This window comes from Hymenobacter arcticus (assembly GCF_054779975.1).
On sequence record NZ_BAAGXF010000019.1, the window covers coordinates 1 to 55,089 of the forward strand.

The 55,089-nt window shown below is 55.3% G+C and carries 60 protein-coding genes and 4 tRNA genes (1 of these 64 only partly in view); 4 read left to right on the forward strand and 60 right to left on the reverse strand.

The features are described from left to right. Positions 1-84 precede the first annotated feature (84 nt). The 3 genes from ACYVGC_RS22015 to ACYVGC_RS22025 form a co-directional block, all read right to left on the reverse strand. Positions 85-2,286, reverse strand: a complete 2,202-nt coding sequence (locus tag ACYVGC_RS22015) for an FUSC family membrane protein (protein WP_460586025.1) — start codon at positions 2,284-2,286, stop codon at positions 85-87. A 100-nt stretch (positions 2,287-2,386) separates the two neighbouring features. Beyond that, a complete protein-coding gene (locus tag ACYVGC_RS22020) occupies positions 2,387-3,136 on the reverse strand; it encodes an MlaE family ABC transporter permease (protein ID WP_460586026.1) in 750 nt (249 codons plus the stop codon). Positions 3,137-3,251: 115 nt separating this feature from the next. Continuing rightward, positions 3,252-4,217: a bestrophin family protein gene (locus ACYVGC_RS22025; RefSeq protein WP_460586027.1), complete on the reverse strand. Its 966-nt coding sequence runs from the start codon at positions 4,215-4,217 to the stop codon at positions 3,252-3,254. 161 nt (positions 4,218-4,378) lie between these two features. Between ACYVGC_RS22025 and ACYVGC_RS22030 the strand changes: the two genes are divergently transcribed. After that, the gene (locus ACYVGC_RS22030) at positions 4,379-5,233 is read left to right on the forward strand and encodes an energy transducer TonB (RefSeq protein WP_460586028.1); all 855 of its coding nucleotides are present in this window, start codon (positions 4,379-4,381) and stop codon (positions 5,231-5,233) included. Between the two features lie 55 nt (positions 5,234-5,288). Then, on the forward strand, positions 5,289-6,839 hold the full coding sequence (locus ACYVGC_RS22035; RefSeq protein ID WP_460586029.1) for a diadenylate cyclase: 1,551 nt from the start codon (positions 5,289-5,291) through the stop codon (positions 6,837-6,839). Positions 6,840-6,860: 21 nt separating this feature from the next. Here ACYVGC_RS22035 and ACYVGC_RS22040 read toward each other — a convergent pair whose 3' ends face one another. From ACYVGC_RS22040 to ACYVGC_RS22220, 37 genes are all read right to left on the reverse strand, one after another. Further along, complete coding sequence (locus tag ACYVGC_RS22040) at positions 6,861-7,373, reverse strand: hotdog family protein (protein WP_460586030.1); 513 nt, start codon at positions 7,371-7,373, stop codon at positions 6,861-6,863. Between the two features lie 43 nt (positions 7,374-7,416). Beyond that, a complete protein-coding gene (locus tag ACYVGC_RS22045) occupies positions 7,417-7,929 on the reverse strand; it encodes a PPC domain-containing DNA-binding protein (protein ID WP_460586031.1) in 513 nt (170 codons plus the stop codon). A gap of 66 nt (positions 7,930-7,995) precedes the next feature. Then, positions 7,996-9,207, reverse strand: a complete 1,212-nt coding sequence (locus ACYVGC_RS22050) for a hypothetical protein (RefSeq protein ID WP_460586032.1) — start codon at positions 9,205-9,207, stop codon at positions 7,996-7,998. Beyond that, positions 9,197-10,006 (reverse strand): hypothetical protein, encoded by an 810-nt coding sequence (locus ACYVGC_RS22055; RefSeq protein ID WP_460586033.1) that lies wholly within the window; start codon positions 10,004-10,006, stop codon positions 9,197-9,199. The genes ACYVGC_RS22050 and ACYVGC_RS22055 overlap by 11 nt, the downstream gene beginning before the upstream one ends. A gap of 125 nt (positions 10,007-10,131) precedes the next feature. Further along, a complete protein-coding gene (locus tag ACYVGC_RS22060; RefSeq protein ID WP_460586034.1) occupies positions 10,132-10,707 on the reverse strand; it encodes an RNA polymerase sigma factor in 576 nt (191 codons plus the stop codon). A 102-nt stretch (positions 10,708-10,809) separates the two neighbouring features. Continuing rightward, a complete protein-coding gene (locus ACYVGC_RS22065) occupies positions 10,810-13,443 on the reverse strand; it encodes a glucosidase family protein (protein ID WP_460586035.1) in 2,634 nt (877 codons plus the stop codon). Between the two features lie 225 nt (positions 13,444-13,668). Then, positions 13,669-14,259 carry a bL17 family ribosomal protein gene (rplQ, locus tag ACYVGC_RS22070; protein ID WP_460586036.1) on the reverse strand — a complete coding sequence of 197 codons (591 nt, stop codon included), beginning with the start codon at positions 14,257-14,259 and terminating at the stop codon, positions 13,669-13,671. 174 nt (positions 14,260-14,433) lie between these two features. After that, positions 14,434-15,423: a DNA-directed RNA polymerase subunit alpha gene (locus ACYVGC_RS22075; protein ID WP_460586037.1), complete on the reverse strand. Its 990-nt coding sequence runs from the start codon at positions 15,421-15,423 to the stop codon at positions 14,434-14,436. A 192-nt stretch (positions 15,424-15,615) separates the two neighbouring features. Beyond that, complete coding sequence (rpsD, locus tag ACYVGC_RS22080) at positions 15,616-16,221, reverse strand: 30S ribosomal protein S4 (protein ID WP_460586038.1); 606 nt, start codon at positions 16,219-16,221, stop codon at positions 15,616-15,618. Positions 16,222-16,247: 26 nt separating this feature from the next. Continuing rightward, entirely contained in the window at positions 16,248-16,640 is a 393-nt protein-coding gene (rpsK, locus tag ACYVGC_RS22085; RefSeq protein WP_068340513.1) for a 30S ribosomal protein S11, read from the reverse strand. Positions 16,641-16,776: 136 nt separating this feature from the next. After that, entirely contained in the window at positions 16,777-17,154 is a 378-nt protein-coding gene (gene rpsM / locus ACYVGC_RS22090) for a 30S ribosomal protein S13 (RefSeq protein WP_283562691.1), read from the reverse strand. Between the two features lie 112 nt (positions 17,155-17,266). After that, the gene (gene rpmJ, locus ACYVGC_RS22095; RefSeq protein WP_068340511.1) at positions 17,267-17,383 is read right to left on the reverse strand and encodes a 50S ribosomal protein L36; all 117 of its coding nucleotides are present in this window, start codon (positions 17,381-17,383) and stop codon (positions 17,267-17,269) included. Positions 17,384-17,405: 22 nt separating this feature from the next. After that, a complete protein-coding gene (gene infA, locus ACYVGC_RS22100; protein WP_035567874.1) occupies positions 17,406-17,624 on the reverse strand; it encodes a translation initiation factor IF-1 in 219 nt (72 codons plus the stop codon). 5 nt (positions 17,625-17,629) lie between these two features. Next, entirely contained in the window at positions 17,630-18,412 is a 783-nt protein-coding gene (gene map / locus ACYVGC_RS22105) for a type I methionyl aminopeptidase (RefSeq protein ID WP_460586039.1), read from the reverse strand. 10 nt (positions 18,413-18,422) lie between these two features. Beyond that, on the reverse strand, positions 18,423-19,739 hold the full coding sequence (gene secY, locus ACYVGC_RS22110; protein WP_460586040.1) for a preprotein translocase subunit SecY: 1,317 nt from the start codon (positions 19,737-19,739) through the stop codon (positions 18,423-18,425). Between the two features lie 16 nt (positions 19,740-19,755). Next, entirely contained in the window at positions 19,756-20,202 is a 447-nt protein-coding gene (rplO, locus tag ACYVGC_RS22115) for a 50S ribosomal protein L15 (protein WP_382311673.1), read from the reverse strand. A gap of 15 nt (positions 20,203-20,217) precedes the next feature. Beyond that, complete coding sequence (rpmD, locus tag ACYVGC_RS22120; RefSeq protein WP_151086028.1) at positions 20,218-20,397, reverse strand: 50S ribosomal protein L30; 180 nt, start codon at positions 20,395-20,397, stop codon at positions 20,218-20,220. Positions 20,398-20,404: 7 nt separating this feature from the next. After that, positions 20,405-21,019, reverse strand: a complete 615-nt coding sequence (rpsE, locus tag ACYVGC_RS22125) for a 30S ribosomal protein S5 (RefSeq protein ID WP_460586041.1) — start codon at positions 21,017-21,019, stop codon at positions 20,405-20,407. Between the two features lie 5 nt (positions 21,020-21,024). Further along, a complete protein-coding gene (gene rplR, locus ACYVGC_RS22130; protein WP_283562697.1) occupies positions 21,025-21,375 on the reverse strand; it encodes a 50S ribosomal protein L18 in 351 nt (116 codons plus the stop codon). Between the two features lie 9 nt (positions 21,376-21,384). Beyond that, positions 21,385-21,942: a 50S ribosomal protein L6 gene (rplF, locus tag ACYVGC_RS22135; RefSeq protein ID WP_460586042.1), complete on the reverse strand. Its 558-nt coding sequence runs from the start codon at positions 21,940-21,942 to the stop codon at positions 21,385-21,387. A 21-nt stretch (positions 21,943-21,963) separates the two neighbouring features. Beyond that, positions 21,964-22,362: a 30S ribosomal protein S8 gene (rpsH, locus tag ACYVGC_RS22140; RefSeq protein WP_157564854.1), complete on the reverse strand. Its 399-nt coding sequence runs from the start codon at positions 22,360-22,362 to the stop codon at positions 21,964-21,966. 405 nt (positions 22,363-22,767) lie between these two features. Continuing rightward, positions 22,768-23,484 carry a hypothetical protein gene (locus ACYVGC_RS22145; protein WP_460586043.1) on the reverse strand — a complete coding sequence of 239 codons (717 nt, stop codon included), beginning with the start codon at positions 23,482-23,484 and terminating at the stop codon, positions 22,768-22,770. An 802-nt stretch (positions 23,485-24,286) separates the two neighbouring features. Beyond that, positions 24,287-24,556, reverse strand: coding sequence for a 30S ribosomal protein S14 (rpsN, locus tag ACYVGC_RS22150; protein WP_223653680.1), 270 nt, complete (start codon positions 24,554-24,556; stop codon positions 24,287-24,289). After that, positions 24,556-25,113, reverse strand: a complete 558-nt coding sequence (gene rplE / locus ACYVGC_RS22155; RefSeq protein WP_133656908.1) for a 50S ribosomal protein L5 — start codon at positions 25,111-25,113, stop codon at positions 24,556-24,558. Before rplE ends, rpsN begins: the two co-directional genes overlap by 1 nt. Positions 25,114-25,125: 12 nt before the next feature. After that, positions 25,126-25,389 carry a 50S ribosomal protein L24 gene (gene rplX, locus ACYVGC_RS22160; protein WP_283562701.1) on the reverse strand — a complete coding sequence of 88 codons (264 nt, stop codon included), beginning with the start codon at positions 25,387-25,389 and terminating at the stop codon, positions 25,126-25,128. 3 nt (positions 25,390-25,392) lie between these two features. Further along, positions 25,393-25,761: a 50S ribosomal protein L14 gene (rplN, locus tag ACYVGC_RS22165; RefSeq protein ID WP_068340463.1), complete on the reverse strand. Its 369-nt coding sequence runs from the start codon at positions 25,759-25,761 to the stop codon at positions 25,393-25,395. A 9-nt stretch (positions 25,762-25,770) separates the two neighbouring features. Beyond that, positions 25,771-26,070, reverse strand: a complete 300-nt coding sequence (gene rpsQ, locus ACYVGC_RS22170) for a 30S ribosomal protein S17 (protein WP_133656906.1) — start codon at positions 26,068-26,070, stop codon at positions 25,771-25,773. Positions 26,071-26,072: 2 nt separating this feature from the next. After that, entirely contained in the window at positions 26,073-26,282 is a 210-nt protein-coding gene (gene rpmC / locus ACYVGC_RS22175) for a 50S ribosomal protein L29 (RefSeq protein WP_133656905.1), read from the reverse strand. 4 nt (positions 26,283-26,286) lie between these two features. Continuing rightward, positions 26,287-26,715, reverse strand: a complete 429-nt coding sequence (gene rplP, locus ACYVGC_RS22180; RefSeq protein ID WP_133656904.1) for a 50S ribosomal protein L16 — start codon at positions 26,713-26,715, stop codon at positions 26,287-26,289. Positions 26,716-26,808: 93 nt separating this feature from the next. Continuing rightward, a complete protein-coding gene (rpsC, locus tag ACYVGC_RS22185; protein WP_382311671.1) occupies positions 26,809-27,720 on the reverse strand; it encodes a 30S ribosomal protein S3 in 912 nt (303 codons plus the stop codon). A gap of 6 nt (positions 27,721-27,726) precedes the next feature. Next, entirely contained in the window at positions 27,727-28,152 is a 426-nt protein-coding gene (gene rplV / locus ACYVGC_RS22190) for a large ribosomal subunit protein uL22 (RefSeq protein WP_460586044.1), read from the reverse strand. A gap of 1 nt (position 28,153) precedes the next feature. Further along, a complete protein-coding gene (rpsS, locus tag ACYVGC_RS22195) occupies positions 28,154-28,432 on the reverse strand; it encodes a 30S ribosomal protein S19 (protein ID WP_068340444.1) in 279 nt (92 codons plus the stop codon). A 3-nt stretch (positions 28,433-28,435) separates the two neighbouring features. Continuing rightward, positions 28,436-29,263, reverse strand: a complete 828-nt coding sequence (gene rplB / locus ACYVGC_RS22200) for a 50S ribosomal protein L2 (RefSeq protein ID WP_133656901.1) — start codon at positions 29,261-29,263, stop codon at positions 28,436-28,438. Between the two features lie 33 nt (positions 29,264-29,296). Next, positions 29,297-29,584, reverse strand: a complete 288-nt coding sequence (rplW, locus tag ACYVGC_RS22205; RefSeq protein WP_068340438.1) for a 50S ribosomal protein L23 — start codon at positions 29,582-29,584, stop codon at positions 29,297-29,299. Further along, positions 29,584-30,231, reverse strand: coding sequence for a 50S ribosomal protein L4 (rplD, locus tag ACYVGC_RS22210; RefSeq protein ID WP_460586045.1), 648 nt, complete (start codon positions 30,229-30,231; stop codon positions 29,584-29,586). Before rplD ends, rplW begins: the two co-directional genes overlap by 1 nt. Positions 30,232-30,250: 19 nt before the next feature. After that, positions 30,251-30,871 carry a 50S ribosomal protein L3 gene (rplC, locus tag ACYVGC_RS22215; RefSeq protein ID WP_382311668.1) on the reverse strand — a complete coding sequence of 207 codons (621 nt, stop codon included), beginning with the start codon at positions 30,869-30,871 and terminating at the stop codon, positions 30,251-30,253. Positions 30,872-31,009: 138 nt separating this feature from the next. Then, positions 31,010-32,311, reverse strand: coding sequence for an O-antigen ligase family protein (locus tag ACYVGC_RS22220; protein ID WP_460586046.1), 1,302 nt, complete (start codon positions 32,309-32,311; stop codon positions 31,010-31,012). A 205-nt stretch (positions 32,312-32,516) separates the two neighbouring features. On the opposite strand from ACYVGC_RS22220, the gene ACYVGC_RS22225 reads away from it, so the two are divergent. Beyond that, the gene (locus ACYVGC_RS22225; RefSeq protein ID WP_460586047.1) at positions 32,517-33,344 is read left to right on the forward strand and encodes a glycosyltransferase family protein; all 828 of its coding nucleotides are present in this window, start codon (positions 32,517-32,519) and stop codon (positions 33,342-33,344) included. A 73-nt stretch (positions 33,345-33,417) separates the two neighbouring features. Here the strand turns inward: ACYVGC_RS22225 and rpsJ are convergent, their stop codons facing one another. The 20 genes from rpsJ to ACYVGC_RS22325 form a co-directional block, all read right to left on the reverse strand. Continuing rightward, entirely contained in the window at positions 33,418-33,723 is a 306-nt protein-coding gene (rpsJ, locus tag ACYVGC_RS22230) for a 30S ribosomal protein S10 (protein ID WP_068340426.1), read from the reverse strand. A gap of 44 nt (positions 33,724-33,767) precedes the next feature. Then, positions 33,768-35,906: an elongation factor G gene (gene fusA, locus ACYVGC_RS22235; RefSeq protein ID WP_460586048.1), complete on the reverse strand. Its 2,139-nt coding sequence runs from the start codon at positions 35,904-35,906 to the stop codon at positions 33,768-33,770. Between the two features lie 110 nt (positions 35,907-36,016). Next, on the reverse strand, positions 36,017-36,484 hold the full coding sequence (gene rpsG / locus ACYVGC_RS22240; protein ID WP_133656894.1) for a 30S ribosomal protein S7: 468 nt from the start codon (positions 36,482-36,484) through the stop codon (positions 36,017-36,019). A 97-nt stretch (positions 36,485-36,581) separates the two neighbouring features. Next, positions 36,582-37,013, reverse strand: a complete 432-nt coding sequence (gene rpsL / locus ACYVGC_RS22245; RefSeq protein WP_068340417.1) for a 30S ribosomal protein S12 — start codon at positions 37,011-37,013, stop codon at positions 36,582-36,584. 132 nt (positions 37,014-37,145) lie between these two features. Further along, positions 37,146-37,472, reverse strand: coding sequence for a DUF3467 domain-containing protein (locus ACYVGC_RS22250; protein ID WP_283562710.1), 327 nt, complete (start codon positions 37,470-37,472; stop codon positions 37,146-37,148). A 14-nt stretch (positions 37,473-37,486) separates the two neighbouring features. Beyond that, the gene (locus ACYVGC_RS22255) at positions 37,487-37,894 is read right to left on the reverse strand and encodes an Imm50 family immunity protein (protein ID WP_460586049.1); all 408 of its coding nucleotides are present in this window, start codon (positions 37,892-37,894) and stop codon (positions 37,487-37,489) included. A gap of 94 nt (positions 37,895-37,988) precedes the next feature. Continuing rightward, on the reverse strand, positions 37,989-42,344 hold the full coding sequence (gene rpoC / locus ACYVGC_RS22260) for a DNA-directed RNA polymerase subunit beta' (protein ID WP_460586050.1): 4,356 nt from the start codon (positions 42,342-42,344) through the stop codon (positions 37,989-37,991). Between the two features lie 280 nt (positions 42,345-42,624). After that, on the reverse strand, positions 42,625-46,491 hold the full coding sequence (gene rpoB, locus ACYVGC_RS22265; protein WP_460586051.1) for a DNA-directed RNA polymerase subunit beta: 3,867 nt from the start codon (positions 46,489-46,491) through the stop codon (positions 42,625-42,627). Positions 46,492-46,914: 423 nt separating this feature from the next. Next, complete coding sequence (rplL, locus tag ACYVGC_RS22270; RefSeq protein WP_460586052.1) at positions 46,915-47,289, reverse strand: ribosomal protein bL12; 375 nt, start codon at positions 47,287-47,289, stop codon at positions 46,915-46,917. 62 nt (positions 47,290-47,351) lie between these two features. Then, positions 47,352-47,906: a 50S ribosomal protein L10 gene (gene rplJ, locus ACYVGC_RS22275; protein WP_460586053.1), complete on the reverse strand. Its 555-nt coding sequence runs from the start codon at positions 47,904-47,906 to the stop codon at positions 47,352-47,354. Between the two features lie 15 nt (positions 47,907-47,921). Further along, a complete protein-coding gene (gene rplA / locus ACYVGC_RS22280; protein WP_460586054.1) occupies positions 47,922-48,620 on the reverse strand; it encodes a 50S ribosomal protein L1 in 699 nt (232 codons plus the stop codon). A gap of 20 nt (positions 48,621-48,640) precedes the next feature. Further along, positions 48,641-49,084 carry a 50S ribosomal protein L11 gene (gene rplK / locus ACYVGC_RS22285; RefSeq protein ID WP_068340394.1) on the reverse strand — a complete coding sequence of 148 codons (444 nt, stop codon included), beginning with the start codon at positions 49,082-49,084 and terminating at the stop codon, positions 48,641-48,643. Between the two features lie 117 nt (positions 49,085-49,201). After that, complete coding sequence (nusG, locus tag ACYVGC_RS22290) at positions 49,202-49,759, reverse strand: transcription termination/antitermination protein NusG (RefSeq protein ID WP_173116087.1); 558 nt, start codon at positions 49,757-49,759, stop codon at positions 49,202-49,204. A gap of 11 nt (positions 49,760-49,770) precedes the next feature. After that, on the reverse strand, positions 49,771-49,968 hold the full coding sequence (secE, locus tag ACYVGC_RS22295; protein ID WP_133656885.1) for a preprotein translocase subunit SecE: 198 nt from the start codon (positions 49,966-49,968) through the stop codon (positions 49,771-49,773). 51 nt (positions 49,969-50,019) lie between these two features. Beyond that, positions 50,020-50,093: transfer RNA gene (locus ACYVGC_RS22300), tRNA-Trp, on the reverse strand. A 157-nt stretch (positions 50,094-50,250) separates the two neighbouring features. Further along, the gene (tuf, locus tag ACYVGC_RS22305; protein ID WP_382311658.1) at positions 50,251-51,438 is read right to left on the reverse strand and encodes an elongation factor Tu; all 1,188 of its coding nucleotides are present in this window, start codon (positions 51,436-51,438) and stop codon (positions 50,251-50,253) included. Positions 51,439-51,605: 167 nt separating this feature from the next. After that, positions 51,606-51,677 (reverse strand) — tRNA-Thr (locus tag ACYVGC_RS22310). Between the two features lie 31 nt (positions 51,678-51,708). After that, positions 51,709-51,781 (reverse strand) — tRNA-Gly (locus tag ACYVGC_RS22315). Positions 51,782-51,804: 23 nt separating this feature from the next. Continuing rightward, positions 51,805-51,884, reverse strand: a tRNA-Tyr gene (locus tag ACYVGC_RS22320). Positions 51,885-52,054: 170 nt separating this feature from the next. After that, entirely contained in the window at positions 52,055-54,475 is a 2,421-nt protein-coding gene (locus ACYVGC_RS22325) for a M1 family aminopeptidase (protein WP_460586055.1), read from the reverse strand. Between the two features lie 247 nt (positions 54,476-54,722). On the opposite strand from ACYVGC_RS22325, the gene ACYVGC_RS22330 reads away from it, so the two are divergent. Continuing rightward, positions 54,723-55,089: the 5' portion of an acyl-CoA carboxylase biotin carboxyl carrier protein subunit gene (locus tag ACYVGC_RS22330; protein WP_460586056.1), read on the forward strand. The gene runs 137 nt beyond the window's last position; only the first 367 of its 504 coding nucleotides appear in the window; its start codon is at positions 54,723-54,725; its stop codon lies beyond the right edge, outside the window.

Genomic DNA, 55,089 nt, shown 5'->3' on the forward strand with positions numbered 1-55,089 from the left:
GGAGCCTAGGAACTCCGCTCGCTGCTTACTGGCTCGTTTTCTTTTGGGTTAGCCCCAATTCCTAACACCCTCTAAGGCACCGCTTTACGCAGTCAGCGCTTCCGTTACCCGGCTGAGGTCGGCGCTCACCTTCTGCAAAAAGGCCAGTTGCTCGGCCAGGGTGCGGTCGGGTGCCGCCGCTTCGGCCTGGGCATCGGCCCGCACCTCGGTTAGGAGAGGTACGGTAGGAACCGTGGGGTCGGCCGGGGACAGGGTAGGCGGGGCAGCGGCCAGCAACGAAAGGCTCTTGCTGAGGGCGGCCTGGGCACTGGTGAGCAGGCGGCGGCCGTCGGGCGGCATGGCGGGGTTGGGCGTGGTTTCGTCCTGCCAGGTGGTGGTGAGGGCCGAGATATTGGCCGACAGAATATGGTTGAGCACCACAAACTCGTGCACCTCGGTGGGGTGGCGGCGGGTGCGGCGCGGCTCCGAAAGCATGCGCTGAAAGGCCGCCGCCAGGTTGGCCGAGGCCACGTACACGTCTTTGCGCAGCAGGCGGTAGGTAGTAGGCGCTACTTCGCGGCCCGCCAGGCGGTCGGCCAGCTGGCGCAGGTAGGCCAGATTGGCCCGCAGCGTGGCCGCCAACAGGTTGGGCAGCTGGTCGCCTTCCCAGCGCGGAAACAGCACGTAGGCCGTGGCCAGGGCAATGGCGCAGCCCAGCGCCGTATCGGTGAGGCGCTCCTCAATCACGCCCAGGTAGCTCAGCCCCAAAAAGCTGAACATGATGAGCAAATACGCCGTGAGAAACACCACCGTAACTAAGTATTTGGTGCGCTGAAACGAGTAGGCCACCACCATAAATACCAGCAGAAACACGAAGCGCACATCGCCGCTGGGCACCGCCCACAGCACCAGCACGCCCAGCAACCCACCCACCAGTGTACCGCTAATACGCTGAATATTACGCTCGCGCGTGAGGCTAAAGCCGGGCTTGAGCATGAACGTGACAGTCATGAGTATCCAGTAGTTGTGCTGGCCGTGCCACAGCAGCTCGGCCACGCCGTAGGCCACGGCGCAAGCCACGGCCATGCGCACGGCGTGCCGAAACACCGACGAGCTAAGCGTCAGGTTTTGGGCAAAGGCACTCCACTCCAGCTCTTGGCGGGCCACAAACTGCGTGTGGCTGGCCACGCGGCCGGGGTCGGGGGCAGTAGCCGCCGCCTGGGCCTCATCAAAGTATCGCCGAATGCTGGTTACGCGCTGGTGCAAGTCGCGCAGATTTACCAGTATCTTCTTCAGCACCAGCGTACTCACGCCCGCACTGGGGTCGGGCGCGGGCAAGGCGTTGATGCGCGCTTGCAGGCGGGTGAGCTCGGGCAGGCGGTCGGGGGGCGCGCTGCCATAGGCGTGGTTTACCAGAATGGCGCTGCCCAGGTAGTCAAGGTCAGTACCAAGCCGGCCGATAAAAGCCTGTATCTCAGGCAAAATACCCGTATCGCCGAAGGCCGCGCGCAGTGCTGCGTAGTCGTAGTAACCCGCCGTGATGTGCTCGTAAAGGTCCACCGTTTCGGTGAAAGTGAGCACCAGCCGGCGGCCGGCGCTGGTGCTTTCGGTCACGATTTGGCGGGTACGAAAAATGAGGTCGCGCACGGCCTCCTGGCGGTCGCTCACCACCACTTGCTGGGCCACGAGGCGGCGGTAGTCGTCGTCGAGGCTGGTAGTGGGGTTATAAAACGCCGCCTTCAGGTGCAGGAAGCCCGCTACGGCGTGCAGGCACTCGCCCAGGGCCTGCTGCGCGGCCCGGTAGGGCTGCACCCGGCCCTGGGCCAGCGCCAGCAGCAGGTACCAGAGGCCACCCAGCGCCAGCAGCCCCGCGTGCAGCCCCACCGCCAACCAGCCCACCGGCGGGTGCGCCAGCGTGAGCACCATGCCCAGCAGCGTGGCCGACCCCACGGCCCCCGCCCGCGCGCCCCACACCAGCAACATGGTGAGCAAAAAGCTCAGCCCTACCACCACTACACCCAGGCCCAGCCGGTACGGGGCCACCGCGCCCGTAAGCAGCGCGCCCAAAAAAACCAGGGCCAGGGCCGCCAGCAAGCCATTGCGCCGGTGGCTCAGTGGGCCGGGGGTGTCGGTCACGCTCAGGCACACGGCCCCCGTGGAGATGGTAATGCCCTCGGCCAGCTGCCCCCACTGCGCCCCCAGCAAGGCGGGCAGCAAAATGGCCAGGGTAATGCGCAGCCCATCGGAGAAGTGCTGGCTGAAAAAGAAATACGACAGGTCGCGGCGCGACACGCGGGGCAGGGGCATCTTTTTAAGTAACAGTGAGCAAGGAGCAATTATCAGTAAACAGCCGTTGCTGGCACCTGATACGTACGCTGCTGCTAACTGCCGGGCCAGCGGCTGCCTCTCAGAGCAGAATAGTAGCCAACGTGTAGTCTGCCAGTAAGATAGAGATAATGGAGTTGGTAACGGCGGCCGTGCTGGCCCGGCCCACTTCCAGGGCGCCGCCCTTCAGGGTGTAGCCTTTGTAGGAAGAAATGGCCGACACCAAAAAGGCGAATACCACCGACTTAATGAGCGAAAACACCACTGTATAGGGCTTAAATGCGTAGCGAATGCCCTCGATGTAGTCGGCCCCTGGCATCACGCCCGCCAGCTGGGTGGCTACGTAGCCACCCAGAATGCTCAGGTTCATGGCCAGAATAACGAGCAGCGGAAACACGAAAATGGACGCCAGAATGCGGGGTAGCACCAGGTACGAGGCCGAGTTGATGCCCATGGCGTCGATGGCCGAAATCTGCTCGGTAATGCGCATGGTGCCCAGCCCGCCCGCAATGGCCGAGCCCACTTTACCCGCCAGCACAATGGAAATGATGGTGGGCGCAAGCTCCAGAATAGTCATTTCGCGCACCATGAAGCCCACCGTGCTCATCGGCACCAGGGGGTTGACCATGTTGTAGGCAATCTGCACGCAGGTAACGGCCCCGATGAAGGTCGAAACCAAGCCCACGATAAAAACGGAATCAGTCCCAATTTCTACGGCTTCGTCGAGGGTGCGCTGCCACAGCACCTGGCGGCGCTCGGGCCGGGTAACCATCATCTGCATCAACAGCACGAAGCGGCCAAACGCGGAAATGGGCCGGGGGTATCTATACATCACCTAAGAATAAAATAACGAGCCGCAAAGGTACGGCCAGGGCGGGGCGGCCCCTTCGGGGCCACCGCCGCAACGCTGACTGACGCTTCGGGACTCGTTTTATTTTACGCCGCGGCTAATACAGTATATCTTCCTCGGGTTGCAGGGGCTTGGGCAAGTCGGTTTCGCCCAGCAGCTCGCGCAGGTCAATCTCGATACTGCGGCAAATAGCCAGCATCGGCACGTCGTTGGCCTGGTTGTCGAAGGGGTTTTCGCTGTTGTGGCCCACCAGCTCGATGGTGTTGAACACCCAGCTTACCGTGGCCGCAAAGGGCACCATGAGCCAGACGTGAAACGGCCCCAGCGCCACGCGGTGGTCAAATTCCTCGACCAAGCCCAGGGGCAGCACCGCCGCAAAAATCCACACGAATACGTAGCTGAAGTAGGCGTACTGGCGCGGAAAGGGCGTGTTTTTGATGCGCTCGCAGGCCCCCTGGGCGTTGAAGAGGTCCTGAATGGTATCCATAAGCGCCACGTGGCGGTACTCGGTGAGCATGCCGTTCTGGTGCAGGTCCAGCACTTCCTTGCTTTGGTGGCGCAGCAGGTGAGTGGGCGGGTTGGCCTTGGTGCTGAGGGCGCGGTCGTCGGGGTCAGTGAGGAAGGGCACCACGTCGGTTTCCCACAGCTCAGCCGTTTGGCGGCGCAGGTGCAGGCGCAGGGCGTTGCACCAAGCCAGCTGCCGGTACAGCAGGCGGCGGTGCAGCTCGTGGGTAGCCACCGGAGTGGGCAAAAGCTCGCCCGTTACGGGCTGCACAAAGTCAAACACCTGGAGCGACCAGATGCGCGAAGTATTCACAATGGTGCCCCACAGCTGCCGGCCCTCCCAGAAGCGGGCGTAGGAGCCGTTGCTCTTAAAGCCGATGTAGAAGGCCACCGCCGTACCCAGCATGGCCACCGGCTGCCACGGAATATCGAGCCAGTGAATATCGAGCGGCCCGTAGAGCAGGCAAATGAAGGCATCGTAGACGGCGAAGATGAGCAGGGGCCGCCACCCGTATTCTTTCCAAACGAAGCTGGGGCGAAGATTTTTGCGAACGTACATATAGAGAAAAACGAGCGGGCCGTTATTTTCGACCAAAGAACGGGCCAACCGCGCCGGGCGGCGCGTTCTTTGCCTGATGGCAAGGGGCCAGTGCCCGGCGCACTTCGCCCCATTACCCCGTAGCCCCGCCGATTGTTAGGCCGACTCTTCCTTTTTAATCCATGTTTAATCCGCGCTCCCTTACCCTGCTGCTGGCCGTGGCCGCCACTACCCCCGCGCTGGCCCAGAAACCCGCCAAGCTCAAGTACCCCAGCAACGACCCCAAGCAGGTGTACGACGCCGTGGAGCAGCCCGCCGTGCCCAAGGGTGGCCCCGCCGCCTACGCCGACTACCTGCAAAGCCACCAGAAATACCCCACCGCCGCCCTGCGCGCCAACCAGGAAGGCACGGTGCAGGTCAGCTTCGTGGTAGAAAAAAGCGGCAGCGTGGGCGAAGTGGAGGTGAAGCAGCCCGTGGCCCCGCTGCTCGATGCCGAGGCCATCCGCGTTATCAAGGCGGGGCCCAAGTGGACGCCCGCACGCCAGCGCGGCCAGCTGGTGCGCCAGCGCGTAACCGTGCCCGTGAGCTTTGTGCTGGCCCCCGGCTCGGGCGAAACGGTGGAGGTGCCGGCCCCCGGCAGCGGCCAGCCCGCCGCGCCCCTGCCGCCCGGCGCCGTGGCCGCCCCCCCCGGCACCACCTCAGTAGTAGGCACGGCCCCCAACGGCGCCGCCATCATTCGCCCCGAAAAATCGGCCCAGCCGGTGGGGGGCAATGCCGCGTTCTTCACCTGGATTGCCGCCAACCAGAAGTACCCCGACCTGGCCCGCAAGCGCCGCATCCAGGCCAAGGTACCCGTGGAGTTTACCGTGCAGCCCGACGGCTCGCTCACCGATGCGCGCGTGATTCAGAAGCACGGCTCGGGGCTGGATGAGGAGGCGCTGCGCCTCATCAAAACTGCGCCCAAGTGGGAGCCGGCCACGTATCAGGGCAAACCGATAAAGCAAAAGATGACCTTGCCGGTTATCTTTCAACTGTAGAGCTTCGCGCATGGCATAGCGGCGTGCGTGGCCTCTGCTTCTGCGTCTTTCTGCCATGCTGCTCACGCTCTCCCCTACCCCCGTCCCTACGCTGGCTGCTGCTGGCGCGCCCAATTTTATCTGGAACCACCAGCGCCGCTACCTCGAAGGGGCGCAGCATATTGCCCAGGCGCTGTTCGATGCGCTCGACGACGACCTGCACCCCTACGTGCAGCTGCTGGCCCTGCCCCTCGACCCCGCCAGCGAACTGCTCGTGTGCCAGGAGCCCGCCGAAAGCAGCTTGGCGGCCGGCCTGTTTGCCGACGTGGTGGCCCGGGGCCTGGCTTGCCCCGCCGTGGGCGTGCGCCCCGCCGCCCTACTGCCCGACTCCGACGTGAGCCCCGTTCAACTGCGCCAACGCTACGAAAACCGCAGCATCCGCGCGCTGGTGCAGCGCACGCTCGATGAGCTAGATGAAAGCGCTCACTATCAACACTTTGCAGGCTGGCCGGTGCGCATTGGGGGCTTCCTGCTCTTTACCCTGCTGCGGGTGCAGCGCAAGCCGTTGCGCACATACCCGTCGTTGAAGCCCGACCGCTTCTACACCGATGGCAAGCCGCTGGCCAACTCGCTGCTGGTGGGGGCCGTGTATCGCTTCAACGAGGAGTGCATCAAATCGCTGAATGAGCCCGAGCCGGGCGCGGGCTTCCTCTTCCGGCCCCGCGAAACGGACGAGCTACTGCGCGCCGCCGGCAAAAGCCTGCTCGATACGCCGGCCCACGCCCTGGGGGCCGACCCCAGCGTGGCGCAGCTGTTCTTTACGTTTAACACTATTTCCAGCCTGCGCTACGAAGGTGCCGAGGGCATCGGGCGGCTGCTGCTGGTGCAGCGCGGCCACCCCAACATAGAAGAGGTATTTGCCCTCACCTGCCCCACCGAACTCAGCGATTTCCGCGCCGTGCGCAAGCTGCTCGAAATGACCAGCCACGACGTGCACCTGCTGGCCGATGCCGAAAAAGTGTATGCCCTGGGCCGGCAGGTGGGCCACTATGACGCCAGCCGCGAGGACCTGTTCGACATTCACTTCGTGACGCATTACGCCTGGGAGCTGGCCCACGCCGGGCAGGTACTGCTGCGCGCCCGCTACGGCCTGCCCACGCTGCCGCGCCCGCGCCTCAATCGCACCCGCTTCAAGCGCGACCTGAAGCGCACCTTCGACGTGCATAAGGCCGACAAGGTGGCCCACCTCTGGGACGTGGTGCTCGAAGCCAGCAAGCAGCCCAAGGGCACACTACTAGTCATCACCACCGAGGCCCTGGCCGAGGCCGACCGCCTCAAGCTGCAATGCACGCTCATCGAGCCGGTGCCGCTCACGCCGCTCATCACCCAGCTCATCACCAGCATCGACGGTGCGGTACTGCTTGACCCAGAGGGGTATTGCTACTCCATTGGCGTTATTCTCGATGGCAAGGCCAGCGGCCACGGCACCAGCACCCGGGGCGCACGCTACAACTCGGCCGTGCGCTACGTCGAAAGCTCGCCCTACCCCTGCTTGGTAGTAGTAGTGAGCGAAGACGGCATGGTGGACGTGCTCACCAAGGAAAACCTGGCCGAAAGCCGGCAGTAACCACGAAGCGGAAGCTTCGCGCTACTTTGCTTTGGCCCGGAAAGACCAGGTGATGTGGAACACCGCCACTACGTCGCCGGCTTCGTCCAGGCCTGTGCTGGTGCATACCACGGTGCGGCCCTCGCCGGTGGCGCGGCTCTCGGCCACGGCCTGGGCAATGGCCGCGCCGTCGGGGCAGGTGAAGGCGATAGTACCCACGGCTTTCTTGCTGAATTCGGCCGTGAGGCCTACCACCAGCATCGACACGGGCCCGCCGCTTTGCACCTGCGTCATGGCCTGAATACCCGATGCCAGCTCGGCCGCCATGGCCAGGCAAGCAAAGTAAATACTACGGAAAGGATTCTGGATTAAGTATTTATACCGCAGCGTAACGGTGGCCGCCTCGGGCGTGAGCGCCCGCAGGCGCAGGCCGGCCAGCCAGGCCATGGGCAATTTGCGCAGCATAAAAAGCCGCAACTTGGCCGGGCTCAGCACCTGGCGGCGAAAGGCAGCGGCCGCCGGCGAGTCGGCTGCCGGGATGGGGAAAGAAGACATAGTAACCACGCTGGCCAGACAGTACCAGCCGCGCCCGGCGAAGCTAGCGCTTTTTGGCGGGCGCGGCCGACGCGGGCTTCACTACTAGCTCCTTGTAACCGAAGGTGGGGTCAGTTTCGCGCACAAATTGCAGGTCGGGCAGCGCGCCCAGTACAATTTCGGCAGTGGTGTACACCCGGCAGCCATCCAGCAGATGCCCGCCCAGGGTGCGGCCGGTGCTGTCGGCCACTGCCAGGTGCAGATGCCCCCCGCCCGCGGCCGAGAGCGTACCCACCAGCGACACAATCTCGAAGTGCCCGTAATAGTGCGTGGCGTTTTCCTGGTTGGCCAGGCGCAGGCTCACTTCGGTGAGGCTACCCACGCAGGTAAGCATGGCCCCGGCTTCGAGGTGGTGCGCAGCCACGAAGGCCGTGAGCTGCTGGCGCAGGTCGTCGCCGGGCTTCAGGCGCAGGGCGTAGGCAGTAAGCGGCGACGAAGGCACCATAGCGGGGTGAGTTTGGGCGAAAGCGGGGCTGGCTAGCAGCCCCAGACCCAGCAGAAGAATAGATTTTAGCACTACACAAAGAAACGCCCAGCCGCCTGAATGGCAGCCGGGCGTTTCGTCAAGCTTATGGGTAGCAGGCTATTTACTAAACCGCACCGTGCCGTAGCGCACCTTGATATTGACGTTGCCCGCGCCCCGCGCCGGCACCCGGCTGCCGTAAATACCCATCACGTCGGCGATGCCATCGGCCTTGCCGCCTTCCGAGATAACGCGCACCTGCTTTTTATCAACCAGCAGCTGGCCCTGCTCGGTACTCACATCGAAGCGAAAGCTGGGCGTGGCTTCGGCAAAGCCCAGCCGGATGGTGCTGTAGCCGCCGTCCAAGGTTATCTGGCGGAAGTTGGGCCCCATATCGCGCACCTCAAAATCGGGGCAGTAGCGCACGGCCATATCCAGGCCATCGCTCAGCTTATCAACGCTGAAGTGCGAGTAGCCCGACGAGCCCCGCAGGGTGTGCACCGAGCCCAGAGCCACGCCGCCGTACTTGCTGTTCACCGTCAGGTCGTGCACGGTGCCCATATCCACGTCCGAGTAATTGGTGCGCAGCTCAATCAGCTCACCCGCCTCGAGGCGCAGGCGGGCGTAGTCGGCCTCGAAAGTGGCCTGCTTGGCGTAGGGCAGAGTGGCATCGCCGTTGGCGATGTGCACCACGTTGCCCGCGCCGTTGAGGCGGCCAGTGCGCAGCGTGCCGTAGTTCACGGTAAGCTGGGCCGGGCCCTGCCAATCATTGGCCACTACCACATCGGCAAAAGAAGTAGTAACGCGCAGGGCCGTGGTGCTGGGTAGCCACACGGTGTAGTTGATTTCGTAGCGGCAGCCCGCCCCGCTGCACTTGCCTTTGAGCGCGGGCCCAAACTGCGAGCTCACGGCCACGCCGCCCGTGCGGGCATCGTAGTCGAGCCACTGCACGCCTAGGCCACCGAGCAGCTGCTCGGCCCCAATGGCGGTTTCGGCGCGGGCAATCAGCTCAGCTTCCACCTTCATTTCGGGCTTGTTCCAAGTGCTTATGCGCACGTGGCCGTAGCGGGTATCAAGGGCAAAAGCCTGCCCGGTCTTCGCCACCCGAAAACTGCGGCTGATGCGCCGCCGCCGCTCAATGGGCGGGGTAGTTTGCTCCTGGCTGGGTTGCGCTTGGGCGGTGGGGCCATCCTGGCTACTACCGTTCACCGGGGCTACGTAGTAGGTTACCTGCCCCGGCAGGTGCTCGGGCAAAGCCTGCCCGAGCGCAGTTTGGCACCACCCCCAGAGGCCCAACATCCCCACCAGCACCAGAGAGCGGCTAGCGACCATTCCGGCGGATAATATTATCGGCGATGCCGCGGCTATCGGCCAGCACGTATTCGCCATTTAGCCCGCCATTGCCAGCCAGGGCCGTTTGGTCGTTGCCATGCAGCTCCAGCTGCCGGTCCAAGATGTCGAGCCTGATTTGCAGGTTGCGGTTCATCGCCGTGAGCACTACCTCGGGCTGCGGGTGGCGGGGCAGCTCGCGCTTGAGCTGCTGGTAACTCGAATCGAGGCCTACCAATTCGCGGGCCCATTCGGCCGTGGCCGCCGGGGCCAGCTGGCCGAGCTGCGTTTTACGGTCAGTTAGCTGCGCAATGTAGTAGCGCTCCATGCCATGCACTGCCGTGTCGAGGCGGGCATCCACATTGGCACCACCCTGGCTGGCGGCCAGCACGGTAGCGTCGGTACCCAGGTATAAAGCCGCATCAGCGGTAGCAGTAGTAGTGATAGCGCTTTGGGTAGTGGCCACGGCAGGGCTATGCTTAGCTTTCCAGGCTTCGCCCACGCCAGCGGCAATAACCAGCGCCGCCAGTGCAGCGGCGATGCCATAGGGCTGCCAGCGCGCGACTTTGGGCGCGCGCTGGGCTGTACTTGGCAGGGCGGTTAGTGGTTGTTCGGGGGTAAATGCCGCAAGCGGCGTAGCGGGCGCAATGCTCATGCGGGGCACCTCCGCTTCGGCTGGGCTATCGCCGTGCAGCTGCTTTTCGAGGGCAGCCCACAGCTCGGGCCGGGGCTCGTGCAGGTCGAAGTCGGCCCGGTGCCGCTCCGCGTATTCTTCTAGTGAATGACGATGGATAGGTTTCATAATAAATAGAGGTCCGCGGGGAGGCGGAATAGCGCATTGAGCGAGGGGCTAATACGAGTGCCCAGCACACAAAGCTGGTAGCGAGGGTGGGAAAGAGAAGAACTACTTGTAGGCCAACTACTTACTCAGCTCAGGCCACGTTGCATGGCCAGTTCGCGCAGGCGCGTGCGCGCCCGGCTGTACTGTGATTTCGAGGTAGATTCGGTAATACCCAGAATACCAGCTATTTCCAGGTGGTCGTAGCCTTCGAGCAAGTACAGCGACAGCACCACCCGGTAGCCGTCGGGCAGCTCCTGGATGCAGCGCCGCAGCACGTCGGCCCGGTACTGCTGCTCCTCGGCATCTTCGTGGGCGTGGTGCGACACTACTTCGGCCGGGGCTGCATCCTGGTGAAAATCTTCGAGCGGCACCAGCTGCAAACGCCTTTGCCGCAAGCAGTTGATGCTTTTATTCACCACAATGCGCTTGAGCCAGGCCCCAAACGACGAGTCACCCTTATACCCGCTAAGCTCGCGAAACGCACTCAGAAAAGACTCCTGCAACACGTCCTCCGCCTCGGCGTGGTCGCCGGTGATGCGCAGGGCTGCGTTAAGCATGGCCTTTGAGTAGCGCCGGTACAACTCAGCTTGCGCCTGGCGGTCGTTGACGCGGCACCGCTCTACCAGCGGGGCATTGATGTCGATGTACGCAACGGCTTCCATAGGCAAACTCAGCTTGGGATAAGGCGCAAAGGTCGGGAATACCTGGGCGGGTAATCCTGGCTAACAGACAAGATAGATGGGCGCTAGGTTGCACTAGTGATGTTAAGCCTCCGCTTTGCCGCGCTGCTGCAACAGCCGCACCACCAGGCCGGTCCAGCCAGTTTGGTGGCTGGCCCCTAGCCCATTGCCGGTGTCGCCGTCGAAGTACTCGTGAAACAGCAGATAATCGCGGAAGTGCGGGTCGGTTTGCAGCAGCCCGGCCTTGCCAAAGGCCGGCCGCTGCCCCTCGGCATTGCGCAGTAGCAGCCGCGCCATGCGCTCGGATAGCGCGTCGGCTACCTCACTCAGGTTGTGCAGCTTACCCGAGCCGGTTGGATACTCCACCGTAAAAGAATCGCCGTAATACGTATGAAAACGCTGCAACGACTCAATTATCAGGTAGTTAACCGGAAACCAAATGGGTCCGCGCCAATTGGAGTTACCCCCAAACATATCGGAGTCCGATTCACCCGCCAGATACGCTACTTCAAACGAGTCTTCCTCAGTATGGTATTCATAGGGATGCTCCAAGTGGTAGCGCGACAGCGACCGAATGCCGTAGTCGGACAGAAACTCCGTCTCGTCGAGCATGCGGGTGAGTACACTGCGCAAGCGGCTGCGGCGCATCAAACTCAGCAAGTGGCGGGCCCCTTTGCCCGGCTCCTGCCAGCGCGAAATCAGCTCGGCCAGGTGCGGCCGGTGCTGCACCAGCCACTGCGCGCGCGCCGTAAACTCGGGTACAGCGTCAAGTAATTCATCCTCAAGTACTTCTACGGCAAACAGCGGAATCAATCCCACCATTGAGCGAATGCGCAGGCGCGTGCGCGAGTCGTCGGGCATGTGCAGCACGTCGTAGTAAAACTGGTCCTGCTCGTCCCAAAGGTTGAATTTGCCGCCACCGCCCAGCGTCATGGCGTGGGCGATGTAGAGGAAGTGCTCGAAAAACTTGCTGGCCATTTCCTGGTACACCGGGTTGGTTTTGGCCAGCTCCAGCGCCATGCGCATCAGGTTGAGGGCAAACATGGCCATCCAGCTAGTGCCGTCGCTCTGCTCTATCTTGCCACCCGTGGGCAGCGGCGCCGAGCGGTCAAACACCCCAATGTTGTCCATCCCCAGGAAACCGCCCTCGAAAATGTTGCGCTCGTCGCGGTCCTTACGGTTCACCCACCAAGTAAACGTCATCACGAGTTTCTGAAAAACGGCTTCCAGAAAGGCATTGTCCCCATTGCCGCCGTTGAGTTTGCGGTCCATTTGGTACACGCGCCACGTGGCCCAGGCGTGCACCGGCGCGTTCACGTCCTCAAACTTCCATTCGTAGGCGGGCATCTGCCCATTGGGGTGCAGGTAGCCATCCTGGCACAGCAGCCGCAGTTGCTGCTTAGCAAAGCTGGCATCCAGCATGGCCAGCGGCAGGCAGTGAAAAGCTAGGTCCCAGGCCGCGTACCACGGGTACTCCCACTTGTCGGGCATCGAGATAATGTCCGCATTGTGCAGGTGTCGCCAGGTCGAGTTGCGGCCCTCCTGGCGCGGGCCGGTCGGGGCCGGCCAGTTGGGGTCGCCGTCCAGCCACTGGCTCACGTCGTAGTAGTAGTACTGCTTGCTCCACAGCATGCCGGCAAAAGCCTGGCGCTGCACGGCCCGCGCATCGGGCTCCATCACGCTTTCCTGCACGCAGTCATAAAACACGTCGGCCTCCTCCTGCCGGGCACTGAATATTTGGTCAAAATCCGCAAATGGTGCTTCATGCGCGGGCTCACTCAGGCGCACGCGCACCACCTGCGCCTCGCCTGGCGCAATAGTCAGCGCGTAGTGCACCGCCGCTTTAGTTCCTCGCTGGGCCGGGTTCACGGCTCCTGGCTGGCCCGCTACCAGGTAATCATTAATGCCATCCTTGAAGTAAACCCCCTCCTTCGGCAGCTCAGCCGCAAGCTTCGTATTCGTCTCATTATCACAGAATAACAGCTCTGCTTCCTGGTCGCAGTACAACTGATACTCACCCAACGTCGCGTGTTGAGCCCGTACCACATTCGACCGCGGGGCAGTCAACTCCGGCCGTCGGTCGTCGTAGCCCCAGGCCCAGGTATTGCGAAACCACAGTTGCGGCAGCACATGCAGCATTGCTGCTTCCGGCCCCCGGTTGTGGGCCGTAATGCGCACCAGCATATCATCGGGCCCCGCCTTGGCATACTCAATGAATACGTCGAAGTATCGGCTCTCGTCAAAAATACCGGTGTCCAGCAGCTCATATTCCGGCTCCAGCCGCGTGCGCGCGGCATTTTGCGCCACCAAGTCCTCGTACGGAAAAGCCTGCTGCGGATATTTATACAGCATTTTCATATACGAGTGCGTGGGCGTACTATCCAGGTAATAGTACTGCTCCTTCACATCCTCTCCATGGTTACCTTGCCCATTGGTAAGGCCAAACAACCGCTCCTTCAACTGCGAGTCGACCCCATTCCACAAGCCCACCGAAAAGCACAGCTGCTGCTGGTCATCGCTCAAGCCCGCCAGCCCCTCCTCGCCCCACCGGTAGGCGTAAGAGCGCGCCATATCGTGCGTGATAAAGTCCCAGGCATTGCCATCGGGGCTGTAATCTTCCCGTACCGTACCCCATTGCCGTTCAGTAAGATAAGGCCCAAATTTTCGCCAATCAACTGTTTTGTTATTGGCTTCTGCCAATCGTCGTTGCTCTTCCATACTGGTAATCAATCTAAAACCCAGTCAGCCCACCGACTGGTACTCATTGGCCCGCAACCAGCCAAAATTTAGCGTAGCCAGCAGCCCTGTCCTACATACTGTTTACGAACTCCACAGTTGCCTTGGCAGGAGCAAACCTTCTAAATATGTTTTAAGGCCCACTACTACACACAAAAAAGGGGGATGCACCTTACGGCGCACCCCCCTTTTCTATATTAAGCTAAACTATTCAGCCTTAGTAGCTTCCTCACGGGTTTCGCCGTTAGTCAGCGTGTCCGTAGCCGTGTCGGCTGGGGCCGACTGCGTAGTGGTAGCAGCCGGAGCGTCCGAAGTAACTTCAGCAGCCGACGTACCAGCCTCGTTGTCAGCACCTTCTGACTTACCACCACGACGGCGGGAGCGGCGCGTAGTGGTCGACTTAGCTTCCGTAGCGTTCTTAGCTTCAAGCATCGTCTCGTTGAAGTCGACCAGTTCGATAATGCACATATCGGCATTGTCACCAGCACGGGTAGCGCTCAGCTTCAGAATGCGGGTGTAGCCACCGGGGCGGTTGGCAATACGGCCGGCAATCTCTCCGTACAATTCCTTCAAGCTCTCCTTGCTTTGCAGCGTGGCGAATACCGTCCGGCGCGAGTGCGTCGTGTCGTCTTTAGCCTTGGTCAGCAGAGGCTCGATGTACTTGCGCAGGGCTTTAGCCTTGGCAACCGTAGTGGTCACACGCTTGTGCATAATCAGCGACGTAGCCATGTTCGACAGCATCGCGTGACGGTGGGCGGTAGTACGGCCCAAGTGGTTGATTTTCTTACCGTGTCTCATCGGACAAATTGGTTAAATGCTACGCTTGCGGACCAGGACCACGGCGGGTCGCGAGAACCTCATTAGAACCCTAATCCCTGGGGCGCAGCGGGTTATTGAAAGGGTATTTATAAAAAATTACTGGCCGCTAATTTTCTCGCACGAGAAATTCAGCAGCCAGTAACACAAACGTTTCTAGTCTTCATCTAAACGGTACTTACCGAGGTCCATACCGAAGTGCAGACCTTTCTCTTCCACGAGGTTTTCCAACTCCGTGAGGCTCTTCTTACCAAAGTTGCGAAACTTCATCATATCCGCCATGTCGAGTTGTACTAACTCGCCCAGCGTTTTGATGTCAGCCGCCTTCAGGCAGTTATAAGCCCGCACCGAAAGGTCCATCTCACCAAGCGAGGTTTTCAGCACCTTGCGCATAGCCAGCGTTTCCTCATCAATCGGCTCAGCTACGGCCGGGCGGTTACCGCTCAGCTGTATTGTGCTATCCGAAAACAGCATGAAGTGCTGAATCAGGATGTTAGCAGCACCTTTCAGCGCCTCTTCCGGATGAATCGAACCGTCAGTTTGAATCTCGATGAGCAAGCGCTCATAGTCAGTCTTCTGTTCTACGCGTGTGTTCTCGATGCTGTACTTCACGTTCTTAATAGGCGTGTAGATAGCATCAATCGCGATTTGACCAAAAACCTGGTCGGTCGGCTTGTTCTCGTCGGCTGGCACGTAGCCGCGACCACGCGCAATGGTCAATTCAAACTCAAGCTCCTTGGAAGGGTCGAGATTGCAGATAACCATCTTGGGGTTCAAAATCTGAAAGCCCACGGCAAACTTGCCGATGTCGCCAGCCGAGAACGTGTCCTGCCCGCTGATACGCACCGTAATCTTGTCCTCAATGGCGTCACTGATTTTCTTGAAGCGCACCTGCTTGAGGTTCAGAATGATTTCGGACATGTCCTCAATCACCCCTTCAATCGTCGAAAATTCGTGCAGCACCGAAGTCGTGCGCACCGACGTAATGGCGAAGCCCTCCAGCGACGAAAGCAGAATGCGCCGCAGCGCGTTCCCAATCGTAACGCCGTAGCCCTTCTCCAGAGGCTTGAATTCAAACGTTCCGGTAAAGTCGTCGGATTTCTCCATCACTACTTTCTCCGGCATCTGAAAAGCTAAGATTGACATATGTGGGGCAGTTAATTATGTAACGGGAAAAGCAAGCTCGAAGCTTGCTTAGTACTTGGTAGCCAAACAGAACCACTGAAGGCTGTGTTTTGTGCCGCTCGGGCGCTCTTTCACAAGCTATCCTCAGCGATATTGGCTTAGCACAAATGCGGCCCGAACAATGTCCGGGCCGCACCAAGTGCCAATCTGCTATTACTTCGAATACAGTTCGACAATGAGCTGCTCCGTGATTTTCTCCGGGATAAGCTCACGCGACGGCATGTTGGTGAAAACACCCACCATCTCTTTACCATCCCACTCCAACCACGAAAACTGACGCGAGTTGCGCACCGTCAGGTTAGTAGTGATAGCCTCAAGCGACTTCGACTTTTCACGCACACCAACTTGGTCGCCGGCGCGCAGCTTGTACGAAGGGATGTTTACTACCTCACCGTTCACCGTAATGTGCTTGTGCGAGACCAGCTGGCGCGCCGCGCGGCGCGTGCTGGCGATACCCAAACGGTACACTACGTTGTCGAGGCGCGACTCCAGCAAGCCGAGCAGGTTGTCACCGGTGATACCGGGCAATACTGCGGCTTTGTGGAATAGGTTCTCAAACTGCTTTTCAAGCACACCGTACATGTACTTTACTTTCTGCTTCTCCATCAGCTGCACGGAATATTCCGACTGCTTCTTGCGGCGGCCACGGCCGTGCTGGCCCGGAGGATAGTTCTTTTTATTGAGTGCCTTGCTTGGACCGAAAATCGGCTCCGAAAAGCGACGGGCAATTTTGGCGGTAGGGCCAGTATAACGTGCCATGGGATAGTACTAACAGAAGTGAAAAATCAAACGCGGCGACGCTTAGGAGGGCGGCAGCCGTTGTGCGGCAGCGGCGTCACGTCGCGAATGGTCGTCACTTCAATGCCCACGTTACCGAGTGCGCGGATAGCCGACTCACGGCCAGCACCCGGACCCTTTACAAAAATTTCGGCTTTGCGCATGCCCAGGTCGTGGGCTACTTTGCCGCAATCCGTAGCTGCCATCTGGGCCGCGTAAGGAGTGTTTTTCTTAGAACCGCGGAAACCCATTTTACCCGCCGAAGCCCAGGAAATAACCTGGCCATTGGAGTTGGTTACCGAGATAATGATATTGTTAAAGGAGGCGCGAATGTGGACCTGGCCCACCTGCTCCACCACGACAAGCCGCTTCTTGGCTTTGTCTTTTCTTTTTTGTGCCATTTGGTTATCGCTGAAATACGGCAGGTGTTGGGTTTTATTTAACAGTTATCAGTTAATATTCAACATCGTTCTATTCGAACTTCTTATTAAATATTAACTGATAACTGTTAAATAAAAACCCGATTGCCGTTATTGATTATTTCGTTGCTTTCTTCTTGCCAGCCACAGTCTTGCGCTTGCCCTTACGGGTACGCGAGTTGTTTTTGGTGTGCTGACCGCGCACCGGCAGGCCTTTGCGATGACGCAGGCCACGGTAGCAGCCAATGTCCATCAAACGCTTGATGTTGAGCTGGATTTCCGAACGCAATGCACCTTCGGTCTTGTGCTCAGCGGCAATGATGCTGCGCACCTCACCAGCTTCAGCCTCAGTCCAATCTTTCACTTTTTTGTTGGCCTCGATGCCAGCTTTAGCGAGGATTTTAACCGAGTTGCTCCGGCCAATGCCGAAAATGTAAGTCAGGGCGATTTCGCCGCGCTTGTTGTCCGGGATGTCTACCCCTGCGATACGAGCCATAATGGTTGTATGATGTTTGCGGACCAGAAAGCCCGGCAACTGCTTGGAAGGCGACTCAGCGACAAAATCTCACTAAGCCAGTACCCAAGGCTCCGGGTCTCTGAAAATTGATTTAGCCCTGACGCTGTTTGAAGCGGGGGTTCTTCTTGTTGATAACGTAGAGCTTGCCGTTGCGACGGATGATTTTGCAATCAACGCTACGTTTCTTCACCGAGGTTTTTACTTTCATGACCTTGAAAAGAACGAAAAAATTACTTGTAACGATATTTGATGCGTCCCTTTGACAAGTCGTAGGGCGACATCTCCAGTTTCACCTTATCGCCGGGCAGAATCTTAATATAGTGCATCCGCATCTTACCCGAGATGTGGGCAATCAACTGATGCCCGTTTTCCAATTCCACGCGGAACATGGCGTTGGACAGGGCTTCTAGGATGGTACCGTCCTGCTCGATGGAGGCTTGTTTTGCCATAAGGGCTACTGCAATGCTTTTTCTATGTATTCAAACGAGGTCAGAATTTCTGCCTTGTCTTTTCTAACAACAACTGTGTGCTCAAAGTGCGCAGCTGGCTTTTTATCGCGCGTGCGGATAGTCCAGCCGTCTTTCTCTTGCACAACTTCTTTCTTCCCTAGCGTCACCATCGGCTCAATGGCAAGCGTCATACCAGTTTGAAGCATCGGCCCTGAGCCCCGTTTGCCATAATTGGGCACCTCTGGTTTCTCATGCAATTTTGCTCCTACACCGTGGCCTACTAACTCTCGAACCACACCGTAGCCTTTAGTAGCTACATGATTCTGAATAGCAAAACTGATATCACCAACTCGATTACCGCTAATAGCCTGTTCAATTCCTTTGTACAACGACGCTTCCGTTTCCTTTAGCAATTGTCGAACTTCAGACGATACGTCCCCAATTGGGTAAGTATAAGCGCTATCGGCATGATAACCGTTAAGAAAAACTCCTGCATCTACTGATAGGATATCGCCGCTTTTCAGCGGTTCATCAGTAGCAAATCCGTGCACCACAACTGAGTTGGGGCTTAAACACAAACTATAAGGAAAGTTATTGTAGCCTTTGAAAGATGGAGTAGCACCGTGGTCACGAATAAATTCCTCAGCCCGCCGATCCAATTGACGCGTAGTAACTCCTTCGCGTACCATTGCAGCTACTTCGCCATGCGCTCGCGCAAGCAATTGACCTGCGGCGCGCATCAAATCTATTTCTTCTTCAGTTTTAAACTGAACAGTTCCAGTTGCCATACCTAGCTACTTACGAGGCTAGCGCTACCGGTTCGGTAGTGCGGCTCCGCAACTTATTAGATTTCATCATACCGTCGTAATGACGCATGAGCAGGTAGCTTTCAATCTGGTTTAGTGTATCAAGTACCACGCCTACCATGATGATAAGCGATGTTCCCCCATAAAATAGTGATAATGGGCGAGTTACACCTAACAACAGGGCCATTGTTGGGAAAACGGCAATCAGGGCAAGAGCCACAGCGCCAGGCAAAGTGATACGGGTCAATATCTCATCGATAAATTCCGAAGTATCACGGCCAGGTTTAACACCAGGCACAAAGCCCCCACTGCGTTTAAGGTCATCCGCAATTTGATTGGGGTTAACGCTAATAGCAGTGTAGAAGTAAGTGAAAATGATGATAAGCAGCGCAAATACTGTGTTATACACCCAATGTTCAGGCGAAAAATAGGAGGCTATCGTAGCGGCCAAGTCACTATTCTTATCCCATGCAGAAGCAGCAATGCTTGGAACAAACATCAGAGACTGTGCGAAGATGATAGGCATAACCCCAGCGGCATTCACCTTGAGGGGAATAAACTGCCTTTGTGCATCGAGCTGGGTTGTACCGCCAACCTGCTTCGCATACTGCACCGGAATACGACGCACAGCTTGGGTCAGCACAATAACCGCCATAACAACCAGAAACAATACCACTAGTTCCAGCAGGAAAATCAATGATTTATTAATGCCTTTAGCAGCTGCCTCGCCAATAAGCGCACCGGGTAAGCGGGAGACGATTCCAATCATGATAATCATGGAAATGCCGTTGCCAATACCCTTGTCAGTGATTTTCTCGCCCAGCCACATGCAAAACAGCGTTCCAGCCGTAATGATGAGCATAGTAGAGATGGTAAAGAATGTGCCGGGAGATACAATAGCTTCAGCATTTATAGTTGCTAAGAAGCCCACCGATTGAGCCATCACAATGGGGATGGTCAGTAAGCGCGTGTACTGATTGATTTTCTTACGACCTGATTCGCCCTCTTTCTGAAGCTTCTGAAAGTAAGGAACTGCAATAGTCAGTAGTTGCAATACAATAGAAGCCGAGATGTACGGCATAATACCCAATGCAAAAATAGATGCATGGCTAAATGCTCCACCCAACAGGGTATCTAAAATACCGAAAACGCCGCCGGTACCCGCTTTAAGGCGGGTAGGGTCAACACCAGGCAGCACAACATAGCAGCCCAGCCGGTAGATAGCAATGAAAAAAAGCGTATTGAGGATTCGCGTACGCAAATCCTCAATCGCAAAAATATTCTTTATCGTGTTGATAAACTTATTCATTGCTCGTGTTTAGTAGTTACAGCGTAACAACTTTGCCACCAGCCTTTTCGATAGCCTCAACGGCCGATTTCGAGAAAGCGTGAGCGTGTACTTCCAGCGCGGTAGTGAGTTCACCACGGCCCAGGATTTTGATTTTAGCATTTTTCGATACCAAGCCAGCTTCTACGAAGTAAGCCTGGTCCATTGCGGTAACCGTGCCTTTCTCAAGCAGACCTTGGAGCACATCCAAGTTGATACCTTTAAACTCGACGCGATTGATGTTCGTGAAACCGAACTTCGGAACGCGACGCTGGAGGGGCATTTGGCCACCTTCGAAACCCGACTTGCGCGAGTAGCCCGAGCGTGACTTAGCACCTTTGTGACCGCGGGTTGCGGTACCACCGCCACCTGAGCCCTCACCACGACCAAGGCGTTTGTTATTGCGCGTCGAGCCTGCGGCGGGTTTTAGATTGGAAAGATTCATGACTGGGATAAACGCTTACAGTTCGGTTACTTCCAGCAAATGCTTCACCGAGGCTACCATGCCCAGAATGCTGGGATTAGCTTCGTGGGTGGCAGTGCTGTTCATTTTATTCAGGCCGAGGGCCTGCACGGTGCGCTTCTGACGCTCGGGGCGGTCAATGGCGCTGCGCACGAGCTTTACTTGAATCTGTGGCATGGTCAAATTAACCGTTAAAAACGCGGGCGAGAGAAATACCGCGAGCCTGTGCAATTTGCAACGGGTCACGCATTTTAGCCAAGGCAGCAAAGGTAGCCTTTACTACGTTGTGGGGGTTAGAAGAACCCTTCGACTTTGCTAACACATCTTTAATGCCAGCTGATTCGAACACGGCGCGCATAGCGCCGCCGGCGATTACACCCGTACCAGCTGCAGCGGGCTGCACCAACACGAAACCTCCACCATAACGGCCTTCCATTATGTGGGGAACGGTGTGCTTGTACAGCGGCACCTTCACCACATTTTTCTTAGCGTCGTCAATACCCTTGGCGATAGCATCGGTTACTTCGTTGGCTTTACCCAAGCCGTAGCCCACGTTGCCTTTACCGTCACCTACCACTACAATAGCCGAGAAGCTGAAGCGACGACCACCTTTCACCACTTTGGCTACACGGTTGATGGCTACTACTTTCTCTTTGAGGTCCGACTCACCCTGCACCGAGTTGTCGTTGCCGCGGCCACCGCGGTCGTTGCCGCGACGGTCGTTGCCACCCCGGTTGTTGCCACCGCGGTCGTTTCCACCAGGAGCGCCACCACGGTTGTTGTTGTTATACTCTGCCATGATGCTTAGAAATTGAGGCCGCCTTCGCGGGCTCCTTCAGCTAGTGATTTAATACGGCCGTGATAGAGGTAGCCCGAGCGGTCGAATACCACTTTCGTGATACCAGCTTCTTGCGCTTTAGCGGCGATTTCGCGGCCAACGGCAGCGGCTAGGGCCACTCCGTTACCACCTTCGGCGGTTACCTTTTTCGACGAAGCGGCAGCCAGCGTGCGGCCAGCCGAGTCGTCAATAATCTGGGCGTAGATGCCCGTGTTGGAGCGGAACACCGACAGGCGCGGGCGCTCCGACGTACCGGACACTTTCGTGCGGATGATGCGCTGAATGCGCTTCCGGCGAGTTGCTTTATCGAAAGCCATGATACTAGATTACTTTTTAGCGGCAGTCTTGCCGGCTTTACGACGAACAATCTCACCCACAAAGCGCACACCTTTGCCTTTGTATGGCTCTACTTTCCGCAACGAGCGGATTTTGGCGGCTACTTGACCGATAAGCTGCTTATCGATGCTGGTCAAGGTTACGATGGGGTTTTTACCTTTTTCGGTAACGGCGGTAGCCGATACTTCAGGAGGCATAGCCAGGTACACGTTGTGCGAGTAGCCAAGTGACAGTTCCAGCGACTTGCCCGACAGGGTAGCCTTGTAGCCTACGCCTACCAACTCAAGCTTGTGCTCGTAGCCGGTGTTAACGCCGGTAATCATGTTGTTGATGAGCGAGCGGTACAGGCCATGCATGGCTTTGTGGCGCTTCTGCTCCGTAGGGCGGGTCACCACTACGTTACCGTCTTCCATAGCTACCGCGATATCGCGGTCTACGGCTTGGGTCAAGGTACCTTTCGGGCCTTTCACCGTTACGGTGTTCTCGTTGTCGACCGATACCTGCACGCCGGCGGGCAGTGCAATCGGTAGTTTGCCAATGCGGGACATATAGATACTAGGGCTTAGCGGTTAGTACACGTAACACAGCACCTCGCCGCCCACGTTCTCGTTTTTAGCCTCCTTCTCGGTCATTACCCCTTTCGAGGTCGACAGGATGGCAATGCCCAAACCACTCAATACGCGGGGCAGGTTATCGGCCGCGCGGTATTGGCGCAGGCCGGGCGTGCTCACACGGTCCAGCTTGGTAATAGCGGGAGCTTTCGTAGTGGGGTTGTACTTCAAGGCGATTTTAATCACACCTTGGGCCGAAGTATCATCAAAACGGTAGCTCTGAATGTAGCCCTTGTGATAGAGCACTTTCGTGATTTCCTTTTTGATGTTGCTGGCCGGGATTTCCACTACCCGGTGGTTCGCCTTGAGAGCGTTGCGCAACCGGGTCAGGTAATCAGCAATCGGGTCAGTATTCATTTAGTTTAAATAGGTCCTTGTTACGGGACCGCAAAGATAAGAAAATTTCGACGCACTAGCTACTGCCGTACAACGAAATCTCGGTTAAGACTACTGGGCTAGGCTTTCAGGGCCAACCCATGGTTTCTTTCGGCAACCTGCCAAATAGGGTGAGCTAGCCCACGGGTATTCTCTTTCGGGGTGCAAAGGTAGCAGTAAGCGTGGCACTTATGCAATAACCCGCCGCATTAAAGTTTTTGCTGTACTAGTTAAGCAAGTGGTATACCCATTAAAAAGCATTGCTAACCTCAACCAGCCTGCTCCCAACCTTACTTGAAAGTCGTACTTAGTTACCCAGAAAGCATACCCATTAAAGCGAACTCACAACACCAAGAATTTGATTATGAAGCGCTAGTACTAGCAAAGCTATTTGTTGACGAAGCCCTGGCTGCTAGGTCGCTTCTGGGTGAAATCCATATTGAAATGGCTTGTGAAGTAGGTAGCGGTATTGCGTCGAAAACCTTCACTAGTGCCTGCCTTGATGCTCTGCTGCCAGGAGGCCACAAGCAATACAGTCTGTAATTTCATGTCCTCACCAGCTTGCGCAATAAGAACCGGCGTAGTATAGCGAGGACTACTAGCCAACAAAGGAAGCAGCTGATTGCGCACGCCCTGCGCCATAGCCGGCATAATCATATCGGTGCGGTAGTTGTTGATTATCGAATAGCCAGTCAGCATATACACTGCCATCGCGGCGGCGGCATCATTGTCAGGCAATCCAGTAGCGCGCCGAGCAGTATCGTAGTAAGGCTGGTAACTACGGTGATTGGGGCCAACATATTCGGCAATATCACGGCCGCCAAGTGACTGGGTATCCTGCGCATTTGCTACGGCCCGCCGCACAGTTTCCTGGCGCAACGCCTCGGTTGGCACATAGGCATAGCTACGAACGAGAGTGGCAGCAGCGGTCTTCGGCGGAGCTACATTGCCAATAGGCAAATGCGATTTAGCAATGTTAGCATCAGCCATATTAGCGGCTTGCTGCACATTACTCCCAATGCTTGGTGATTTTTGAGCAAGGGCAGAAAATGGATTTCCAATAAGTAAGCCGGCTGGTAGCAAAGTCAAAAAGAGCACTTTCATCACGTGGCAGATAAGTGTGCTAGGTTTTTACGAATCGCGAATTACTTGGTTGAGCTTATTATTTTGTGAAACGTAAGCCCCTCGCAGCAGCCAGCGCGGTTTGGGGCTGCGGCTATTTCTCCGAAACGTTACCCTCGCTGAAAAACCAACTCCCAAATCTACGCTGCTGGCAGCAACAGCGCGTTCAGGAAGTCGCATAGTAGCGGCTTGCTCGCTTCCTACCCAAATATCCTCTTGAAGCCGAAGTCGGTGAACGGGTCGAGGTATTTGGCTTTCATGCTGCAAGGTAACTATCGGCCCACCCGCCGCCCGTAGCGGCCGGCGCACTTAAAATTACCAAGCTTTTTAGCTCAATTTTATTTCCTCCTAACAAGACTTCCTAACCATCCTAACCTAATGCTATCCCCTTGGGTATGATAAACGAGAGGGAGATAATAGACTAAACAACCGTGGCGCATCCTCAAAGTGTCATTCGTCTAGTTTAACTCAACAAAATAATTAGTGAAAGCTAAGCTATCATAAAGGCATAGAGTAGAATGAGGCCCTCCTGTTTCACCAATCACAATCACTCCTTTCGGCTTTTTGGTTCTTTCCCACAGCCCAATGATTTTGCACTTGGTATCAGGCGGATTATGTTCCTTGCACGCACTATAAATGAAGCACGAAGTGAGCAACAGAAAAACAGCAAATACTTTCATGTTTTCAAATAAGAACTGTTGTTACCACAATAATGAAAGCAAAATTCCCAAGCCAAAGTCCTTGCGAACTTCAACTTGGGAATCAAACTTACGAAGCAGTAATACTACCAGCTCGACTTCGTCACGCCGGGAATCTTACCAGCCAGCGCCATTTCGCGGAAGCGAACGCGGCTGATGCCAAACTTGCGCATGTAGCCACGGGGGCGGCCGTCAATCATGTCGCGGTTGTGCAGGCGCACGGGCGACGAGTTGCGGGGCAGCTTGTCGAGGCCAAGGTAATCGCCTGCTGCTTTCAGTGCCTTACGCTTCTCGGCGTAGCGGGCTACCAGGGCAATGCGCTTGCGGGCCCGGGCTTTGATGGATTCTTTAGCCATTATTCAGCTTCCTTTTTAGCGTTAGCGAAGGGCATACCGAAAGCGCGGAGCAGCTCGTAGCTCTGCTCGTCATTTTCGGCCGTCGTTACGAAGGTGATATCCATACCGGAGATGCCTTTGATTTTATCAATCGAAATCTCGGGGAAGATAATCTGCTCCTTCACGCCGAGGGTATAGTTACCCCGGCCGTCGAAGCCCTTATCGTTGATGCCTTTGAAGTCCCGCACGCGGGGCAAGGCTACCGTCAGGAGACGGTCCAGGAATTCGTACATCCGCTCGCCGCGCAGCGTTACGCGCGCACCGATGGGCATACCCTCCCGGAGTTTGAAGTTCGAAACCGAGCGCTTGGCGATGGTTGGAACAGCCTTCTGACCAGTGATGGTCGTCAACTCCTCTACCCCATTGTCAACCAATTTCTTGTCAGCAACAGCGGCACCGATGCCCCGGTTGATGCAGATTTTGGTGATGCGCGGTACCTGCATGATGCTCTTAAACTGGAATTTCTCCTGGAGCGCGGGTACTACTTCTTTCTGATATTTATCTTTAAGTCGAGCCATTATCGTAACGAATTAAGAGTTGGCCGAATCAACCTTCTTCACGTTGGATACGTGCATCGGGCTCTCGATTTTGGTAATGCCACCCTGGGGGTTCTTGGCACTCGGCTTATTATGCTTCGTTACCAGGTTGAGGCCTTCAACGATAACGCGCTGCGTAGAGCGATTTACCGATTTGATAATGCCGGTCTTGGTGCGCTCGTCGCCAGCAATAACTTTCACGAGGTCGCCGGTTTTCACGTGCAGGTGCACGGCCGGGGCTTTTGCTTTGGTTGCCATTGGTTAGATTACTTCAGGGGCCAGCGATACGATTTTCATGAACTGCTTCTCGCGCAATTCGCGGGCCACCGGCCCGAAAATACGCGTGCCGCGGGGCTCGTCGTTGTTATTGAGCAATACGGCAGCGTTGTCGTCGAAGCGGATGTAAGAACCATCTTTACGACGGATTTCTTTCTTCACGCGCACGATAACAGCTTTGCTAACAGTACCTTTCTTGGCATTGCCCGAGGGAATAGCCGACTTGATAGCTACCACGATTTTATCACCAACCGTAGCGTACTTCTTGCCCGTGCCACCCAGTACGCGGATGCAGAGCACTTCCTTGGCGCCGCTATTGTCGGCCACCGTGAGGCGGGATTCTTGCTGTATCATCGTTCAGGATTATTTAGCACGTTCAACAATTTCAACTAAGCGCCAGCGCTTAGTCTTGCTCAGGGGGCGGGTGCTCATGATGCGCACCAGGTCACCTTCGCCGCACTCGTTTTTCTCGTCGTGGGCGTGGAACTTGGTGGTCTTGCTCACGAACTTGCCGTAAATCGGGTGCTGGTGTTTGGCAACTACCGCTACCGTGATGGACTTATCCATCTTGCTGCTGGTCACCTTGCCCACGATTTCTTTCCGCATGTTGCGGTCCGAAGCATTGTCGTGAGCCGGCAACAGGTTTTCTTGAGTCGGTTCCATTACTAGGCTTTGTTAGAGGCCTGCTCATTATTCCGACGCGAAACTTCCGTTTGCAGGCGAGCAACGGTTTTGCGGTTGGCCTTCAAGCGACCGGGGTTTTCGAGCGGGCTGATAGCGTGCGCAAAGCGCATCTGCTGGCCGTTGGTTTGCTCAGTTTTCAGCTGGGTGCGCAGGTCGTCGACCGACAGGGCGCGAATTTCTTCGTTTTTCATCGGATTAAGCAACGTTATCTACGTAGTCACGACGAACTACAAAAGAGGTACGAACCGGCAGCTTTTGAGCAGCCAGACGCAGCGACTCTTTTGCGGTTTCGAGGCTCACGCCATCCGATTCAAACATAATTTGGCCAGGCTTCACGCAGGCTACCCAATACTCGGGCGAACCTTTACCCTTACCCATCCGCACTTCAGCAGGCTTCTTGGTAATTGGTTTATCTGGGAAAATGCGAATCCATACTTGCCCTTCGCGTTTCATGGCACGGGTCATTGCAATACGGGCAGCCTCAATCTGGCGAGCCGTAATCCAAGAGATTTCCAGTGACTTAAGCGCGAACGAACCGAAGTCTATGGAGCTGCCGCGGTAGGCTAGGCCTGTTACGCGACCCTTTTGCATCTTGCGATACTTGGTCCTTTTCGGTTGTAACATTTGAGTAAAAAAAGAAAACTTGAAAAATATTAGCAGTGAACCGTACCCTGAACGAAAAGATTCAGGATACGGCTCAGACTAGTTCACTATAACCTAGCGACGGGGACCGCCACCCTGGCCGCCGCGGTTGCCACCGCCAGCGGGGCCACCACCTTGACCACCACGGGGAGCACCGCCACCCTGGCCGCCTTGGCCACCACGGGGGCCGCCTTGGCCGCCACCAGCAGCGCCATCACGACGCGGGCCACGGTCGCCATCGCGACGCGGACCACGGTCGTTGCGGTCACCATCGCGGCGCGGGCCACGGTCGCCGCCACGGCCACCACGGTCATCACCACCCTGCTGACCAGCAGGCACTTGGTTGGGCGAGAGGTCGGGCTTGCCGAACACCTCACCGCGCATTACCCACACTTTGATGCCGATTTTACCATACACCGTTTGGGCTTCCGACAGAGCATAGTCGATATCGGCGCGCAGCGTGTGCAGCGGGGTACGACCTTCTTTGTACTGCTCCGAGCGAGCAATCTCGGCACCGCCAAGGCGGCCACCGCACTGGATTTTGATGCCTTCAGCACCAGCCCGCATAGCAGCCTGGATAGACATCTTCATGGCGCGACGGAATGAGATACGAGCGGCCAATTGCTGAGCGATGCTCTCGCCTACCAGGCGAGCGTCCAGCTCGGGGCGCTTAATCTCGAAGATGTTTATTTGAACGTCCTTCTTGGTAATTTCCTTGAGTTCGTCCTTAATCTTATCAACTTCCTGGCCGCCTTTACCGATTACCACACCCGGACGAGCCGTGTTGATGGTGATGGTAATCCGCTTCAGGGTGCGCTCGATAACGATGCGCGAGATACCGCCCTTTTGGATGCGGGCGTTGATGTACTTGCGAATTTTCTCGTCTTCAACGAGTTTGTCGGCAAAATCCTTGCCGCCGTACCAGTTTGAGTCCCAGCCTTTAATAACGCCGAGTCGGAAACCAACGGGATTTACTTTCTGTCCCATGATAAATTAAGCGTTGGCGGGGGTTTCAGTGGGGGTAGCAGCTGCAAGGCGAGTCAGAGCGTTCAGCTCTTTCTTCGACATGTGCGACTCACGCTGCGGACCAACCGTCAGCGTGATGTGGTTCGAGCGCTTGCGGATGCGGTGACCACGGCCCTGGGGGGCGGGGCGCAAACGCTTCAACTGACGTCCTTCGTCTACCGAAATCTCGGTTACGCAAAGGTTGGCATCTTCAATGCGCTCCTCGGGATTCTTCTGCTGCCAGTTGGCCAAGGCCGACAAGAGCAACTTCTCTACCTTCTCGGCACCCGAGTTGGCTTCGAAGCGGAGCAGACCGAGGGCCTGGGTTACGCGCTTACCGCGAACCAGATTGGCTACCAAGCGCATTTTGCGCGGCGAGGTAGGCACGTTACGGAGTTTGGCTACTGCTTCCATCTTAACGCTTGCCTTTATCTTTTTTGGCGACGTGACCACGGAAGTTGCGCGTGGGCGCAAACTCGCCGAGCTTGTGGCCGACCATGTTTTCAGTTACATAGACCGGGATGAACTTGTTCCCGTTGTGGACTGCGAAGGTGTGACCCACGAAGTCAGGCGAAATCATCGAGCGGCGCGACCAGGTCTTTACCACCGATTTTTTGCCAGCGCTTTCCAGCGCTTCTACCTTTTTCTCGAGCCGGAAGTCAATGTACGGCCCTTTTTTGAGTGAACGTGCCATATATTACTTCTTGCCTTTGCGGCTGACAATCAGGTTCTCAGAATACTTGTTCTTGTTGCGGGTCTTCTGACCCTTAGCGAAGATACCGTTGCGGCTACGTGGGTGACCACCCGACGATTTACCTTCACCACCACCCATTGGGTGGTCAACAGGGTTCATAGCTACACCACGAACGCGGGGACGACGACCAGCCCAACGGTTGCGACCGGCTTTGCCCATCACAACGTTCATATGGTCACCGTTCGATACCGTACCAACCGTAGCGGTGCAGGTAACGAGTACCATGCGCATCTCGCCGGAAGGCAACTTGAGAGTAGCGTAACGCTCCTCGCGAGCTACGAGCTGGGCATAGGTGCCAGCCGAGCGAGCGATAGCGGCACCCTGACCGGGCTGCAATTCGATGTTGTGCACGATAGTACCAAGGGGCATCTCGCGGAGTGGCAAGGCATTGCCAACTTCGGGAGCTACACCAGGGCCCGATACGATAACGGTATCTACATTCAGGCCAGCAGGGGCAATGATGTAGCGCTTCTCGCCGTCGGCGTAGTGCAGCAAAGCAATACGAGCGGTACGGTTAGGGTCGTACTCGATAGTCTTCACCGTGGCCGGAACACCGGCTTTGTCACGCTTGAAGTCTACGATACGATACTGGGTCTTATGTCCACCGCCGATGTAGCGGTTCGACATTTTACCCGAAGAGTTACGACCGCCGCTCTTTTTGAGCGAGGTCAGCAACGACTTCTCCGGCGTCGACGTCGTTAGCTCGTCGAAGGCCGGGGCCACGCGGAAGCGTTGGCCTGGCGTGGTTGGTCTGAGTTTTTTAAGTGCCATTACTAGCTAGTTGGGCTTTTGCGGCGAAGGCAATTAAATATTGCCGTAGAAATCGATGATATCACCGTCCTTCAGGGTCACAACGGCTTTTTTGCCGTGGGCGCGACGACCCGAAACCTGGCCACCTTTGGTAGCCTTCGATTTGATTTTGCCAATCGTGCGCATCGTATTGATGCCGGTCACGGTGACGCCATAAAGCTGCTCGATGTCTTTCTTAATCTGCACCTTGTTAGCCGTGCGTTCCACTTCGAATACGTAGCGGCCGGTTTCGGTGAGGCTAGTAGCCTTCTCGGTGATAATGGGGCGTTTCAGCGTGCTCATTATTCGGCGGAGTTAGAGGTGTACAATTGCTCCAGCGAACGCAGGCCGTCCTCGCTGATGAGCAGGGTGTCGGTGTTCAACAGGTCGTGGGTATTGAGGCCTACGGCAGTCGAAATCTTCACTTTCTGCACGTTGCGGGCGCTGAGGAGCAGGTTTTTGTCAGCAGCTTCGCCGGCCACGTACAAGGTCTTGCGACCGTTGTTGAGCTTCAGGCCATCTAAAACGGCCACGAAGTCCTTCGTGCGGGGAGCGCTGAACGTCAAGTTTTCAACCAAAGCCACTTTGCCATCACGAGCCAGCACTGAAAGGGCCGACAGGCGCGCAACGCGCTTGGTTTTCTTGTTCAACTTGAAGCTGTAGTCACGCGGACGTGGACCGAACATGCGGCCACCACCTACGAACACACCCGACTTCATCGAACCAGCACGAGCACCACCGGTGCCTTTCTGCTTCTTCAGTTTCTTGGTGGTGCGCGAGATTTCGGCACGCTCCTTCGATTTGTGCGTACCCTGGCGCTGGTTGGCCAAGTACTGCTTCACGTCGAGGTACATGACGTGCTCGTTTGGCTCGTGGCCAAACACGGCGTCGGACAGCGTAACCTTGCGGCCGGTGTCTTCGCCTTTGCTATTGAATACGGACAGTTCCATCTCTAGTAAGCTTAGCAGGTTATTTCTCTAGGAACACGTAGCCATTCTTGGCACCGGGCACTGAGCCGCTTACCAGAATCAGGTTCTTGTCAGCGACAATACGCATCACCTTCAGATTCTGAATCTTGACGCGGTCGGTACCCATGCGGCCACCCATGCGCATTCCTTTGAATACGCGCGAAGGCCACGAGCACGCACCGATAGAACCGGGGTGACGCAGACGATTGTGCTGACCGTGGGTTTGACCACCCACGCCTTGGAAGTTGTAGCGTTTTACAACACCCTGGAAACCTTTACCTTTCGAGGTACCTACTACGTCAACGAACTCACCTTCTTCGAACAGCGTGGTTTCAACCGTGCTGCCCAGCGTGAAAGTGGCGATGTCGTCGGTGCGAAACTCAACGAGGCGTTTCTTGGGGGTGGTGCTGGCTTTGGCGAAGTGGCCAGCCAGGGCCTTAGTGGTACGTTTGGCCTTCTTCTCGCCGTAAGCGAGCTGAACAGCGTTATAGCCGTCGTTTTCGACAGTTTTAACCTGCGTCACTACGCACGGACCCGCTTCGATGAGCGTGCAGGGAATGTTTTTCCCGTCCGGAGTGAAGAGGCTTGTCATACCGATTTTTTTACCGATGATGCCAGGCATTCTAGTGGATATTAAATGACACAAAAAGAAAAGGCCCGAGTGGCCTTTTCGCTAAGGGAGTGCAAAGGTAGGGATTTTCTTTGGGAAAAACCAAACTGAGAAGGAAAATAATTTCAGGTCAAGCTGTTAGCTTTTCAATTACTCCGTTGTTACGCCGTTTTGGTCACTAGCTGCTAGTTGTGGCAGCGCTGTGGCCAATAGTTTTTCAACTGCCACCGGTGCAAGGGCAAGCAACGGGAAGAACAGGCCAATGATTACCCCTAGGTTATTCTCCAGCGTGTATTCAGTGAGGAACGAGATGGTAATAATGGCATAAATGACCAACACGAGCAGATTGTGCTGCCGAATACCTACCCAAAGTGGATAATAGAACCCACATAAAAATATAACCAGACCAATTACACCGTAGGCAGCTAAGTTGTAAACTAACTGATTGTGAGGTAATAAGTAGTTATCGGGGCTTATTTCGGGATAACGGTAGCTGTACTGCTGAGCCATTTCCTGTTTCAGTTGCGCTTTGCCTACTCCTAGAAGTAGATGCTGCTGAATAATAGCTTCAGCTACCTCATAAGAGTATAAGCGCGCTGTAACAGAAAAATTGTTAGCCGAACTGACTGCCGCTCTCTGCGTGGTATCATACCACGTATTATGAATTCTAAGCTGGAGCGTAGGAAGCAACCACAAACAGGCCAGCCCTATTGCCAATACCAGCACCACGCTTACTGCGGCCGTTTTCCAACGCTTGAGTTGCCAGCCTACCACGACCAGCAGCAAAGTTCCCCCAACGTAGAGACTAAGTAATCCGCTACGTACTGCCAACAAATGCTGAAAAAGGAAGAGTAGTCCTGCGCCAAGCCCAATAGCAATGCGCCATTTGGTAGCTAGCGCGCCACTCAGAAGCAAAACGCATCCAGACAATATTCCTATACTAATAATTATACTAAAACGTACGTGGTCGGGCTCCGTTGGCATCACCTGAGAACGGTCATAGGCCCCGACAATTTCCTGAGCGTGCAGAGAGTAGTTAATAGTAGCCGCTGTTGCCGAAACCAGGCAACAACTGATTACCACGGCCCAAACTATCCGCTTGTGTGCTATTCGCCACGTCGGAAGCAATAGGAACGATAGGGGCAACAGCAAAAAGGGTAACTGAAGCACCAAGTCCTTTTGTAACTCTCTATTATATACATTGTTATGCCATAAACCAATAAAGAAATGCACCCAGTACACCAGCGTCAGGCTCAAAAAAGCAGGGGTATATGCCCGTTGGGCAATTTGCCGGTTTGCAAGAGCGTAGCCAACGCTGGTTACAAATAGACCAGCCATGCCAATACTCGGCAATACTAATATCCAGCGGGTAACAAATAGTCCTACAATAATAACCGTACTCCAGAAAACGCTCAACTGCCGCGTTCTAGCCTCAGAAAACAAACTGCTCATGCTATAACTACTATTGCTGAGCGGCACCACAGACCCCAGCACTTCTTGCGGCGTATTTTATCAAATACGGCTTTGCCAAGTGTAAATCAAAGGTAACACTTGGTAGCAGCCTTACCCGGGTACACCAACCGCACCCCTATGGGCGAATCCGCAACTGGCTAATTCCTGCGCCCGCTATAACAAGTAGCACGAGTTACTTTTGCCTATGCCCCGCCCGAAAGCCTCTATCATCATTTCCGTTTATAACCGGGTCGATTTTTTGAAGCTGGTAATAGCCGGCCTAGAAACCCAGACAGAACCGGATTTCGAGGTAATCATCTCCGATGATGGCTCTCATGAAGCCTTCGTTACGGAACTAACGGCTTTACGGGCTGCTTCACCGCTTCGTATTTCGCATAACTGGCACCCCGATACGGGCTTTCTAAAAAATCGTATTCTGAATGTTTCCATAAGGTCGGCCAAGGGAGCTCAGCTTATTTTTTTGGATGGCGACTGTATTCCGCATCCCGCTTTTGTAGCCGAGCATTTGGCGCTCGGGGGTCTTGGCCGCTGCTTAGCTGGCCGGCGCATCGACCTCTCTCAACGACTCACTCACCAACTCACACCCGCGCGCGTGCGCCAAGGCGTGCTTCAGAGCCCATTGACCATGTTAGGGCAACTGGCTGGCTTCTTAGCTCGACAAACGTTCCACTTCATGAATGGCTTTTACGTAACTACCCCGTTATTAAGAAGTTACTTTAATCGAAAGGAGCGTGGCCTATTGGGTGCCAATTTTTCAGTAATGAAAGACGATTTAGAAGCCATCAATGGCTTCGACGAGCGTTACACCGCTCCTACTTTTGGAGAAGATTCTGATATAGAGTTTCGCTTGCGGCTCAATAGCGTGCAGATAATTCCTGTGCTTAATATCGCCGTCGTTTATCACTGTCATCACAAGCTTTTACCCCGTCCTGAAGCCAACAAAGCGCTATATGAGCAGGTAGTGCGCGATAGATTAGCCTTCACACCTTATGGTTTGCATCAGCAGAAATAGCTTATCATTTAAACGTTAAAAAGGCCCCGTCAGCAATTGCTAACGGGGCCTTTTTAATACTCAAATCTCAAGCTCAGACTTTGATTTCAACGTCAACGCCGCTGGGCAGTTCCAGCTTCATCAGCGCGTCTACCGTCTTGCTGCTGGTCGAGAAGATGTCAACCAAGCGCTTGTACGTGCAGAGTTGGAATTGCTCCCGGCTCTTCTTGTTCACGTGGGGCGAGCGCAGTACGGTGTACTTTTCCTTTTCCGTGGGCAACGGAATCGGACCGCTTACGATAGCGCCGGTCGCTTTAACCGCTTTCACGATTTTCTCGGCAGATTTGTCGACCAAGTTGTGGTCGTAGCTTTTCAGCTTGATTCTGATTTTCTGATTCATTGTTGGGAGAGGCCGATTACCTCAGGGATGACAAGCTAAAGAAACTATTTACCGCCTTTGATTTTGGCGATGATGGCATCTGCCATGTTTTGCGGTACTACTTCGTAGTGCGAGAAAGTCAGCGAAGCCGAGGCACGGCCCGACGACAACGTGCGCAGGTCGGTTACGTAACCGAACAACTCCGACAGGGGTACATCGGCTTTGATAATCTGAGCACCGCCCTTGGTATCCATACCCTTCATCAGGCCACGGCGGCGGTTCAGGTCACCCGTTACCGGACCGGTGTACTCATCGGGGCAAACTACCTCTACGTTCATGATGGGCTCAAGCAGTTTCGGACCAGCCTTGCGGGCTGCTTCGCGGAAACCACCACGGGCGGCGAGTTCGAACGATAGGGCGTCCGAGTCAACGTCGTGGAAAGAGCCGTGGTACAGACGCACCTTCATGCCTTCAATGGGGAAGCCAGCCAGGGGACCCTGACGCATTGCTTCTTCGAAGCCCTTCTGGATGGGCTGGATGAATTCGCGGGGGATAACACCACCTACGATGGCGTTGTCGAACTCGAAGCCAGGCTTTTCGGGCTCGGTCTCTTTCGGGCCGAGTTCGAATACGATGTCGCCGAATTTACCACGGCCACCCGTCTGCTTCTTGTACGTCTCGCGGTGGTCGACTTTCTTGGTCAAAATCTCCTTGTAGGCTACCTGCGGGGCACCCTGGTTGATTTCAACTTTGAATTCACGACGCATCCGGTCGATGATGATTTCCAAGTGGAGTTCACCCATACCGCGCAGTACGGTCTGTCCAGTCTCTTCGTCGGTATTCACACGAAGTGTTGGGTCTTCCTCGATGAGCTTGGCGATAGCCATACCCATTTTGTCAACGTCAGCCTGCGTCTTCGGCTCGATAGCGTAGCCAATTACCGGCTCAGGGAACGACATTGACTCGAGAACCAAGGGATTCTTCTCGTCGGTGAGCGTGTCACCCGTTTTGATGTCTTTGAAACCAACACCAGCTGCAATATCACCAGCCTGAATGCTGTCGATTTGGTTTTGCTTGTTAGAGTGCATCTGCATGAGGCGCGAGATACGCTCCTTCTTGCCGGTGCGGTTATTCAGCACATACGAACCACCGTTCAGCACACCACTGTAACAACGGAAGAAGCACAGACGGCCTACGTACGGGTCGGTAGCAATCTTGAACGCCAGAGCAGTAAAAGGCTCCGTGTTATCTGGGTGACGCTCTACTTCAGCACCGGTATCGGGATTAGTACCCAAGATAGCCGGCATGTCGAGAGGCGATGGCAGGTAAGCCATTACGGCGTCCAACATCGTCTGTACACCCTTGTTTTTGAAAGCCGAACCACACAGTACGGGCGAGAATTTCATGTCAATTACCGCTTTGCGGATAACGACCATCATTTCTTCGCGAGTAATGCTTTCCGGGTCCTCGAAGAACTTCTCCATCAAGGTATCATCATACTCAGCAACGCTCTCAATAAGCTTCTCGCGCCACTCGGCTACCGTATCCACGAGGTCTTCGGGAACCGGCACTTCGTTGTACGATTTGCCTTCGGTAGCATCGTCCCACACAATGGCTTTGCCAGTGAGGAGGTCAACTACACCTTTGAACGTGTCTTCCGCGCCAATCGGGATTTGCAACGGTACGGGGTTAGCGCCGAGCTTGTCTTTGATTTCGGCAACAGCCTTGAAGAAGTCAGCGCCGGCACGGTCCATCTTGTTGACGAAGCAAATGCGGGGAACGCTGTACTTGTCAGCCTGACGCCACACGGTTTCCGACTGCGGCTCTACACCCGATACGGCGCAGAACAGGGCCACGGCACCGTCCAACACGCGCAGCGAGCGCTCCACTTCTACCGTGAAGTCAACGTGACCGGGGGTATCAATGAGGTTAATTTTGTACTGGTGCGTGTCGGGAATCGAGTTGCCTTGCGCGTCAGTGGGGTAGTTCCAGAAAGTAGTCGTAGCGGCCGAGGTGATGGTGATACCACGCTCCTGCTCCTGCTCCATCCAGTCCATCGTAGCAGCTCCGTCGTGCACCTCCCCGATTTTGTGGGTTTTGCCGGTGTAGTACAGAATGCGCTCCGAAGTGGTCGTCTTGCCCGCGTCAATGTGGGCCATGATGCCAATATTGCGCAGGTATTGTAGCTCTTTGTTGACTGCCATTACGGTGGGTTAATTAGCGCGTTAGCGGGTTGATGAGTCTAGAGGTGAAGACAACCAAAACTGGCTAAACATTCAATCTAAACTCATCAACCCGCTAAACGCCCGATGTATTAGAAACGGAAGTGCGAGAAAGCCTTGTTGGCTTCGGCCATGCGGTGGGTGTCGTCCTTTTTCTTAACGGCAGCACCTTCACCTTTGGCAGCAGCGATGATTTCACCAGCCAGCTTGTCTTTCATGGTTTTCTCACCACGGCGACGAGCGTACTGAATCAGCCACTTCGAACCAACAGCAATGCGGCGGTCGGCGCGCACTTCAATCGGCACCTGGAAGGTAGCACCACCTACGCGGCGGCTTTTTACCTCTACGGTCGGCATTACGTTGTTCAACGCTTTGCGCCACATTTCGAGGCCGCTTTCCTTGGTGCGGGTTTCCACCTGCTCTACGGCATCATAGAAAATGGTGTAGGCCAGGTTTTTCTTCCCGTCATACATCATGTAGTTGACGAAGCGGGTTACGAGCGTCTCCTTGAACTTGGGGTCCGGCAGGAGGATACGCTTTTTGGGTTTTGACTTGCGCATGGTTTATATAGTTGTCAGTTGTTAGCTGCTGGCTAGCTGTGCGTTAAGTTGCTTAACAACTCGACGGATAGCTAGCCAGCAACTGACAACTAATAAATTACTTCTTCTTGGCGGGAGCGCCTTTGCCACCTTTACCGGCTGCTGCTGCGGGTTGGCCCGGCTTCGGACGCTTCGCGCCGTATTTCGAGCGACGCTGCAAGCGGCCACTTACGCCTGCCGTATCGAGCGCACCACGAATGATGTGGTAACGAACACCTGGCAAGTCTTTTACCCGGCCTCCGCGAATGAGCACAATGCTGTGCTCCTGGAGGTTGTGGCCTTCACCGGGGATGTATGCGTTTACTTCCTTACCGTTGGTAAGGCGCACACGGGCCACTTTGCGCATAGCCGAGTTCGGCTTCTTAGGCGTGGTGGTATACACGCGAGTGCATACGCCCCGACGCTGCGGGCACGAATCAAGAGCAGGCGACTTTGACTTGGTAGTCAAAGCTTCCCGACCTTTCCGTACTAGTTGGTTGATGGTTGGCATTTAGCGATTGGTTGAACGAGAGCCGTTTGCTCCCAAATTTTCAGGCCTGCAAAGGTAAGAAAATAGTTTGGCAATAGCAAACTTGCTGAAAAAGTTAATCTTCCGATGTTGGCCGGTCAGGAGATAAACGAATTACGCCTCCCCTACCGCGCCCCCAAAGTTCATCGGGTAGGTCGGCGTTTCCTGATGCAACTTGATGGGGCCGTAGCTCTGCTCGAAGCGCTGGATATTCTCCTCCAAAGCCGACAGCAGGCGCTTGGCGTGCTCGGGCGTAAGAATGATGCGCGACTTCACTTTGGCTTTAGGAATACCGGGCATCATGCGAATAAAGTCTACTACAAACTCGCTCGTGCTATGAGCGATGAGAGCGAGGTTGGCATATTCACCTTCAGCAATCTCTTCGCTTAGCTCGATGTTGAGCGCGTTCGGGTCGGGGTTTTGGGGTTGGGATGGTTGCATGGATTATTTAAATCTTAAAGCACATCGGTTATACTAAGAATTATAGCCTCATCTGCTATAATAGTAGCACTCATACCTTGGCTAGGGATGAAAACACACTTTATGAGACTATTCTGCTGCTCCCACTTCAGTTCTAGAAGTACATTCTGAAAGTAGAAATCAGTAAATGATACTTCATGAATTCCAGTAAACTGAAGCTTGATATTGCAAGGTCTAAAAAGTGCATAGTGACCATGCTCATCTAGCTCGTTGGTAAACTCGGCTGTCTTTAGTAAAAATGTGACTGAGTAACGTCCAGTGGCATGGGAATCAAAAGAAACCTGTACTACTTCAGCATCATGGAAATCTGGCCAGTATCCGAAGTGCAAGTAAATATCTTGTGAATTTACTATTTGCTTTATTGCAGAAGAATCATTTACCATAACACTGAGTTGGGCGATACTTCGGGCAAAGAAACGAAAAACCCCGACTAGCTGACGCTAGCCGGGGTTTTCACTTATAAACCTACGGCAATCGTTATTCCTGAACGGTCACTTCGCGCTTGGCGCGCGAGGGGCGTTTGGCGGGAGTAGCCACTTGCTCGGCGGCCTGGGTGGCCAGCTTGGTAGCGTGGTCCTCTTTCGAAGATACCTCAATGCCCTGATACTCGCGCAAGCCAGTACCGGCGGGGATGAGGTGCCCGACAATCACGTTCTCTTTCAAGCCCAGTAGCTCGTCGGCCTTGCCACGGATAGCGGCTTCGCTCAGCACCTTGGTCGTCTCCTGGAAGGATGCGGCCGAGATGAACGAGGCCGTACCCAGCGAGGCCTGCGTGATGCCTTGCAGCGTAGGCCGCGAAACGGCGGGCTGCGCATCGCGCACTTCGGCGAGCTTGAGGTCGCGGCGGCGGAGCGACGAGTTTTCGTCGCGCAGCTTGCGGGAAGAGATAATCTGACCGGGGCGGAACTCCGAAGAATCACCGGCTTCGGTCACGACTTTCATGTCGATAACCACGTCATTCTCTTCCATCAGCGAGCCTTTGTCGACCAACTGGTTTTCGAGGAAGCTGGTGTCGCCGGCGTCCATCACGAGCACTTTCTGCATCATCTGGCGAACGATAACTTCAATGTGCTTGTCGTTGATTTTCACACCCTGCAAGCGGTACACTTCCTGAATCTCGTTCACGAGGTACTGTTGCACCGCGCTCGGACCCTGAATGTTCAGAATGTCGTTCGGGGTGATGGCACCGTCGGAGAGCGGCGAGCCAGCGCGCACGAAGTCGTTGTCCTGAACCAAGATGAACTTCGACAGCGGCACCATGTACTTCCGCTTCACACCGTCTTTCGACTCCACGTAGATTTCGCGGTTACCACGCTTCACCGTGCCGTAGGTTACTACGCCATCAATTTCTGACACGACGGCCGGGTTCGAGGGGTTACGCGCTTCAAACAGCTCCACTACGCGGGGCAGACCACCGGTGATGTCGCGGGTTTTGCCCACGGCACGCGGAATCTTCGCCAGGATGTGACCAGCCTTCACCTTCTTGCCATTCTCGACGTTCAGGTGAGCGCCAACCGGCATGTTGTAGGCCCGGGCGGTATCGGCATCAGCGCCTTTTGCCGGGTTCAACAGTACGGAGGGGTTCTGGGCTTTGTCCTTCGATTCAACAATTACCTTCTCGCGGAAGCCCGTCTGTTCGTCGGTTTCCTCGCGGTAGGTAATGCCTTCGGTCAAGGCATCGTACTGGATAATACCGTCGAACTCGGCCAAAATAACGGCGTTGTACGGGTCCCAGTTAACGAGCTCCTGGCCTTTCTCTACTTCCTGGCCTTCTTTGGCCAAGAGGAACGAGCCGTAGGGAACGTGGTTGGAAATGAACACTTTACCAGTGCCTTTTTCCACAATCCGAACTTCGCCCGAGCGACCCATCACCACGTTGGTTTCGGCGCCTTCCGAGTTCACACCGGCTACGGTGCGAATATCTTCAAACTCGACGATACCAGCGAACTTGGCGCGGATGTTAGCTTCTACCGCAATGTTAGAAGCCGTACCACCCACGTGGAACGTGCGGAGCGTCAGCTGCGTGCCGGGCTCACCAATCGACTGGGCAGCGATAACGCCAACGGCCTCACCTTTCTGCACCATGCGGCCGGTGGCCAGGTTACGGCCGTAGCACTTGCCGCAGATACCGCGCTTGCTTTCGCAAGTCAGTACCGAGCGAATCTCCACCGACTCAATGCTGGTAGCATCAATGCGGCGGGTGATTTCCTCCGTGATTTGCTCACCGGAAGCTAGAATCAGCTCGTCGGTCAGCGGGTCAATGATATCATGTACAGCCGTACGGCCGAGGATACGCTCGGACAGCGGCTCCACGATATCCTCGTTGTCTTTCAATGCGAAGGTTTCGGTACCGCGCAGCGTGCCGCAATCGGGCTCGTTCACGATAACGTCCTGCGAAACGTCAACCAGACGACGGGTCAGGTAGCCGGCATCAGCCGTCTTCATAGCCGTGTCAGCCAGACCTTTACGCGCACCGTGAGTCGAGATAAAGTACTCGATTACGTCCAGGCCTTCTTTGAAGTTGGACAGAATCGGGTTCTCAATAATCTCGCCTACCGAACCCTGCATCGACTTCTGGGGCTTGGCCATCAGACCACGCATACCGCCGAGCTGACGAATCTGCTCGCGCGAGCCACGGGCTCCCGAGTGCATCATCATGTAGATAGAGTTGAAGCCCTGGTTCTCCTTTTCGAGGCGACCCATGAGCGTCTCCGTAATCTGCGAGTTGATACGCGTCCAGATGTCAATTACCTGATTGTAACGCTCGTTGTTGGTAATCAGACCCATCTGGTAGTTCTGCATTACGGCAGCTACGTCGGCTTGGGCCTGCTTCACGAGGATGTCCTTCTCTTTCGGAATCTGGATATCACCCAGACCCATGCTCAGGCCGCCTTTGTAGGCCGACTGGAAGCCGAGGGTCTTGATATCGTCCAAGAAAGCTGCCGTGCGAGCCATGCCCGTACGCTTAAACACCATCGAGATAATTTGCTGCAACTTCTTCTTAGTCAGCAATTCATCCACGAAACCTACTTCGGCGGGCACGAGTTGGTTGAAGAGCACGCGGCCGGCTACGGTTTCGATGGTTTTCTGCACCAAGTCATCGTTCTCATCGCGAACCATCGTGCGCACCTTGATATAGGCGTGCTTCGACAGCTGCTTCTCGTTGATGGCGATAACCACCTCTTCGTCCGAGTAGAACGCGCGGCCTTCGCCCTGGATGCTTTCGCCTTCCGTTGAGCGCTTGCCTTTGGTCACGTAGTACAGACCGAGAACCATGTCCTGCGACGGTACCGCGATGGGCGCGCCGTTGGCGGGGTTCAGGATGTTGTGCGAGGCCAGCATAAGCATTGAGGCTTCCAGGATGGCGGCCGGCCCGAGGGGCACGTGCACAGCCATCTGGTCACCGTCAAAGTCAGCGTTGAATGCCGTACAAACGAGCGGGTGCAGCTGGATAGCCTTGCCCTCGATGAGGCGCGGCTGGAACGCCTGGATACCCAAGCGGTGAAGCGTAGGAGCCCGGTTGAGGAGCACTGGGTGGCCTTTCAGCACGTTCTCCAAGATATCCCACACGACAGCATCCTTGCGGTCCACGATTTTCTTAGCCGACTTCACCGTCTTCACAATGCCGCGCTCGATGAGCTTACGGATAATGAACGGCTTGAACAGTTCGGCCGCCATGTTCTTGGGCAGGCCGCACTCGTGCAGCTTCAGCTCTGGACCAACGACGATTACCGAACGACCCGAGTAGTCAACGCGCTTACCGAGCAGGTTCTGACGGAAGCGGCCTTGCTTGCCTTTCAGCATGTCGGACAGCGACTTAAGGGCACGGTTGCCTTCGGCGCGCACGGCATTCACCTTACGCGAGTTGTCGAAGAGCGAATCGACGGCCTCTTGCAGCATGCGCTTCTCGTTCCGCAGAATTACCTCGGGCGCTTTGATTTCAATCAGGCGCTTGAGGCGGTTGTTACGGATGATAACGCGACGGTACAAGTCGTTCAAGTCGGAGGTAGCGAAACGGCCACCATCCAACGGCACGAGCGGACGCAGTTCGGGCGGAATAACCGGCACCATGCGGATGACCATCCACTCGGGGCGGTTCTCCACACGGGTAGCGGCATCACGGAAAGCCTCTACTACGCGCAGACGCTTAAGTGCTTCAGCCTTACGCTGTTGCGAAGTCTCGTGTGCGGCTGAATCGCGGAGCGAGTAGCTCAACTCGTCAAGGTTGATGCGCTCGAGCAGCATTTGCAGCGCGTCGGCACCCATCTTGGCGATAAACTTCTGCGGGTCCTCGTTGGGCAGCATCTGGTTCTCGCGGGGCAGCTTGTCGATGATGTCCAGGTACTCGTCCTCGGTGAGGAAGTCGAGCTGCTGCACACCTTCTTCGGCTTGAACGCCGGGCTGCACCACTACGTAGCGCTCGTAGTAGATAATCTGGTCGAGCTTCTTGGTAGGCAAGCCCAGCAGGTAACCGATTTTATTCGGCAGGCTCTTGAAGTACCATATGTGCGCTACAGGTACCACCAGTTCGATGTGGCCCATGCGCTCACGGCGCACCTTCTTCTCGGTCACCTCCACACCGCAACGGTCGCAGATGATGCCCTTGTAGCGGATGCGCTTGTATTTGCCGCAATGGCACTCCCAGTCCTTCACCGGGCCGAAAATCCGCTCGCAGAACAAACCACCCATCTCGGGCTTGTAAGTGCGGTAGTTAATCGTCTCAGGCTTAACCACTTCGCCGGTACTGCGCTCCAGAATTCCTTCCGGCGAAGCTAGCGAAATAGTAACCTTGGAGAAGTCTTGAACTAACTTCTTGTTTTTTGCGAAAGCCATTAGGTATGTGTTAAGCTTTTAGCTGTTTGGCTTTGAACTGCCAGAGTGTTCTCTAACAGTTTGACGCTACGAAAAGTGCTCTACGGGTCAGACAGATACGCCGCGTAGTAGATTCTCGTCAGGTCTTGTCTTCTTATCTATAAACTATTAGCGGCCGGTTCCTTCACTGCCCTGACCTGTCTCGGGACAGCTGTTTCGTACCAATCACTTTTCAACTAAACTCTATAAAACTCACCAAGAGTTAGCCGCTAGCGCGACCAACTCTTAGTAAGCCACTCTACTACTCCAGCGTGATTTCCAGCGCCAGACCGCGCAGTTCGTGAATCAACACGTTGAACGACTCGGGGATATTCGGCTTGGGCAATACGTCGCCTTTTACAATGGCTTCGTACGCCTTAGCGCGGCCTACCACATCGTCCGACTTCACAGTCAGGATTTCTTGGAGCACGTTGGCGGCACCAAAGGCCTCCAGCGCCCATACTTCCATCTCACCGAAGCGCTGGCCACCAAACTGCGCCTTACCACCCAGCGGCTGCTGCGTAATGAGCGAGTACGGCCCAATGGAACGTGCGTGCATCTTGTCGTCAACTAAGTGGCCGAGTTTGAGCATGTAAATCACGCCCACGGTCACTGGCTGGTCGAAGCGGTCACCGCTCAGGCCATCGTACAGGTAAGCGCGACCCCAATCCGGCAGGTCAGCAGCCGTTAACTCGGCAGCCACTTCATCTTCGGTAGCACCGTCAAAAATAGGAGTCGCGTAAGTGCGACCCAATTTCAGACCAGCCCAACCGAGTACGGTCTCGTAAATCTGACCAATGTTCATCCGGCTTGGTACACCGAGCGGGTTCAGCACGATGTCCATCGGGGTGCCGTCAGGCAGGAAAGGCATGTCCTCATCGCGCACGATGCGGGCCACTACCCCCTTGTTACCGTGGCGACCAGCCATTTTATCACCTACCTTCAGCTTGCGCTTCTTGGCGATGTAAACTTTGGCTAGCTGCACGATGCCGGCGGGCAGTTCGTCGCCAACTTCTAACGTGAACCGCTCTCGCTTGAAACGAGCCGTGATGGTGTTGCGGCGCTTGGCGTAATTTTTTACCAAGCGGAGCAGCAACTCATTCACGCGATTGTCGGCCGTCCAGTGGTCGAGCTGCAAGTCCTTGAAGAGGTTCACCTCTTCTGGCACTGCGTAATTGCTCTCGTCACGGTAGGCGTTCTTGTCGGGGAACAACGCTTCGCTAATGTTCTTCCGGTTGAATTTCACGCCTTTCGTCAGCACGTCGTCGCCAAAGCGGTGCTTGATGCCTTGGCTCGTCTTGCCTTCTAGCAAGCCCACCAACTTATCAATCATAATCGCTTTCACGCCGCGCAGCTCACGAGCGTAGCCTTCCTTCAAGTCTTCTACCTCTTTCTTCGACTTGGCGCGAAGATTCTTGTCCTTCTTAGGCCGCGAGAAGAGCTTGGTACCGATAACCACACCCTGCAAGGAGGGCGGCGCTTTAAGCGAAGCATCCTTCACATCGCCGGCTTTGTCACCAAAGATGGCGCGGAGCAGCTTCTCCTCCGGGGTCGGGTCGGTCTCGCCCTTTGGCGTAATCTTACCGATGAGGATATCACCTTCTTTCACCTCCGCTCCGAGGCGGATGATGCCGTTATCATCGAGATTACGCACAGCTTCTTCGCTCACGTTCGGAATCTCAGAGGTCAACTCTTCTTCGCCGCGCTTCGTCTCGCGCACTTCCAACTCAAACTCTTCGATGTGAATCGAAGTGAAGATGTCCTCGCGCACCACACGCTCCGAGATGACGATGGCATCCTCGAAGTTGTAACCCTGCCAAGGCATGAAGGCTACCTGCATGTTGCGGCCTAGGGCCAGCTCACCTTTGTTCGTGCCGTAGCCTTCGCAAAGCACCTGTCCTTTAACCACCCGCTCGCCGTTTTTCACCAGCGGCGTGAGGTTGAGGCAAGTATCCTGGTTGGTGCGACGGAACTTAATGAGGCTGTATGACTTACGCTCAGCGTCGAAGCTTACCGCTACGTCATCCTCGCTCAAGTCATACCGAATAATAATGCGGTTGGCATCTACCGAATCAACTACGCCTTCGCCCTCAGCGATAATGAGCGAGCGCGAGTCGATGGCCGTGCGGCCCTCTAGACCAGTGCCCACAATCGGGGCCTCGGGGCGGAGCAGCGGCACTGCCTGGCGTTGCATGTTCGAGCCCATGAGTGCCCGGTTGGCATCATCGTGCTCCAAGAACGGAATCAGCGAAGCAGCTACCGATACAATCTGGTTCGGGGCCACGTCCATGTACGTGTATTCACCCGGCTCAACGACGGGGAAGTCACCTTCAAAACGACCTTTTACCAACGTCTGTGTCATCTGGCCATCGTTGTTTAACAACGAGTTAGCCTGCGCAATGTGGTGCGTATCTTCCTCTTCAGCAGTCAGGAACTTCACATTGGAAGTCATGTCTACCGTGCCGGCTTTCACATGGCGGTAAGGCGTCTCAATGAAACCCATCGAATTCACGCGAGCGTGCACGCACAGCGACGAAATCAGACCAATATTAGGGCCTTCCGGCGTTTCGATGGTGCAGAGACGACCGTAATGCGTGTAGTGAACGTCACGTACCTCAAAGCCAGCGCGCTCCCGCGATAGACCTCCTGGCCCGAGTGCCGATACGCGACGCTTATGCGTCACCTCAGCCAGCGGGTTGGTCTGATCCATGAACTGCGACAGTTGGTTGGTGCCGAAGAACGAGTTAATCACGCTCGAAAGCGTGCGGGCGTTAATCAGGTCAACCGGCTTGAAGTCCTCGTTGTCACGCACGTTCATGCGCTCCTTGATGGTACGCGCCATGCGGGCCAGACCCACGCCAAACTGGGCGTAAAGCTGCTCCCCTACCGTGCGCACGCGGCGATTGCTCAAGTGGTCAATGTCATCGACAATGGCCTTTGAATTAATCAAGCCAATCAAGTACTTCACAATCAGCACAATGTCCTGATTGGTCAGAACCCGCGACTGCTGCGCCATGTCAATTTGCAGCTTCTTATTAATCCGATAGCGGCCCACTTCCCCAAGGTCGTAGCGCTTGTCCGAAAAGAACAGCTTCTGGATAATGTCGCGAGCAGTCTCTTCGTCCGGAGCCTCCGTATTCCGGAGCTGACGGTAAATCTGCTCCACAGCTTCTTTCTCCGAGTTGGAGTTATCCTTCTGCAAGGTGTTATAAATGATTGCGAAATCCGCAATATTCACGTTCTCCTTGTGCAGAATCACCGACTTAGCGCCGGCCTCCACGATGGTGTCAATATCCTCCTCGTTGATGGTCGAGTCGCGCTCCAGGAGAACTTCGTTCCGGTCGATAGAAACTACCTCGCCGGTGTCCTCGTCCACAAAGTCTTCCGTCCAAGTGCGCAGCACGCGAGCGGCCAGCTTGCGGCCAACAGCCTTTTTGAGGCTCTTCTTGTCAGCCTTTACTTCTTCGCTCAAGCCGAACAGGTCCAGAATATCCTTATCCGTACCGTAGCCGATAGCACGCAGCAGCGTCGTAACCGGGAATTTCTTCTTCCGGTCGATGTACGCGTACATCACGTTGTTCACGTCCGTGGCAAACTCAATCCACGAACCCTTGAACGGAATAATACGAGCCGAATACAGCTTCGTACCATTGGTGTGCTTGCTTTGGGCAAAGAATACGCCCGGCGAGCGGTGTAGCTGCGATACAATAACGCGCTCGGCACCGTTAATAACGAACGAGCCTTTTTCCGTCATGTACGGAATATTGCCTAAGAATACTTCCTGCTCAATCGTCTGGAAGTCTTCGTTATCCTTGTCGTTGCAAATGAGCTGCAACTTTGCTTTCAGCGGCACTGCGTAGGTCAGGCCGCGGTCGATGCACTCGTCCACCGTGTATTTCGGTGGGTCAACGTGATAATCAATAAAGTTGAGCACAAAATTCTCGCGCGAGTCTGAAATCGGGAAGTTCTCGGCAAACACCTTGAACAGACCTTCATTCGTACGGCTTGCAGCAGCCGTCTCGAGCTGGAAAAACTCTTGGAACGACTGCACTTGCACATCCAGAAAGTCCGGGTACTCGATAACTTTCTTAATCTTGGCGAAGTTGATTCGCTCACTGGCGCCGGTCAAATGTTTGACCTCAGCGACCTCTAGTGCTTTCGGTGTTGCCAATTGGAAAGATTTTAAAATATGTACGCGTAAGCTACTCTTGTCACGCGAGTTAACCCGCTGTCATGCCGAGTTTATAAGACAACTTTTTACACCTGCACCTACGGTAAAAAGCCCCTGTATAAACTCAGCCGTTATGAGCGCAGGAAAGGACCTTACCACGTTGCTTGTCAAATGAGTCCGAAACTCTAACGACTTTTAACGTGATAAGGCCCTTCATTTTATGTTGCCTCATTCAGGATGACAGAAGAAGAAAACTGCTAGCGTAAGACAACCATAAACAACAGCTTCTGGTTGCAAAACCCGACTTATTCTCTACAAACAGGAAAAGACCTGGCAAGGTGCCAGGTCTAATCCGATGCGGGAACAAGCCCGTAGGCGAACCTACTTAACTTCTACTTCAGCACCAGCTTCTTCGAGCTGCTTCTTCAGGCCTTCGGCCTCATCTTTGGTTACACCTTCTTTCAGGGCCTTAGGGGCACCGTCAACCAGTTCTTTAGCCTCTTTCAGGCCCAGACCGGTCAGGTCTTTTACCAACTTAACTACGGCCAGCTTAGCGCCACCAGCAGCTTTCAGGATAACGTCAAACGTTGTCTTCTCCTCTGGGGCCTCAGCAGCAGCCGGACCAGCAGTGCCGGCGGGAGCAGCAGCAGCAGCCGGCTCGATGCCGTACTCATCCTTCAGGATACCTGCGAGTTCGTTTACTTCTTTAACGGTGAGGCTAACAAGCTGCTCAGCGAAGGCTTTCAAATCTGCCATTTCTGTAGATTGGTAAAAAAAGGTTGTGTTGAAAATTTAAAGTTGAAAAGGATGAGCAGCGGTTAGCCTGCAGCTTCTTCTTTTTCGGAAAGCGTTTTGAGGAGGCCAGCCAGAATGTTGCCGCCGCTCGACAGAGCAGAGATAACATTTTTGGCAGGCGATTGCAGCAAGCCGATAACCTCACCAATGAGTTCGTTCTTACCTTTGATGGTGCTCAGGGCTTCGAGCTGGTCAGCACCTACGTAGATGCCAGCAGCTACATAAGCACCTTTCAGCACGGGCTTTGGCGTAACGTTACGACCGTAAGCCTGCTGCTTATAGAAGTCCTTCAGCAGCTTAGCGGGAGCCGAGCCGCTCTCTTTCGAGAACAGTACGCCCGACTGGCCTACCAGTGCCGAATCCATCTCCGCCGTGTCGCCGCCGAGGGTATCGAGGGCTTTGCGGATGAAGGAGTTCTTGTAAACTTTGAATTCCAGCCCGCGGTTGAAGCAAAGGCGACGGAAATCGTTGATTTTCGCTACCGACATGCCTGAGGCATCGGCGATATAGAATGCGTTGTGCGACTGGAACTTCTCGCTCAACTCATCCACGAGGGCTTGTTTTTCTTCCCGATTCATGGCTGGTTGGTTATATTAGTTAGCGGAAGAAACCGTGCTGTCAACCGGCACGGCCGGCGACATGGTGCTGCTGAGCGTGATGCTCCGAATGTAGGTGCCTTTCGACGAAGAAGGCTTCAAACGACCAAGCGTCTGAATTACTTCCAAGGCGTTCTCTGCCAGCTTGCTGGGGTCGAACGAAACCTTACCTACCGAGCAGTGAATAATGCCGGTTTTGTCAACTTTGAAGTCGATTTTACCAGCTTTCACTTCCTGCACCGCCTTGGCTACGTCGGTCGTTACCGTACCCGACTTCGGGTTTGGCATTAGACCCCGCGGGCCAAGTACGCGACCCAAGCGACCAACCTTTGCCATTACCGAAGGCATGGTAATGATTACGTCGATGTCGGTCCAGCCTTTCTCGATTTTGGCGATGTAATCGTCCAAACCAACGAAATCGGCACCGGCTGCAGTAGCTTCGGCTTCTTTGTCGGCAGGCACGAGAGCCAAAACGCGAACGGTTTTGCCAGTGCCATGGGGCAGCGTGGCTACACCGCGCACCATTTGGTCGGCTTTGCGGGGGTCTACGCCGAGGCGAACGTCGATATCAACCGAGGCGTCGAACTTTGTGTAGGTAATGTCTTTCACCACTTGCGCGGCTTCGAGCAGGCTACGTACCTGCGTTAGGTCAAACTTGGCAAGGGCTTCCTTGCGCTTTTTGCTGATTGCTGCCATTGTGTATGTCCTCCGGTTAGTTATTCAGCAAAAGGCGAGTCGCCCTTCACGGTAATACCCATGCTGCGAGCCGTACCGGCTACTTGCTTCATGGCCGACTCCACTTTGAAAGCGTTCAAGTCGGGCATTTTGGTTTCGGCGATGGTACGCACCTGGTCCCATGTTACCGAGCCCACTTTGTTACGGTTAGGCTCTTTCGAACCGTTCTGCAGCTTAGCGGCATCCATCAGGAGAACCGGTACCGGAGGAGTTTTTATGACGAAGTCAAAAGACTTATCCGTGTACATCGTAATCAGGACGGGGCAGATTTGGCCAGCTTTATCCTGGGTGCGCGCATTAAACTGCTTGCAAAACTCCATGATATTCAAGCCTTTACTACCAAGCGCAGGTCCAATCGGCGGCGCGGGGTTCGCGGAGCCTCCCTTTACCTGAAGTTTCAGGTAACCTCTAATTTCTTTGGCCATTTGGTTTATAAAGCTGTGATTGGCGTGACGTAACTCGCGTCAACCTCAGTTCAGATAATACTCCTAAGTGGAAGCCCCGCCTGACCGGAGTGGATATCAGACGACGTATATTTTTAGCTACTCCTTCTCGACCTGCGTGTAGCTCAACTCTACGGGCTGAGCACGGCCGAAAATTTTCACGATAACGTTTAGTTTCTTACGCTCCTCAAATACTTCGTTGACGTTACCACTGAAACCGTTGAACGGACCATCGATAACCTTTACCAGTTCGCCAACCGTGAAAGGAGTTTCGATTTCAGCTGATTTCTCTTCGGCCTCATCAACTACCCCGAGCAAACGGTTAACCTCCGTTAGTGAAAGCGGAACTGGTTTGGCATTGGTCGTTTTGGTTTCTTTGTCGCCCAAGAAACCAATTACGCCCGGCGTCGAAGTGATGATGTTCTGAACCTCGCCATGCGTCAAATCCGAGTGGATGATGATGTAGCCAGGGTACAGGTTACGCTCACGAACGCGCTTCTTACCGTTGCGCATCTCGAAAACCTTCTCAATCGGAATCAGCACCTGAGGGAGAAGCTCCTGTAAGTTGTGCCGACCGATTTCGGTCTCCATGTAGGTTTTGGCTTTCTTTTCCTGGCCGCTCACCGAGCGCACCACGTACCATTTCAATTCACCCATTTCTTATTTACCTAGCGGGCGAAAGATTGATAAAATGCCTGGAGGGCAGTGTTGAAGCTCACATCCATCAGGCCAACTACGGCTGCGAAGACAAGCGAGCCAATCAGTACTAGCCCAGCGCTTTTTTGCAGCTCGGTAGTCGAGGGCCACGTTACGTTGTAACGCATTTCCTCGATGGTGTCGCGGAAATAGTTGTTCAGCTTAGCCATGATTGCAAAAAGCCCGTGAAGGCGTGAGATAAGGCGCCGGAGCGACTAAAGTGGCACGAGTGGAGAGATTCGAACTCCCATCAAAGGTTTTGGAGACCTCTATTCTACCCTTGAACTACACTCGTGGGTAACAAACCCGTCAGCACTATTTGCTTACGGGAGTGCAAAGGTAGTAAAACTTTGTTGGCTAGACAACATTTGATGAATAACTAGTTGAGTTTATCACAAAAAAACGCTTCCGATTACTCGGAAGCGTTTTCAAATTTAGCTGAGAAGCTAAAACTAGTCGAGGATTTCGGTTACCTGACCGGCACCTACCGTACGGCCACCCTCACGGATAGCGAAGCGGAGGCCTTTCTCCATTGCCACCTTGTTGATAAGCTCAACTGTGATGGTGATGTTGTCGCCGGGCATTACCATTTCAACGCCCTCGGGGAGGGTGATGATGCCGGTAACGTCAGTGGTACGCAGGTAGAACTGCGGACGGTAGTTGTTGAAGAAAGGAGTGTGGCGGCCGCCTTCCTCTTTCGAGAGTACGTACACCTCAGCCTTGAACTTCTGGTGGGGCTTCACCGAACCGGGCTTGCAGATAACCATGCCGCGACGGATGGCTTCTTTTTCAATACCACGAAGCAGCAGACCTACGTTGTCACCAGCTTCGCCACGGTCCAAGATTTTGCGGAACATTTCCACACCCGTTACCGTCGACTTCAAGCCTTCAGCACCCATGCCGAGGATGTCAACTTGCTCACCCGAGTTGATGATACCGCGCTCGATACGACCGGTGGCAACCGTGCCACGGCCCGTAATCGAGAACACGTCCTCAACAGGCATCAGGAAGGGCAGGTCAGTCAGACGAGCAGGAATCGGAATGAACGAATCAACGGCAGCCATCAGCTCGTTGATTTTGGGAACCCAGTTGGCATCGCCGTTCAGGCCGCCCAGAGCTGAACCCTGGATAACCGGAATGTTGTCGCCGTCGAAGTTGTAGAACGAAAGGAGTTCGCGGATTTCCATTTCCACAAGCTCAAGCAGCTCGGGGTCATCCACCATGTCCACTTTGTTCATGAACACCACCAACTGAGGAACACCTACCTGACGGGCGAGCAGGATGTGCTCACGGGTCTGGGGCATTGGGCCATCGGTAGCAGCTACCACGAGGATAGCACCGTCCATTTGGGCGGCACCCGTTACCATGTTCTTCACATAGTCGGCGTGGCCGGGGCAGTCAACGTGTGCGTAGTGACGGTTAACCGTCGAGTACTCTACGTGGGCAGTGTTGATGGTGATACCACGCTCTTTTTCCTCGGGGGCGTTGTCAATCGAGGAGAAGTCGCGCTTTTCAGCCAGGCCCTGGTTTGCCAGTACCATCGTGATGGCAGCGGTCAGGGTCGTCTTGCCGTGGTCAACGTGACCGATGGTGCCGATGTTTACGTGCGGCTTCGACCGGTCGAAATTTTCTTTAGCCATTGTAAAGAGTTGAGAAAAAAGAGGGAATTAATTGAAAAGCAGGTAGGCCTTATCGCAAGAAAAGCGAAACCCAGCGTGGGCCAATTCAGGCTTGAGTGCTGCGTATCGCTTTTTATGGCTGACCCGGCCCTAACCTATCCCAAAGATAGGTAGTTCCGTAATTGCTGAGCCATTTATGGGATTTGAACCCATGACCTCTTCCTTACCAAGGAAGTGCTCTACCACTGAGCTAAAACGGCTTAAAAGGTATTCTAAAAGATATAGGCAGTGAGCGGGAGACGAGGTTCGAACCCGCGACCTGCAGCTTGGAAGGCTGCCGCTCTACCAGCTGAGCTACTCCCGCAGTTGGCCTATTCTTTTCAAATGTGGGGGTAACAGGACTCGAACCTATGAACCCGAAGGAGGTGAGTTACAGTCACCCGCAATTGCCACTATGCGATACCCCCATTTGTTTGCCAATCCAGTCGTTTACCGTAATTGAGACGCAAAAGTACAGGTTTTTTGGGACAATGCAAGGGCCGACATAGAAAAAGTTGCGAAAACCCCACTTCTTTTTCCCGAAGCTGCTCCTACGACAGCTTCGATGACTTGCCTTAACATTAGCCTTTCAATTGGTTTACATCAAGTTATAATAGCTTTTGAGCCGCTCATCAGTTTCTTTGTTTTTAATATCGAGTAGCACGCCTTTTAGGTCAGGTTGACTCGGCGTAAGCGCCATCAGACCACGATAAGCACCCAAACGCACGAAGTACTGGGGGTGGGTACGTGCTAATTTTTCGAGTGTCTGCACGCCTTTTTCGCGCTCGATGACGGGCACCTGCACCATAAATGCGCCGAAAGCTTGGAGGTACGTATAGAGGTCGGTGTCGGTGAGGTCGGGCAGACGGCGCAGGAACCATGCATACTGCTCGATGCCGCCGCGCTGGGCGTAGTAGCTGGCAATAGCCACAAGCAGGCTGGAGCTAGGAGTATCTTCGAGCGCCGCTATCTGCGCCCGTGAGTTAGTAGCGGGTAACTTAGCTAGGGCATCGATGGCAGCGGCCTCGACTACGTAGGAACTATCGCGGAGGGCTGCCTGGTAGGTAGTCGTGTAGTTCTCGTTGGGGAAAGCCGCTAAGGTGACCAAAGCCTGGGCGCGCACTACACTGCTGGGGTCGGTGGTGGACAGGCGCTGCACTTCGGTACGCACGGCGCTCACGTTGGGGCCACGGTAGCCCCGCAGGTGGTCAAGCGTGGTGCGGCGCACGGCAAAAAAGCTATCGGACAAGGCATTGCGTAGCATACCGCTTACGGCAAAATCCGTGGTTTTATTTTGCAGTAAGTCGAGCGCTTCGTATTTCTGCAAGTAGTTCTGAGCGTGGTAGAACTGAAAGATTATCTCTTCCATGGTTCGCTCCTCATCCAATTGCGCTAGTAGTTGGCTTTCGCTGTCGAACTTAACCATGGTGGGCTTATCGGCGGCGAGGAAGGAGAATGTTTGGTCAGCCTTGGTAATGGTGATTTGATGGTTGGTCGGCTTTTCCTTCTGCCACACTGTGATAGTGACGGGCAGGCGAAACACCGGTTGAAACAGCGTATCCTGGGTTTGCTGCACATGCAGCAGAACCTGACCATTGCTGTACGTGTGCGATACCTTCAACTCGGGATGGCCGCGCTCCATAAACCACTGGTCGAAAAACCACTTCAGGTCTTCACCAGTCGTTTCTTCGAAAGCCGTACGTAAGTCGCTGATTTCGACAGCAGTATATTTATTCTTGTTCAGGTAGCGATTGAGCGCAGTGAAAAATGCCTCATCGCCTACATACTTACGCAGCATGTGTAGTACCCGGCCACCCTTCTCGTAGGAGTGGCGGTCGAACATGTCCTCCCGGTTAGCATAATGGTAGCGAATGAGGGGCTCGCGCTTCGATTCGGCTTCCTCCAAGTAGTGCGCTAGGTCTTGCTGCTGCACGAGGGCAGCGGCATCGACCCCGTACTTGTGCTCGGCCCACAGGTACTGCGAGTAATTGGCAAAACTCTCGTTGAGCGGCAGGTTACTCCATGATTCGCACGTGACGTAGTCGCCAAACCAATGGTGAAATAATTCGTGGGCGATAACGGACTCGGAGGTTTCGTAGGTGTTATCAAACAGCTCGCGGCGGGTAGCCTGGATGGCGGCTCCGTGCACCGTAGCGGTGGTATTTTCCATGGCACCGCTCACGTAGTCGCGCACGGCAATCTGGGAGTATTTTTCCCAGGGAAACTCTACGCCCAACCGTTTGGAGAAGAAGTCCAGCATTTCGGGCGTGCGGCCGAAAACAGCTTTCGCAGTGCTCCTGAACTTAGGCTCGACGTAGTAGTCGACGGCCTTGCCATGCCAGGTATCTGACACTACGGCGAAGTCGCCTACGGCCAGCATGGTGAGGTAAGGAGCGGCGGGTAAGCTTTGGCGCCACACGTCGGTACGTGAGCCGTCGGGGTTCTTTTTGGAGGTAATTAGCAGGCCATTGGAGAGGGTTTTGAACTGGTCCTCCACCGTCAGGCTGATTTCCTGGGTCATGCGCTGGTTGGGCTGGTCGACGGTTGGGAACCAGCAGGAGCTACTCTGCGTCTCGCCCTGCGTCCAGATTTGCCGGGGCTTGCCGGGCTCTTTGCCCACGGGATTGATGAAGTACAGCCCTTTGGCGGAAGTGATAGCTTCGCTGCCGCCAGCGGGTAGCTCATTGGGCCGGGCTACGTAGGTAATGCGCAACTGGTAAGGCTGTTCGCGCGCATAGGCATGGTCGAGGTTGACGGCTAGCTGGCGATTGTCGTACTTATAAGTGAGCGGCTTATTTCCCTTACCTTCTATCAGTTGTACTGATTTGATAATGAAGCCTTTGGCATCGAGAGCCGCCACCGTTTGCGGGTAAAAGTGCGAATGGAGCGTGAGCACCGCCGTACCCAGCAGATATTGGTGCGCATAGTCGAAGCGCACATCAAGCTTGGTATCGGTAACGTCGGTAAGTTGCGTAACGCTAGGTTGATAAGGAGTGGTGGGCGGCAGCCACGAAGGCACCGTAATGCCACTCGAAATGACTGGGGCAGTTGCAGTTACCTCTTTATTTTTTTTGCGGGCATCTTTTGCACCACTGCCACCCTGTTGCCCAAATGCGGCAAAACCGGCTAGGAAGACCAACAAAAACTGACCGGAAAACAAGTATTTCATGCGAGAGGCAGACTCAGGATAAGGCCAGCAAGTTCCGCATGAAATTAAGATTCGGCTTACCTTTAACCCCGTTTCGGTCAGCAGGGCCGGCTTCCTTATGCTACATATCAGTACTGGCCCAGCGCATAGCTGGGAGGTGGACTTCCGCGCCGCCGACTCCGTTATGCTCAATGGCCAGCCCTTTTTGTGGGACATAGTATCCTTGGGCGATGGCCGCTACCACGTGTTGCACCAAGGCAAATCGTACAGCGCAGAGCTACTGGAGGCCAACTATACCAACAAAGCTTTCGTGCTGAAAATCAACGGTCAGCGCGTGGAGCTTCAGGCCAAGGACCGGTTCGACCAGCTGCTCGATAAATTGGGTTTGAGCGATGCTTCTGTGAAGCCGGTAAACGAGCTGAAAGCGCCCATGCCGGGCCTCATTATCGACATCAGGGTGCAGCCGGGCCAAGCCGTGCAGAAGG

Excerpts from the sequence above, each read along its gene's own strand:
- rplE (WP_133656908.1), bottom strand. The coding sequence starts at position 25,113 with ATGGCTCGACTTAAAGATAAATATCAGAAAGAAGTAGTACCCGCGCTC.
- ACYVGC_RS22020 (WP_460586026.1), bottom strand. The coding sequence starts at position 3,136 with ATGTATAGATACCCCCGGCCCATTTCCGCGTTTGGCCGCTTCGTGCTG.
- rplA (WP_460586054.1), bottom strand. The coding sequence starts at position 48,620 with ATGGCAGCAATCAGCAAAAAGCGCAAGGAAGCCCTTGCCAAGTTTGAC.
- ACYVGC_RS22255 (WP_460586049.1), bottom strand. The coding sequence starts at position 37,894 with ATGGTAAATGATTCTTCTGCAATAAAGCAAATAGTAAATTCACAAGAT.
- rpsG (WP_133656894.1), bottom strand. The coding sequence starts at position 36,484 with ATGCGCAAGTCAAAACCCAAAAAGCGTATCCTCCTGCCGGACCCCAAG.
- rplB (WP_133656901.1), bottom strand. The coding sequence starts at position 29,263 with ATGGCACTTAAAAAACTCAGACCAACCACGCCAGGCCAACGCTTCCGC.
- ACYVGC_RS22030 (WP_460586028.1), top strand. The coding sequence starts at position 4,379 with ATGTTTAATCCGCGCTCCCTTACCCTGCTGCTGGCCGTGGCCGCCACT.
- ACYVGC_RS22060 (WP_460586034.1), bottom strand. The coding sequence starts at position 10,707 with ATGGAAGCCGTTGCGTACATCGACATCAATGCCCCGCTGGTAGAGCGG.
- nusG (WP_173116087.1), bottom strand. The coding sequence starts at position 49,759 with ATGGGTGAATTGAAATGGTACGTGGTGCGCTCGGTGAGCGGCCAGGAA.
- rpsL (WP_068340417.1), bottom strand. The coding sequence starts at position 37,013 with ATGCCAACCATCAACCAACTAGTACGGAAAGGTCGGGAAGCTTTGACT.
- ACYVGC_RS22075 (WP_460586037.1), bottom strand. The coding sequence starts at position 15,423 with ATGTCAATCTTAGCTTTTCAGATGCCGGAGAAAGTAGTGATGGAGAAA.
- ACYVGC_RS22015 (WP_460586025.1), bottom strand. The coding sequence starts at position 2,286 with ATGCCCCTGCCCCGCGTGTCGCGCCGCGACCTGTCGTATTTCTTTTTC.
- rplD (WP_460586045.1), bottom strand. The coding sequence starts at position 30,231 with ATGGAACTGTCCGTATTCAATAGCAAAGGCGAAGACACCGGCCGCAAG.
- rpsJ (WP_068340426.1), bottom strand. The coding sequence starts at position 33,723 with ATGAATCAGAAAATCAGAATCAAGCTGAAAAGCTACGACCACAACTTG.
- rpmC (WP_133656905.1), bottom strand. The coding sequence starts at position 26,282 with ATGAAAAACGAAGAAATTCGCGCCCTGTCGGTCGACGACCTGCGCACC.
- ACYVGC_RS22040 (WP_460586030.1), bottom strand. The coding sequence starts at position 7,373 with ATGTCTTCTTTCCCCATCCCGGCAGCCGACTCGCCGGCGGCCGCTGCC.
- rplL (WP_460586052.1), bottom strand. The coding sequence starts at position 47,289 with ATGGCAGATTTGAAAGCCTTCGCTGAGCAGCTTGTTAGCCTCACCGTT.
- rpsE (WP_460586041.1), bottom strand. The coding sequence starts at position 21,019 with ATGGCAGAGTATAACAACAACAACCGTGGTGGCGCTCCTGGTGGAAAC.
- rpsQ (WP_133656906.1), bottom strand. The coding sequence starts at position 26,070 with ATGGAACCGACTCAAGAAAACCTGTTGCCGGCTCACGACAATGCTTCG.
- secY (WP_460586040.1), bottom strand. The coding sequence starts at position 19,739 with ATGAATAAGTTTATCAACACGATAAAGAATATTTTTGCGATTGAGGAT.
- ACYVGC_RS22250 (WP_283562710.1), bottom strand. The coding sequence starts at position 37,472 with ATGCAACCATCCCAACCCCAAAACCCCGACCCGAACGCGCTCAACATC.
- map (WP_460586039.1), bottom strand. The coding sequence starts at position 18,412 with ATGGCAACTGGAACTGTTCAGTTTAAAACTGAAGAAGAAATAGATTTG.
- rpoC (WP_460586050.1), bottom strand. The coding sequence starts at position 42,344 with ATGGCTTTCGCAAAAAACAAGAAGTTAGTTCAAGACTTCTCCAAGGTT.
- rpmJ (WP_068340511.1), bottom strand. The coding sequence starts at position 17,383 with ATGAAAGTAAAAACCTCGGTGAAGAAACGTAGCGTTGATTGCAAAATC.
- rplN (WP_068340463.1), bottom strand. The coding sequence starts at position 25,761 with ATGATACAGCAAGAATCCCGCCTCACGGTGGCCGACAATAGCGGCGCC.
- rplP (WP_133656904.1), bottom strand. The coding sequence starts at position 26,715 with ATGTTACAACCGAAAAGGACCAAGTATCGCAAGATGCAAAAGGGTCGC.
- infA (WP_035567874.1), bottom strand. The coding sequence starts at position 17,624 with ATGGCAAAACAAGCCTCCATCGAGCAGGACGGTACCATCCTAGAAGCC.
- rplO (WP_382311673.1), bottom strand. The coding sequence starts at position 20,202 with ATGAATCTTTCCAATCTAAAACCCGCCGCAGGCTCGACGCGCAATAAC.
- rplW (WP_068340438.1), bottom strand. The coding sequence starts at position 29,584 with ATGAGCACGCTGAAACGCCCCATTATCACCGAGAAGGCTACTAGCCTC.
- rplJ (WP_460586053.1), bottom strand. The coding sequence starts at position 47,906 with ATGAATCGGGAAGAAAAACAAGCCCTCGTGGATGAGTTGAGCGAGAAG.
- rpsN (WP_223653680.1), bottom strand. The coding sequence starts at position 24,556 with ATGGCTAAAGAATCCATCAAAGCCCGGGCCCGCAAGCGCATTGCCCTG.
- rplV (WP_460586044.1), bottom strand. The coding sequence starts at position 28,152 with ATGGAAGCAGTAGCCAAACTCCGTAACGTGCCTACCTCGCCGCGCAAA.
- rplQ (WP_460586036.1), bottom strand. The coding sequence starts at position 14,259 with ATGAGACACGGTAAGAAAATCAACCACTTGGGCCGTACTACCGCCCAC.
- rpsC (WP_382311671.1), bottom strand. The coding sequence starts at position 27,720 with ATGGGACAGAAAGTAAATCCCGTTGGTTTCCGACTCGGCGTTATTAAA.
- rplF (WP_460586042.1), bottom strand. The coding sequence starts at position 21,942 with ATGTCCCGCATTGGCAAACTACCGATTGCACTGCCCGCCGGCGTGCAG.
- rpmD (WP_151086028.1), bottom strand. The coding sequence starts at position 20,397 with ATGCCACAGATTCAAGTAAAGCTCGTGCGCAGCGCCATTGACCGCCCC.
- rplK (WP_068340394.1), bottom strand. The coding sequence starts at position 49,084 with ATGGCCAAAGAAATTAGAGGTTACCTGAAACTTCAGGTAAAGGGAGGC.
- rplX (WP_283562701.1), bottom strand. The coding sequence starts at position 25,389 with ATGGCAACCAAAGCAAAAGCCCCGGCCGTGCACCTGCACGTGAAAACC.
- secE (WP_133656885.1), bottom strand. The coding sequence starts at position 49,968 with ATGGCTAAGCTGAACAACTATTTCCGCGACACCATCGAGGAAATGCGT.
- rpsM (WP_283562691.1), bottom strand. The coding sequence starts at position 17,154 with ATGGCTCGTATCGCAGGGGTAGACATCCCGGACAACAAGCGCGGCGAA.
- ACYVGC_RS22145 (WP_460586043.1), bottom strand. The coding sequence starts at position 23,484 with ATGAAAGTGCTCTTTTTGACTTTGCTACCAGCCGGCTTACTTATTGGA.
- ACYVGC_RS22050 (WP_460586032.1), bottom strand. The coding sequence starts at position 9,207 with ATGGTCGCTAGCCGCTCTCTGGTGCTGGTGGGGATGTTGGGCCTCTGG.
- fusA (WP_460586048.1), bottom strand. The coding sequence starts at position 35,906 with ATGGCAGTCAACAAAGAGCTACAATACCTGCGCAATATTGGCATCATG.
- ACYVGC_RS22055 (WP_460586033.1), bottom strand. The coding sequence starts at position 10,006 with ATGAAACCTATCCATCGTCATTCACTAGAAGAATACGCGGAGCGGCAC.
- rpsH (WP_157564854.1), bottom strand. The coding sequence starts at position 22,362 with ATGAATACTGACCCGATTGCTGATTACCTGACCCGGTTGCGCAACGCT.
- ACYVGC_RS22025 (WP_460586027.1), bottom strand. The coding sequence starts at position 4,217 with ATGTACGTTCGCAAAAATCTTCGCCCCAGCTTCGTTTGGAAAGAATAC.
- ACYVGC_RS22225 (WP_460586047.1), top strand. The coding sequence starts at position 32,517 with ATGCCCCGCCCGAAAGCCTCTATCATCATTTCCGTTTATAACCGGGTC.
- rpsS (WP_068340444.1), bottom strand. The coding sequence starts at position 28,432 with ATGGCACGTTCACTCAAAAAAGGGCCGTACATTGACTTCCGGCTCGAG.
- rpsK (WP_068340513.1), bottom strand. The coding sequence starts at position 16,640 with ATGGCACAAAAAAGAAAAGACAAAGCCAAGAAGCGGCTTGTCGTGGTG.
- rplC (WP_382311668.1), bottom strand. The coding sequence starts at position 30,871 with ATGCCTGGCATCATCGGTAAAAAAATCGGTATGACAAGCCTCTTCACT.
- ACYVGC_RS22035 (WP_460586029.1), top strand. The coding sequence starts at position 5,289 with ATGCTGCTCACGCTCTCCCCTACCCCCGTCCCTACGCTGGCTGCTGCT.
- rplR (WP_283562697.1), bottom strand. The coding sequence starts at position 21,375 with ATGGCTTTCGATAAAGCAACTCGCCGGAAGCGCATTCAGCGCATCATC.
- ACYVGC_RS22220 (WP_460586046.1), bottom strand. The coding sequence starts at position 32,311 with ATGAGCAGTTTGTTTTCTGAGGCTAGAACGCGGCAGTTGAGCGTTTTC.
- rpsD (WP_460586038.1), bottom strand. The coding sequence starts at position 16,221 with ATGGCACGTTATACTGGCCCTACCGCCAAAATTGCCCGTCGCTTTTCG.
- ACYVGC_RS22065 (WP_460586035.1), bottom strand. The coding sequence starts at position 13,443 with ATGGAAGAGCAACGACGATTGGCAGAAGCCAATAACAAAACAGTTGAT.
- tuf (WP_382311658.1), bottom strand. The coding sequence starts at position 51,438 with ATGGCTAAAGAAAATTTCGACCGGTCGAAGCCGCACGTAAACATCGGC.